We start from the raw sequence: 57,671 nt of genomic DNA, 5'->3' as shown, positions 1-57,671 counted from the left end.
AACAATCGCGGTCACCGTGCCATCCGGCCCCACGGCAATGCTCTGCGCGCCAGCGGGAACCTGGATCGCGGGCTGCAGGGCATAGCCTTGTGCCGTGACCAGCGTGCCTTCGGCCGACAGGCTGAAATTGCCCGCGCGGGTATAGGCGGTCTGCCCGCCGGGCATTTCGACCTGGAAGAAGCCGTCGCCATCGAGCGCCATGTCGAGGTTGTTGCCGGTGGTGGAGAGCGCGCCTTGCGTGCCAATGCGGGTCGTCCCCTGCACCGCCACGCCGGTGCCGAGGTTAAGGCCGATGGCATAGGCGGTATCGCCGCCGCTGCGCTGCCCGGCCACGCGGGCATCGTCATAGGCCAGGGTCTGGAAATCGGCGCGGTCGCGCTTGAAGCCGGTGGTGCCGATATTGGCGAGGTTGTGCGCGATCACCCGCATGCGGGTATCCTGCGCTTCGAGGCCCGTACGGGCGACCTGGAGGGCGGCAGAAGGCATGGTTCTTGGTCCTTTCCCTTAGCTCAGCGACATCAGGCGGGCAGAGGCCTGGTCGAGCTGTTCGGCGGTGGAAATAAGCTTGGTGCGGCGTTCAAAGCCGCGCTGGGCGTCGATCATCGCCACCAGTGTCCCGGCAGTATCGACGTTGCTTTGTTCGAGGGCGCCGGTGACGAGAGTGGCGGTCACGTCCATCGGCAGGATCCCGCCGTCCGGCACGCGCAACTGGTTGTCGAGATCCTTGACCAGCGCACTGCCCGCCGGATTGGCGAGCTTGATGCGCCCGGCCAGTTCGGCGGGAACATCGGGCGCGGCGGGATCGGCGGCAAACACACTGCCATCGGTCCCGATGGTGACCTGCCAGCCGGGCGGCAGGGCCAGCGGCCCCGCCTCGCCCATCACGGCAAGGCCATCCCCGTTGACCAGCCGCCCCGTCACGTCGACCGTCAGGTCGCCGCGCCGGGTATAGGCTTCGCTGCCGTCTGCCGCCTGCACCGCCATCAGCGCATTGCCGGACAGGGCAATGTCGAGCGGGCGGCCGGTGTGGGTCGTGGCGGCCGCCGTCATGTCCGCCCCGCGCACGGCCCCCTGCGCCAGACCGCGCACGTTGAGGCTTTCGCCGGACACATGAAAGTTGCCGGTCGAAAAGGTTTCGGCGCGGAAGCCCGGCGTGCTGGCATTGGCCAGGTTGCTGGCCACGGCCCGCTGGCGGTTCATCGCCGCGTCCATGCCGGTCAGCGCGGTGTAGATCATGCGGTCCATGGCGGCGTCCTCCGGCTAGCTTAGCTGCGCAGGTTGATGATGGTCTGCGAGAACTGGGTGGCCGTATCGATTGCCTTGGCATTGGCCTGGAAATTGCGCTGGGCAGTGATGAGGCCGACCATTTCCTCGGCCAGATCGACGTTCGACTTTTCCAGTGCGCCCGACAGCAGCTGCCCGTTGCGCCCGGTGCCCGGCAGTTCGTAGGCCGCGCCACCGGAGAAGCCGGTGGCCTCCCAGTTGGTCGATCCGACCGGACGCAGGCCCGTGGGGGCAACGAAGGTCGCCAGCGCCAGGCGGCCGACCGGTTCGGTAGAGCCATCGGCATAGGCGGCATTGATCAGGCCGTTCTTCTCGATGGTGATGCTGGCAAGGTCCGATCCTGCGCCATTGGTCGTGGGTATGACCGCGTCCACCGTCGTGCCCGGATTGACCACTGCACCGGCGGCATCGACATCGAACATCTGCAGGCTCTTGCCGGCAAAGTCCGTCACGCCGCCCGCCGCATTGATCGAGAAGCTGCCGTTACGCGTGAACAGGATCTGGTTGCTCTCGGTATTGCGGGTGGCGAAAAAGCCGTCGCCATCGATCGCCAGGTCAAGACTGCGCCCGGTCTGCTCGATCGCGCCGAGGCCGAAGTTCTGGTTGATGCCCGCCACCGTGGCGCCCAGCCCCTGCGTCATGCGCGGATTGGCGGCGGAACCGTTGGCGACGATATCGGCGAATTCCACACTGCTCTTCTTGAAGCCGGTGGTTTCGGCATTGGCGATGTTGTGGGCGATGGTGCTGAGGTCGGTCTGCGAATTCTTCAGGCCGTTCAGCGAGGTGTAGAAAGAGGTCATGTCAGGAGGCTCCTCAGGCAGCGGGAGTGGAAGCGGGAGTGGCATTGGCGGCGTTCGAAGCCTTTTGCGCCGCGATCAGCGCGTCGAGCTTGGCGGAGATGGTGGACAGCGTGGCATTGCCCTCGGCCGATCCGGCCAGGGTGGAAAACTGCGCCATCTGCGCCAGCATGTCCTTGTTATCGACCGGCTCGAACGGATCCTGCATCTGCAACTGGGCGACCATCAGCTTGAGGAAGTCGCCCTGGTCCATCGCGCCCAGGCCGGTCTTGTTCGATTTGACGATGTTTCCCGGCGCGTTGAGCGCATCGAGATTGGCCGCCAGGGCGGGGGAAATCGTGGTCATCACTTGCTCCTTATGGTTTCGAGCATGAGCTGCTTGGCGGTCTGCATGGCTTCGACCAGGTTCTGGTACTGGCGCGCGCTCTCCATCATCTCGACCATCTCGGCAGTCTCATCGACGGGGGCTTCCCACACGTCGCCGTTTGCGTCGGCCAGCGGATGGCCGGGATCGTGGCGGCGGGTGGGGGCGACATCGGCTGCGCGCACTTCGCTGATGCGGACGGACGACATGCCGCTCGCCTGGTCGAGTTCCTGGGCGAACACGGCGCGGATCGGGCGATAGGCGCCCTCCTCGGTACTGGCGACGGAACCCGCATTGGCGATATTGCTCGCCGCCGCGTTCATCCGCACCATCTGCGCGGACATGCCGCGCTGGACCATGGAGAACAGGCTGGCGGGAGAACCGGAAGACATGACCTATTCCCCCTTGATCGCGCGGGTGATGGTGTTCACCCGGCCGGTCAGGAATGTGAGGGAGGCCGAATAGGCGACGGCGTTTTCGGCAAAGGCCATCTGCTCGTTGGCCAGTTCCACCGTGTTGCCATCGAGCGAAGGCATGGTCGGCACGCGATAGCGCATGGCGTTCTCGATCGCCGTATCGCGGCCATTGCCTGCGGTGCGCGCGGTGAGCGCGGCGGAAAAGTCGATGTCGCGCGCCTTGTATCCGGGCGTCGCCGCATTGGCGATGTTGCCGGTGATCAGGCCTAGCCGGTGCGAGCGCAATTCCAGCGCCGCGCCGTGGATGCCGAACAGGGTCTCGCTCATGCCTGCCTCCTTGAAGCAAAGTGACTATGGCCGGTGTTCAGCAAGCAGCGTGCCAGTTTGCGCCTTTCGCCCTGTGTCTCCCCGTTGTCGGCAAGCACGTGCCGCCAACCGGCAAGAACGTGCCGCCCTTAATCGCCGCCACTGCCGATCCGTCCTGTGGCTGGCAGAAGGCACTGCAAAAGGTTCAGCAACAGGTTCTGGGGCCAAGGAGCGCGCATAATGGATTTCACGGCCCTGCTGGACGGCCCTGGCGCAGCCATCGTGCTGGGCGGGACCTGCCTTGCGACCCTTGTCGGCAGCGGGCGACGCGAGCTTTCGTCCGCGCTTGGCGGTCTGTGGCACCTGGTCGGGCGCCCGTTCGACTATGAACGCGCCCGTGCCGAAATCGCCCGCGACGTGGAGATGCTCAAAGTCGATGGCGTGCTGCGCTCGCGCCCGTTTCGCAGTTCCGACCGCGAGATCGCCAGCGTTACCGATGCGCTGATCCACGATCGCAGCCTGGCCAGCCTGATCGACGCCCACGAACGCTTCAAGCGCCAGCGCACCCACAGCCGCAAGCTGGCATTACGGCCGATCCGGCTGGCAGCGGAAATGGCGCCGGTGTTCGGCATGGCGGGCACGCTGTTCGCCCTGAGCCAGCTCAATTACGATGCTGCTGCGGGTGGCGCGATGATGGGCGGCATCGGCATGGCCATCGTCACCACGCTTTATGGCCTGATGCTCGCACACCTCGTGCTCCACCCCGTCGCCAGTATGATCGAGCGGCGCGGTGCGGCCGAGGAAGAAGCGCGCCAGTTGCTGATCGACTGGATGGCGCGGCAACTGGCCGGGACCGTCCCGCCCGCAAGGGCTGTTTCACCGGCCCCGCCCAAAACCGTAACCCGGCTGGAGCGGGTGGTGTGATCCGCACACCCTTGCGCGACAGCGGCAGTGCCTGGCTGGTGCCGCTGGCCGACCTTTCGATGATCCTGTTCATCATCACCGGCGTGACCTTGTCGGCCCGCCCGCCGGAGGACGAGGCCGTGCCGCCGCCAGCCCTGGGCGGAATAGCGCAGGGCGTGGCATCGGGCGTGTTCGTCGATGCGCCGGGCGCGCCGCCGCTGGCCGAATGGCTGGCGCTCTACCGCCCCGGTTCGGGCGAGCAACTGACCGTCGAGGCGCGCTTTGCGCCTGCCGACCGGGTGCGGGTGGCCGCGCGGGCCGAGGAACTGGCCCAGGCGGCGATGGCGGCAGGCTTTGCCCCGCGCGTGATCCTGCAGCCTGCCCCGCAATCGCAGGTCCGCGCGCTGTTCGCCTATGACGGTGCGAATGAGGGAGAGGCCGAACAAGTGGCACAGAGCTTGCTTCTATCGGAACAGTCCTGATCCCTTCGAGGAGCTGTTCCGATGTTTCGCCCTACCCTGCTCTTGGCCCTTGCCGCCACAGCGCTGCCATCCGCCGTTTCGGCCCAGACAGGCACGTTTGCCGATCTTTCCCGGATCGATGCCGAAGTGGCCGCCTTTACCGGCGCGCCGGTCGGCACGCCGGGCGGTGCGCGCCATCCGGTCGATCGCCGCCTGCGCCTGGCCGAGTGTCCGGGCGAGTTGGCGCTGGATTGGCATGGCCGCCGGGCCGACATGGTGCGGGTGGAATGCCCCGCCCTGTCAGGCTGGCAACTGTTCGTTCCGGTTAACGCCATGACCGGCGCGGCGGCGGCTGCAAATTCTCCCGCACGCCCCGCCGCCCCCGTTGTCGCCCGCGGCCAGGTCCTGACCATCGCGGTGGAGGGGCGCGGCTTCAGCGTGACCCAGCAGGGCGAGGCGCTGGAAGCCGGCGCAGTGGGCGACTGGATCCGCGTTCGTCCCGAAGGCACCCGGCCCGGACGCGGCCAGGAAGATGTCCGCGCCCGCATCGAAAACCCCGGTCGGGCGGTGATTCCGCTCGGCCGATAATTTGGGCCGAACAAAAAAACGTAAAGCCAGTCTTAAACCGGCACTCGGGGAACCGTCCTGCTGATGAGAATGAACCCCCAAGGAGCGACCACAATGTCCCTCTATGATATTAGCAGATTGAGCGGCCCGGCTGCCATGCGGCCCGTGGCGCGTGACATGCCCGAGGCCCGCACCGGCGCCAAACCGGAAGCGAAGTCTGCCCAGTCGGCACCTGCGGCCGACGGCGGCATTGCCGTGGAAACCGGTGCCCGCGTGGCCACCGGCCCCGTGCCGGTCCAGCAGGACCGTGTCGCCGAAATCCGCGATGCCCTGAAGAACGGCAGCTATCCCATCGTTCCCGCCCAGATCACCGATGCAGTTATCGCCGCACGCCTGATGCTGAGCGGCTCGCAGTGAGCGCCGCCGTGCTCGAAGACGCGGGCCTGGCCGGCAACCTGCGGCAAATGCTTGCCGTGCTGGAAGCCGAGCGGCAGGCGCTTGCCGCCATGGATGTCGATGCGCTGGTCCTTTCGACCCAGACAAAGCAGGAGTTGTGCAGCGAACTTACCGACGGCGAAGGCCCGGCAATCGATGCCGAATGCCGCAGCCTGCTGGAAGCCGCGCGCCACCAGAACGAAGTCAACCGCAAGGTCCGCAATCTCCTGGCAGCCAATGTCGCCGCCCAGCTCGATGCCCTGACCCGTAGCCCCGGCACTTACACCGCCCCGCAGGCCCGGCGCGCTTAACTCGCCAGAATGGCACGCATCTTGCGAAGCTCCTGCTGATTGAAACCAGCGAAGAGAGCGATGCGGATGAGCGATCCGGTCACGACATTCCAGCCCGCCATTCCCGCATCGCGCGCGGGCCAGAGCCATGCTGCTAGCCATGCTGGCACCCAGGCTTCAATCGCCCGCGCGGCCCAGCGTACCGGCGTCGATTTCTCCTATCTGCTGGCCCAGGCGCGGATCGAATCCGGGCTGGACCCGGAGGCCGAGGCGCGCACGTCCAGCGCCACCGGATTGTTCCAGTTCATCGACCAGACCTGGCTGTCCACGCTCGACCGTCACGGCGAACGGCTCGGCCTTGGCCACCTGTCGCAAGCCATCGACAGTTCCAGCGGCCGTGCGCGGGTTGACGATCCGGCCACGCGCGCCGCCATCCTCGACCTGCGGACCGATCCCGATGTGGCGAGCCTGATGGCCGGGGCACTGGCGGGCGACAACCGGGCGACCCTGCTGCCGGTGCTGGGCCGCGAACCCGATGCCAGCGAGCTCTACCTCGCGCACTTCCTCGGTCCGGCAGGCGCGAGCCAGTTCCTCGGCGCGCTCGGCAGCAATCCCGAAACCAGCGCCGCCGCCATCCTGCCGCGTGCCGCCCGCGCCAACCGCGCGATCTTCTACGAACCCGGCGGAGCGCCGCGCTCTGTCGCAGGGGTAATGGACGTGATCCGGGGCCGGGTGGATGGCGCGATGGCGCAAGGCGGCGTGGATCCGGGCGCCTACCCCGCCACCTATGCCGCACAATTCGTCCTGCCCGACAACTGGCAGCCGTCGCGCGTCATGCCGCCGGCTCCGTCGCGCGGGGCGCTACCTTCGATGGCCGAGACCCTGCGCACCAGCTTCGCCCTGACAGAGACGGGTGGCCGCGAGGCGCCCGGCCTCGCCCATATCCGCAACGCCTATGCGCGCCTGGAGGCTTTCGGCCTGTGACCTTGAAGAACCTGCCTTTCGCCCCCTCGGCGCTGGCCCTGCCGGTCGGCATCCTGGCGCTGATCGCCATGATGATCCTGCCGATCCCCACCCTGATGCTGGACGTGTTCTTCGTGTTCAACATCGCCCTGTCGGTGGGCGTGCTGATGGCGGCGTTGAATGCGAAGAAGCCGCTCGATTTCTCGGCCTTTCCCACGGTCCTGCTGTTCGCCACCCTGCTGCGATTGTCCCTCAATGTCGCCTCGACCCGGGTGGTGCTGGTCAACGGCCACGAAGGCGGCGCGGCGGCGGGGCAGGTGATCGAGAGCTTCGGCGCTTTCCTGGTCGGCGGCAACTTCGCCGTGGGCCTGTTCGTCTTCGTCATCCTGCTGATCATCAACATGGTCGTCGTCACCAAGGGCGCGGGGCGCGTGTCCGAAGTCTCCGCGCGCTTCACGCTGGACGCCCTGCCCGGCAAGCAGATGGCAATCGATGCCGATATCGCCGCCGGCCTGATGACGGCCGATGAAGCCCGCGCCCGCCGCGCCGAAGTGGCGACCGAGGCGGACTTCTACGGCTCGATGGATGGTGCCTCCAAGTTCGTGAAGGGCGATGCGATTGCCGCGCTGCTGATCCTGGCGGTCAACCTGATCGGCGGGATGGTCCTGGGCATGGCGACCCACGGTCTGAGCGCAGGCGAGGCGGCGGAAGTCTATGTCACGCTGGCCGTCGGCGATGCTCTGGTGGCGCAGGTGCCGGGCCTGCTGCTGTCGATCGCTGCCGCCGCCATCGTCACCCGCGTCAGCGACAAGAGCGATCTGGTGGGCCAGATCGGCCGCCAGTTCTCCGCGCCGGGATCGTGGCTGCCGGTGGCTTTCGTTCTGGGTGCCATCGGCATGGTTCCGGCCATGCCGCAAATGATCTTCCTGCCCGCCGCTGCCCTCGCCTTCTGGCTTTACCGGACCTTGCGCCGCCACATGGCCGAGGCCGAACTGCCCGTGCCCGAACCCGAAGTGGTCGATGTCCAGCGGATCGAGGTGAGCGATGTCAGCGACCAGACGCTGGTCACGCTGGAGGTCGGCTATGGCCTGGTGCACCTGGTGGAAGAAGCCAAGGGCTCGCCGCTGGTCACACGCGTCACCGGCGTGCGCAAGCAGCTTTCGCAGGGCTTCGGCTTTGTCGTGCCGCAGTTCCGCATCCGCGATTCGCTCGACCTGCCAGCCACTTGCTACCGCGTGCTGGTGGGCGGGGTGGAGCTGGCCCGGGCCGAAGCGCGGCCCGATGCCGTGCTGGCCATCGACACCGGCGATGCACGCCCCGGCCACGGCCTGGTGGGCGAGGCCACGCGCGATCCCAGCTTCAGTTGTCCGGCGCTGTGGATTCCCACCGGGGAGCGCGACCATGCCGTGGCCGAGGGCTTCCTCACCGTCGATGCCGCCACTGTCGTGGCCACGCACCTCAACCAGCTGCTGCTGGCGCGCGGCGACCAATTGCTGGGGCCGGAAGAAGTGCGCAGCCTGCTCGACGCCCTGCGTGACAAGGCGCCCGGGCTGGTCGAGGCGATCCATCCCGATCCGCTGTCGCTGGCCGCCATCACCCGCCTGCTGCGCGCACTGCTGGCCGATGGCATCACCCTGTCGCACCCGCTCCCGATCCTTTCCAGCCTGGCCCTGGGCCTGCAGAAGACCCGCGATTTCGAACCCCTGGTCGATCATATCCGCGCCGACCTGGGCGGCTGGCTGGTAGGGCAGTTATGCTCTCCCAACGATCCGCTAGGCGTGCTGACGCTGGATGCCGGCCTCGAAGGCGCGATCCTTGGTGGGATGCGGGATCCGGGCACCGGCCAGCCGGTGATCGAACCCGATTGCGCCCGCATGATCGCCGACCGCGTGAACGAAGCCATGGCCGCCCAGACAGACGGCAGGGGCCTTGCCTTGATCGTCCAGCCTCCTGCCCGCCGCGCGCTCGCCACCCTGTTGCGCCAGCGCAGCCCGCATTGCCTGGTGCTGTCCATCGCCGAACTGCCGCCGACCCAGCCGGTCGAAGTGGTGGCGGTCATCGGCGGCCAACAGCCACCCGCACTGCCCGATCATTCTGCAGAGGTGCTCGCCGCATGAAGCACGACCCGAAACAATTCGCCGCTGCCGCCTATGGCGGGCAGGACGTGGTGGCCGACCGCGTGCGCCGCTTCGTGCCGATGGTGCGCAAGGCGGCCTGGCACATCCACGGTTCCGGCCGCGAGGGGCTGGAGATCGAGGACCTGGTCCAGGCCGGCTTCATCGCGCTGACCGAATGTGCCCGTAACCATGCGGGGCCCAGCGAGGACGGCTTTGCCGCCTATGCCAAAATCCGCGTGCGCGGGGCCATGTTCGACCTTGTCCGCAAGCAGTTGCCCGACAGCCGCAACGCCATCCGCCGCCGCCGCCAGGCCGATGCCGCGCGCGATGCCTTGCGCCAGCAACTGGGCCGCGAGCCGAGCCCGGCCGAACTGGCGACGGCCATGGGCGTCACCCCTGCCGAACTCGCCGCCAGTTCGACCTGCCAGATCCAGCTTTCCAGCCTGGACGAGGCATATGACGACAATTCCGCCCACTTCGCCACCGACCTGCCCGATCCCTTCGAAGTGCTCAGCCAGCTTGAGGACGGCAGCAGGCTGGGCGAGGCGATGGTCCAGTTGCCCGAGCGCCTGCAACTGGTCCTCCAGCTCTACTTCGTCGAGGAACTGAACCTCACCGAGATCGCCGGTGTGCTGGAAGTCAGCGTGCCGCGGGTCCACCAGTTGAAGACACAGGCACTGGTCAAGCTGCGCGACCTGATGCAGGAAGACGGCTGAAGCCAGGCAGGGGAGAGTAATGGGCCTGATCGGGGCGCTGGAAGCAGGCGGAACCAAGTTCGTCCTTGCCGTGGCGCGGGGCGATGGCACGGTTGTGGACCGCACCCGCATCGATACCCGCGATCCCGCTACCACATTTGCCGAAATGACCGCATGGTTCGACAGTGTGCAGGAGCCGCACGGCCCGATCGCCGCCTTCGGTGTGGCAAGCTTCGGCCCGATCGACATCGCCCGCACCTCGCCCACATGGGGCACGATAACCACGACCCCGAAACCGGGCTGGAGCGGTGCGTCCTATGTCTCCGCGCTGGGGCCTTTCGGCGTTCCGCTCGCCATCGACAGCGATGTCAACGGCGCGGCGCTGGGCGAATGGAAAAGCGGTGCTGGGCAAGGGCTCGACTGCGTGGCCTATACCACCATCGGCACCGGCATCGGCACCGGCGTGGTCAGCCACGGGCGCAGCCTGGGCGGCCTGTCCCACCTCGAGGCCGGCCACATCCGGCTAGCCCGCGCGCCCGGCGATAGCTGGCCCGGCCAATGCCCGTGGCACGGCGACTGTTTCGAAGGCCTGGCATGTGGCCCTGCAATCAAAGCACGCTGGGGCCACGACCTGTCACACGCCTCGCCCGCCGAGGTGGAGCTAGTGGCGGATTATGTTGCCCAGTTCGCAGCGACGCTGGCGCTGCTGCACATGCCCGAACGCATGATCTTCGGCGGCGGGGTAATGAAGGCCCCCGGCCTGATCGGCATGGTGCGGGAAAAGACCCGCGCCCTGCTGGCAGGCTATGTCGCCGCCTATGACCGCGACCTGGCAGAAGTGATCGTCCTGCCCGGCCTGGGCGACGATGCCGGGATCACCGGCGCGATCGAACTGGGCCGGCAGGTGCTGGAGGGCTAATTCGCCAAGCTAGAGCTTTTCGGTCAGTTCCGGCACGGCGGTGAAAATGTCCGCCACCAGGCCATAGTCGGCGATCTGGAAGATCGGGCAATCGGGATCCTTGTTGATCGCCACGATTACCTTGCTGTCCTTCATCCCCGCCAGGTGCTGGATCGCACCCGAGATGCCGAGCGCGATGTAGAGTTCCGGCGCGACGATCTTGCCGGTCTGGCCGACCTGGTGATCGTTGGAGATATAGCCCGCATCCACCGCCGCGCGGCTGGCGCCGATGGCGGCGCCCAGCTTGTCAGCCAGAGGGGTGATGAGCTGCTCGAAGGTGGCGGCATCCTTCAGGGCACGGCCACCCGATACGATGACCCGTGCACTGGTCAGTTCGGGCCGCTCGCTCTTGGTGGCTTCAAGGCCCACGAAGCTGGATAGGCCCGCGTCTGCGCCGCCCGATACCGCCTCGATCGCAGCCGAGCCGCCGTCTGCAGCAGCATTCTCGAAAGCCGTGGTGCGGACGGTCATTACCAGTTTGGCATCGCTCGATTCCACCGTGGCGATGGCATTGCCGGCATAGATCGGCCGGGTGAAGGTCTTGGGCCCTTCGACCGACATGATGTCTGACACCTGCATCACGTCGAGCAGCGCCGCCACGCGCGGGGCGACGTTCTTGCCGGTGCTGGTGGAAGCGGCGAGGAAGGCGTCGTAACCGGCCATCAGGTCCACCACCAGCGGCGCGACATTCTCGGGCAACTGGTTGGCAAGCGACGCATCGCCCGCGTGGAGCACCATGGCAACCCCGGCGATCTTTGCAGCCTCGGCAGCCACACCATCGCTGCCGCCTGCTACCAGCACATGGACATCGCCGCCCAACTGGCTCGCCGCCGTTACCGTGGCGAGTGTGGCCGGGCTCAGCGCACCGTCATTGTGTTCGGCCAGAACCAGCACGCTCATGCGACAACTCCCTTTGCCTTCAGTTTGGCGACCAGATCATCGACCGAAGCCACCATTTCGCCCTTCTGCCGCACCGGCGGTTCGGCCACTTTCAAGGTGGTGATGCGCTGCGCCACGTCCACGCCGTAATCGGCAGGGGTCTTGGTGGCGAGCGGCTTGGACTTGGCCTTCATGATGTTGGGCAGCGAAGCATAGCGCGGCTCGTTCAGGCGCAGGTCGGTGGTGACCACGGCGGGCAGCGGCAGCTTGACCGTTTCCAGCCCGCCATCGACTTCGCGGGTGACCGAGACATGGTCACCGTCCACCGCCACATTGCTGGCAAAGGTGCCCTGCCCCCGGCCCCACAGCGCGGCGAGCATCTGGCCGGTCTGGTTGCTGTCATCGTCGATCGCCTGCTTGCCCATGACCACCAGGCCCGGCTGTTCCTCGTCCACGATGGCTTTCAGGATCTTGGCCACGGCCAGCGGCTCGACATCCTCGGCTTCCACCAGGATCGCCCGGTCGGCCCCCATGGCGAGCGCGGTGCGCAGGGTTTCCTGCGCTTTTGCCGGGCCGATGGACACCGCGATAATCTCTGTCGCTACGCCCTTTTCCTTCAGCCGGATCGCCTCTTCCACCGCGATCTCGTCAAACGGGTTCATGCTCATCTTGACGTTGGCAAGGTCCACGCCGCTGCCATCGGCCTTGATCCGCGGCTTGAGGTTGTAATCGATCACCCGCTTCACGGGCACGAGGATTTTCATGTCGCAATTCCCTTCAGAGCCTGATGATATTCAAGAATCAGCTCTTGGCAAATATCGGCTGCGGGCCGTATCCCATGCGTCGCACCAACGCCATGCCCGGCAGACCAGATTGTCTTCCAGGCCTTGGCCTCGCCGGTCAGTTCCATTTCGCCGTGCCCTTCAGGCAGCATCGCCGCTTCCAGGCTCTGGCGCATGAAATTGGCGGCAACGCCGGTGACCTTATCGGTCAGCACGATGTCGGCGGCATGGGCACCTGCCATCATCTGCTTCTGTTCGGCAGAAGCCATGCTTTCATCGGTGGCGATGAAGTGCGAGCCGATATAACCGAAATCCGCCCCCATCATCCGCGCCGCCGCGATGTGGCGGCCCTCGGTAATCGCACCCGACAAGGCTAGCGGGCCATCGAAAAACTCGCGGATTTCAGCGGTCAGCGCGAAGGGACTGAGGCTGCCCGAATGGCCACCCGCACCGGCACAGACAGCCACCAGCCCGTCAGCCCCGGCACCGATGGCTTTGCGCGCGTGGCGGATCGAGATCACATCGTGCAGCACCATGCCGCCATAGGAGTGCACGGCCTCGATCACGTCGGGCACCGCGCCCAGCGAGGTGATGACCAGCGGCACCCTGTGCTTCACTAGCAGGGCCAGGTCTTCCGCCACCCGCGGATTGCTCTTGTGGACGATCAGGTTGGCGCCGAACGGCTTGCCCGCCAGCCGCTCGCCCATCTCGCCGAGCCATTGATCCAGCACCTCGGTGGTGCGGGCATTGAGCGTGGGGAAAGTCCCGCACAGCCCCGCCCCGCTGGTGGCGACCACCAGTTCGACGCTCGAAACCAGGAACATCGGCGCAACAATGGCGGGGATCGCCAGCCGCGCTGTCAGGTCGGCACTCTTGCTCAGAACGCGTCCTCCGCCAGCGCCATCATCGACTTCTTGCCCGCCTTGATCGACAGGAAGTGCGCCGAAACCTGCGGCAGCAAGCGCTCGAAGAAGTAGGTCGCAGTGGTGATCTTGGCCTTGTAGAAGTCCTTGTCCTCGGCCCCGAAAGCCACCCTCATCCCGGCGATCATGGTCGAACGGGCAAAGCAGTAGCCCATGGCCACCAGGCCGAACAGGCGCAGGTATTCGGTCGCCGCCGCGCCCGCTTCCTCGGGGTCCGCCAGCCCGCGCTGGGCAATGGTGGCGGTCGAAAGCTGGAGCGCACCGAAGGCCTTTTCCAGCCCGTCGATCATCGGCTTCATCGGGCCATCGCCCTTGTTGGCGGCGATGAAATCCGACACCGGATGGAAGAAGCTGCGCAACAGGCGGCCGTTGTGCGCCCCCAGCTTGCGGCCCACCAGGTCCAATGCCTGGATGCCGTTGGTGCCTTCATAGATCATCGCGATCCGCGCATCGCGGGCATATTGCTCCACGCCGCTCTCGCGGATGTAGCCATGCCCGCCATAGACCTGCACCGCCAGCTGGGCGTTCTCGTGGCCCAGGTCGGTGAACAGCGCCTTCACGATCGGCGTCATCAGAGCGACGAAATCCTCCGCCCGCTTGCGCGCTTCGGGTTCCGGGCTGAGCTTTTCGGCATCGAGCGCGCGGGCGACCCATGCCCCCAGCGCGCGGCAGCCTTCGTTGTTGGCCCGCATAGTCATCAGCATCCGCCGCACATCGGGGTGGACGATGATCGGATCGGCAGGCTTGTCGGGATATTTCGCGCCGCTGAGGGCGCGGCCCTGCAGGCGGTCCTTGGCGTACCACACGGCGGATTGGTAGGCCGCCTCGCCGATGCCCAAGCCCTGGATGCCGACCGACAGCCGCTCGGCATTCATCATGGTGAACATGGCGGCCATGCCCTTGTTCGGCTCGCCCACCAGCCATGCGGTCGAATCCTCGAACTGCATCTGGCAGGTGGCAGAGGCCTTGAGGCCCATCTTGTGTTCGAGCGCGGTGCACCACACGCCGTTCGACTGGCCGGGCGTGCCGTCTTCCTTGGGGAGGTACTTGGGCACCAGGAACATCGAGATGCCCTTCACCCCCGCCGGCGCATCGGGCAGGCGGGCGAGGACGAGGTGGATCACGTTCTCGGTCAGGTCATGGTCGCCTGCCGAAATGAAGATCTTGGCGCCGCTCACCTTGTAGCTGCCGTCTTCCTGCGGTTCGGCCTTGGTGCGCAGCATGCCAAGGTCCGTGCCGCAGTGGGCTTCGGTCAGGCACATGGTGCCGGACCATTGGCCGCTGGTCATCTTGGGCAGGTAGGCCTGCTTCAGCTCGTCCGTGCCGTGGGCTTCCAGCGCGATCGCGCCGCCGTGGGTGAGTCCGGGATAGAGGCCGAACGACAGGTTGGTGGAGCAGGTCATTTCCTCCACCAGCTTGTTGACCCGTTCCGGCAGACCCTGCCCGCCCCATTCGGGACCGGCGGCAAGGCTGGCCCAGCCGCTTTCCGTGAACTGCTTGTAGGCTTCCTTGAACCCGGCAGGCGTGCGGACCACGCCGTTTTCGAGGTGGCAGCCTTCCTCGTCACCCGAACGGTTCAAGGGCAACAGCACTTCGCGGCTGAAGCGGCCCGCTTCCTCCAGAATGGCATTGGTCAGGTCGGTATCGAATTCCGCCAGCGCGGGCAGTTCGCCAAACCCGTCATCGACCCACAGTTCATCCAGCACGAAGCGCATGTCGCGCAAGGGGGCTTCATAGACTTGCATGTTCTCGCTCTCCCAATTCGTGTCAGTTGCGCAGCGGCTTGCCGGTGGCGAGCATGTGCTCGATCCGGTCCTGGCTGCGGCTTTCGTGGACCAGGTCCATGAAGTGCTTCAGCTCCAGTGCCAGCAACTGCGCTTCGGTTACCTCTTCGGTCGGATCGGTGTCGCCGCCGGTCAGCACCGTGGCGAGCTTGCCCGAGACCACGCCATCGTAATCGGTGGCGAGGCCGCGTGACTGGAAGCTTTCCACCGCCAGCGTCAGCGCGGTCTTGCCGCCGGGTCCGGGCAGGCGGAAGGTCGGCGGTTCGGGCGGAGTATAGCCCTCGGCCAGTTCCAGCGCCCGCGCCTTGGCATCGGCAAGCAGGCGGTCGCGGTTCATCGTCACGCCGTCAGTCGGGCGCAGGAAGCCCAATTCCTTTGCCTCGGCGGCGGACTTTGCCACCGTGGCGGTGGAAACGATCTCGAACACCTTGGAGACTGCGGGCATCGGCCCCTTGGGCATGCCCGGCATGGCGCGCCAGCGTTCCAGCATCTCGCCGCAGCCGCCCCAGCCGGGGATCAGGCCGACGCCGCATTCGACCAGCCCGATATAGGTTTCGGCATGGGCTTGCACCGCATCGGCATTGAGCACTGTCTCGCACCCGCCGCCCAGCGCCATGCCCGAAGGCGCGGCGACGACCGGGAACGGGGCATATTTCAGCGCCTTGAACGCGGATTGCCCGCCGCTCACCAGCTTCTCGATCTCGCTCCAGGCGGCGATATTGACCGCGAACAGCGCCAGGCCAAGGTTGGCCCCGGCGGAGAAGTGCGTGCCTTCGTTATAAATCACCAGTGCCTTGAACTTTTCGCTCACCAGGGGGATCGCCTCGCCGATCAGTTTCATCACCTCGGTGTCGAGCGCGTTCATCTTGCCGGTGAATTCGAGGCAGGCCACCCCGTCGCCCACGTCCCACAAGGCGGCCGAACCGTTCCTGAGGAGGGGCTTGGCATCGAGCTTGATGTCGGCCAGCAGTTCCACGCCTTCGGGGCGCACCATGTCGTGATACTGGCCGTCGAGGCCGAAGAACTGCCTCTTGCCGCCTTCGATACGGTAGAAGGTGCCATCGCCGACAGCTTCGAGGATCGGCGGCACCGGCATGTCGCTCGCCACCAGCCGCTCACGCAGATTGGCCGCGCCGATCTTGTCGATCATCTCGAACGGGCCGGACTTCCAGTTGTATCCCAGCTTCATCGCCTCATCGACGCCCACGATGGTGGCAGTCGCTTCGGGCACGATCGAGGCAGAATAGGACAGCGTGGGGCCCAGGATCGCCCAGGCATATTCACCGAACTTGCCCGGCAGGTCGATCAGCGCGGCAAGGTCGCCCTTGCCTGCTGCACCAGGCACGGTCGGCGCGGGGCGCGCGGCGGCAAATTCGCCGGTCGCAAGGTTGATCGCTTCCTTCACCTTGCCTCCACCTTCGCGGTTGATGCGGTAGAAGCCGCCCTTGCCCTTGCGGCCGGTAAAGCCGGTCTCGATCAGCTTCTCGATCAGCGGCTCGCCGCGTGCGATCTTCTGATAGGGATCGTCCTTGGGCAGCGTGCCGGTCAGGCTCTTCTGCAGGTAGGGCATCAGGTCCAGCCCGATGAGGTCGATCAGCCCGAAAATGCCGGTCTTGGGCACGCCCATCGGCTTGCCGGCAATGGCATCAGCTTCCTCCACCGAAACGCCCATGTCGAAGGCGGCATTGACCGCCGCCTGGATCCAGAAAGTGCCGATGCGGTTGGCGATGAAGCCGGGGCTGTCCTCGGCATCGACCGGCGTCTTGCCCAGCTTGCGATCGACGAAATCACGCACCTTGGCTACCGTCGCCGCATCGCTGTGCGGGCCGGTAACCAGCTCGATCAGCCGCATGTAGCGCGGCGGATTGAAGAAGTGGGTGATGAGGAAATCGCGCTTGAATTCCTCGCTGCGCCCGGCAGTCAGTTGCTCCAGCGGAATGGTCGAGGTGTTGGACGATACCGCCGTGCCGGGCTTGCGCACGGCCTCCAGCTTTTCATAGAGCGACTGCTTGATATCCAGCCGCTCGACAATGGCTTCCACCACCCAGTCGCAGTCGGCCACCTTGCCGAGGTCATCCTCGATATTGCCGACCTCGACCAGCCGTGCCTCGCCCTTGCCCATGAAGGGGGCGGGATCGGTCTTGAGCATTTTTGCTACTGCGTCCGCCGCCACACCATTGCGGTTGTCGGGATCGCGGACGATATCGAGCAGGAGGACCGGCGTGCCCGAATTGGCCACTTGCGCGGCGATACCGGCACCCATGGTGCCAGCGCCGATGACGCAGACCTTTTTCATCAGACGGCCTCCAGCACGGTGGCGATGCCCTGCCCGCCGCCGATGCACTGGGTGGCGAGGGCATATTTGCCGCCTTCGCGCTTCAGCAGCGATGCCGCCTTGCCCACGATCCGCGCGCCTGTTGCGCCCAAGGGGTGGCCCACGGCAATCGCCCCGCCATCGAGATTGACCTTCGCCATATCCAGACCCAGGTCGCGGATCACGGCGAGGCTCTGGCTGGCAAAAGCTTCATTCAGTTCAACCACGTCCAGATCGGCGGCAGCGATGCCTGCGCGTTCCAGTGCCTTCTGGCTGGAAGCGATCGGGCCGATGCCCATGATCTCCGGCGCGCAACCGGAAATGGCGACGGACTTGATCTTCGCCAGCACCGGCAGGTTGTGGGCCTTGGCATAGTCGGCGCTGCAGACCAGCACGGCCGCCGCGCCATCGGTCAGCGGCGAGCTTGTTCCGGCGGTCACCGTGCCATCGGCGCTAAACGCAGGCTTCAGCCCCGCCAGTGCCTCGGCCGTTGTATCGGGCCGCGGGGTGCCATCGGTATCGACCGTGCCGCCCTTGGTGGTGATCGGCACGATCTCGTCGGCCAGCTTGCCAGCCGCCATCGCATCGCGCGCCTTGTTCTGGGAGAGGACAGCGAACTGCTCCTGCTCGGCGCGGGAGAGGTCATATTTCTTGGCCACGTTCTCGGCCGTGTCGCCCATGCCGATATAGGCGGCGCTCTTTTCCGCCAGCGCCGGGTTGGGCATCGGGTTGAAGCCCATCATCGGCACCCGGCTCATCGATTCGACACCGGCGCAAATGAACACCTCGCCCGCGCCAAGCTGGATCTGCCCGGCGGCATAGTGGATGCCGCTCATGGACGATCCACAGAAGCGGTTCATGGTCATGCCGCCCACGCTCAGCGGAAGGTCGGCCAGCAGGCCCACCAGCCGGGCGATGTTGAAGCCCTGTTCGCCTTCAGGAAAGGCGCAGCCCATCAAGAGGTCTTCGATATCGTCTAGGTTCACGCCCGTCCGCTCGACCAGCCCGCGCACCACTTGGGCGGCCAGATCGTCAGGACGGACTTTCGCCAGCGCACCCTTGTTCGCTAGGGTGAAGGGGGACCGGGCATAGCCCGCAATGACCACATCGCGCATGTTAGAGCCTTTCTGATTGATATAGAGCCGCCGGGATTGCCGCAGGAAGCTTCTCGGCAAGGCGCGCTGCGCAGGCCGGACTGGTTGTCCGGACAAGCAACGCAACGCAGTCCGAGGGGCTTCCTGCGGCAACCCGAAGGGCGGGCCAAATTTGGCCGTGTGCCGCGTCTTTCGATCGGTCACTATGTGAGAGCATTGCTCCCTCCTCTCTCCTTGCACACGGCCAAATTTGGCTCCGTCGCGGTGGCTCTATATCAATCAGAAAGGCTCCAAAGCCTCTCCAAGCTTGCGGGGACTCGCGGCCCCGAAATGTCGTTCTGGAACGTTCTTCCCTAATGGTGAACAGATTTCCCTATACGTCAACCAAAATATGTGCAGAATGCGATTCGACAAGGGGCCATTTTCAAGGCTCCGTCTAGAGGATGCAGGAGTAGGTTCGATGACGCAGCTGCTGCACGACAGCCGCCAGCCCAAAGGTAGGAGTGCCCGCACATGAGCGCGCCCGCCCTGCCCTATTACCCCGACGAGACCGGCCATCTGATCTTTCCGCCTCGCCTGCTGACGGACCTGATCGACAACGCCGTGGCCCATTGGCCGGATCGCGTGGCCATCGACTATTTCGGGCGCTGCTGGACCTATGGCGAGCTCGGCGCGCTGGTCGATCGCGCAGCGCGCGGGATGCAGGATAGCGGCCTGACAAAGGGTGACCGGTTCGGCCTGTGCACCGGCAATTCGCCCTATCACATCGTGCTCTATTTCGCCGCGCTGAAGATCGGCGCGGTGGTGGTCAACCTCAACCCGCTCTACACCGAAAGCGAGCTGGAACACCTGCTGAAGGATGCCGGCGTGCGCATGGTTGCCGTGCCCGAAGTGCGTTTCGTCCACGAAAAGTTCCAGGACGTGGCACACAAGGCCGGGGTGGAAACCCTGTTGATCTGCCGGATGCGCGACATCCTGCCGTTCGGCCTCAACCTCGGCTTCCGCCTGCTGCGCCGCTCCGACCATGTGCGGATTACCGACCGCAAGCTGCATCTGGAACTTACCGACCTGCTCGCCAATGCAGGCAACCCCGCCCAGGTGGCGCGCGATCCGCACGATGTGGCGGTGCTGCAGTATACCGGCGGCACGACCGGCCTGCCCAAGGGCGCCATGCTGACCCATGCCAGCCTGGCTGCCAACAGCGCGCAAATGCTGGCCCATGCCGGCGGTTACAGCGACTTCCAGCAGCGCACCCTGGGCGTGCTGCCGATGTTCCATGTCTTCGCGCTCACCTGCATACTCAACTACGGCATCGAGACAGGGTCGGAGCTGGTCCTGCTGCCGCGCTTCGAAATGCCCAAGGTGCTCGCTTCGATGAAGCGCAAGCCGCCGACACAGTTCTTTGGCGTGCCAACCATGTTTGCCGCCTTTAACGCCCTGCCGGACAGCAAGGTGCCCGACCTGTCGATGGTGATCTGCTGCATTTCGGGCGGAGCACCGCTGCCGCTGGAAGTGCGCCAGCAGTTCGAGGCCCGCACCGGCGCACGGGTGGTGGAAGGCTACGGCCTGTCCGAAGCCAGCCCGATCATTACCTGCAACCCGCTGTTCGGCCTGGTCAAGGACAACTCCTGCGGCCCCGCCTTCCCCGGCACCATAATCGAGATCCACGACCGCGACGACCCGGGCCGGATGTGTGCCCAGGGCGAACGCGGCGAGGTCATGGCGCGCGGTCCGCAGCTGATGAAAGGTTACTGGAACCAGCCCAAGGCAACCGCCGCCACCTTCCACAACGGTGCGCTGCGCACCGGCGATGTCGGCTATTTGGATGAGGACGGCTACCTGTTCCTGGTGGACCGCATCAAGGACCTGATCCTGCGCGGCGGCTACAACGTCTATCCCCGCGCGATCGAGGATGCGGCCTACCATCACCCGGAGGTTAAGGAGGCAATCGCCATCGGCATCCCCGACGATTACCTCGGCCAGGTGCCAAAGCTGTTCGTCTCCCGCACCGAGGGATCGACGCTGACGGAGGAGGAGCTTTCGACCTTCCTCGCCACCCTGATCAACAAGCTCGAACTGCCGACCGAAATCGAATTCCGCGACAGCCTGCCCAAGACGATGATCGGCAAGCTGTCGAAGAAGGAACTGGTTGAAGAGGAGCGCCTGAAACGTGGCTGACCGGATGCACCAGGATAACGAGGATTACGAGGATGCAGAAGTGACCGGCGACAATGGCCACCAGGGCATCCAGGACGTGGCGCGCCAGCTGGGCGTGACCGCGCGGACCTTGCGCTTTTACGAGGACAACGGGCTGATCAGCCCGCAGCGGGTGGGCTCCACGCGCATCTATACCAAGCGCGACGTGGGGCGGATGCAACTGATCCTGCGCGGCAAGAAGCTGGGATTCACCATCCGCGAGATCCGCGAATTCCTTGACCTGTATGACACCGGCCCCGGCCAGCGCGAGCAGATGGAACACCTGCTGTCGCGCGTGCGCGAACGGCTCGACGGGTTGCGCAAGCAGAAGGCTGCGATCGAGGAAACGATTGTCGAACTGCACAAGATCGAGGCCGAGGCGCTCGAACGGCTGGAAGACAAGGCGGCCTAGGGCACTTTCCTACACGCGCTGCGCCATGCCACGGTCCGGGCATGGCCGCCAACCGCCCCCTGCCCGTAATCACTGTGCGCGCTGCGGGGCCGGATGCCGGGCGTGTTCTCCCGGGTCAGTGTCACTTTGTCCACCTGCCCGAAAACCGCCAGGAATCTGCGGTTTTCAGGCCTGAAACAAAGGTGACACCCTGTCACTTGTGTCACCTTCTCCCGCTCTCAGTCCCAGCGCACCTCGCGGCGCTGGCGGTCCACGGTGATCGCAACAGGGCCAAGCCTGAACGACAGGCCGCCGGTCCCGGGCGATTGCCAGTCCTGCGGCGACAGCTCCGCGCCGTCCAGCCCGCGCCATTGGCCGTCTGGCGGAAAGGCGGCGAACAGGTCGCGGTGCGTCGCCCGGCGTTCGGCCAGCCGCGCCACATGGGCTTCCAGTTCGCGGTCGCGCGCGGTCCAGTCGATCCAGCCGATGGCGTTGTCCTGCGCATAGGCATTGTTGTTGCCGTGCTGGCTGCGGCCAAATTCGTCGCCCGCAGTCAGCATGATCGTGCCGGTGGAAGCGAACAGGGTGCCGAGCATGGCGCGCAGGTCATTGGCGCGGGCAGCTTGGATATGATGGTCCCCGGTCGGCCCCTCCACCCCGTTGTTCCAGCTGAAATTGTGCCCGTGCCCGTCGCGGTTCTCTTCGCCATTGGCGAGATTGTGGCGGTGTTCGTAGGCCACCGTATCGGCCAGGGTAAAGCCATCGTGGGCGGCGACGAAATTGACGCTGCGGCACTGGCTGCCGAAAATGTCCGCCGATCCGGCGATCCGCGTGGCCAGCTCGCCAATGGGCGCATCGCCGCGCCAGAAGCGCCGCACGTCGTCGCGGTAGCGGTCGTTCCATTCCAGCCAGTTTGCCGGAAAGCGCCCCAGCGCATAGCCGCCGTGTCCCATGTCCCACGGTTCGGCGATCATCACCCTGTCGGCCAGCCAGGGGTCGGCGGCGATTTCCGCGAAAATGGGTGCGGCCGGATCGAACCCTGGCCCGCGCGCCATCACGGGGGCGAGATCGAAGCGGAAGCCGTCCACCCCGCAATGGCGCACGAAATGGCGCATCATCGCCAGCGCCAGGTCGCGCACATGGGGATGGCCGAAATCGAGCGTGTTGCCGCAGCCGGTGATGTTGACCAGTTGCCCGTCGGCCTCCCGCGCATAGGCGCTGTCGTCCAGCCCGCGCAGGCTGATGACGCCGCCATGCATGTCGCTCTCGCCGCTATGGTTGAGCACGACATCGAGGATCACCCCAATGCCCGCCCGGTGGAGCGCCGCCACGGTCTCGCGCAGTTCGGCCACGCCGCCGGGGCACAGGCCGGGGTCGAGCGCCATCATGGCGACGGGGTTGTAGCCCCAGGCATTGCTGAGGCCGAGTGGCGGCAAGTGCCGCTCGTCGATCCAGGCGATCACCGGCATCAGTTCGACCGCGCTGACGTGCAGCTTCTTCAGGTGCGCGATAATCGCCGGGTGGGCCAGCGCTGCTACGGTGCCGCGCAGTTGCTCCGGAATATCGGGATGCAGCATGGTGAAGCCGCGCACGTTCAACTCGTAAACCAGCCCGGCCCGGTCGAACTTGGGCGGCTCAGGCGGCGCCTCCGGCAGCGGACCGGTGACAATCGCGCGCGGCACGATAGGCGCGGTGTCCACACCGAATTGCGCCAGCGACGGGTGCTGCGCAAAGCGCCGATCAAGCTCGGTCGCATAGGGATCGACCAACAGCTTGGCGGGATCGAACCACAGCCCGCGATCGGGTGCCCATTCGCCATCCGCGCGATAGCCATAGCGCGCCCCGGTACAGTCGCGCGGCACATGGGCCACCCACAGGTCGCCTTCCTGCTCCATCGCCAGCGGCACATCGTTAAGGCACAGGGACACGGCGCTGGCCTGCGGCGAACGGACGACGAAGGTTGTCCCATCGGGCGCTACGGTAACGCCCGGTGACAGGCTCATGCGGCCACCAGCCGGCGGTAGAGCGCGGCATATTCGGCGGCGCTGGCCTCCCAGCCGAAATCGGCGCGCATCCCGGTGCGCTGCACCTTGCTCCACGCGGGCCTGTCTTCGAACAGCCGGATGGCGCGGGTGATGGCGAGCGAGAGGTCATCATAGGTCGCCTCGCCCAGCACGATGCCGGTGGCCGTGCCGCTGGCCATGGCGGCGGGATTGGCGTCGATCACCGTATCGGCCAGCCCGCCGGTGCGGGTGACGATTGGCACGCAACCATAGGCGAGGCCATAGAGCTGGGTCAGCCCGCACGGCTCGAACCGCGAGGGAATCAGGATGGCATCGCCCCCGCCCTGCATCAAGTGGGACAAGGGCTCGCTATAGCCGAAATTGAGGCCCACCCGCCCCGGATGGCGCTGGGCCGCCAGCACCAGCTCCTGTTCCAGCGCAACGTCGCCCGCGCCGAGCAGCGCCAGCCTGCCGCCGAGGCCGACAAGGTGGTCGATCACTTCCAGCAGCACGTCCACGCCCTTTTGCCACGTCAGGCGGCTGACCATTACGAACAGCGGGCCGTCGCCCCTGTCCAGCTCGAACGCCTGCTCGACGGCGCGCTTGTTGGCCTTGCGTTTCGCCAGGCTCTTCGTATCGTAGGTGGCGGGCAGGTGCCGGTCTGTCGCGGGGTTCCATTCGGCCCGGTCGATGCCGTTGAGCACGCCGTGCACTACATTGCTGCGCGCCCGCACCACGCCATCCAGCCCCATGCCGAACTTCGCGGTATGGATCTCGCGGGCATAGGTCGGACTGACGGTGGTGATGGCATCGGCGCAGGCCATGCCGCCTTTCAGCATGCCCACCCCGCCGTGGAATTCCACCCCGTCGAGACTCCATGCGCTGTCCGGCAGGCCGAGTCGTCCGAAGATCTCGCCGCCGAAAAAGCCCTGGAAGGCCATGTTGTGGATCGTCAGCACGCTGGGCACCTGCCCACCGGCATAGCGCAGGTAAACGCAGGCCATGGCCGCCTGCCAATCATGCGTATGGACGAGGTCGAATTTGCCCGCCAGCATTTCCGCCGCCTTGCCCAGTACGGCAAAGCGCCGCCAGTTGTCGTGCCAATCGGCCCCGTTCGGATCGCCGTAAGGGCCGCCTTCGCGGGTGAACAGCCCGGGCGCGTCGAGCACCAGCAGCTTGCGGCCATCAGCCCATTTGGCCGACAGTACCCGCACCGGTTCGCCCAGCACCTGGTCGATCCCCGGCACCTTCTTGGCCTTGCCGATGGCCGCCATGACCGCCGGATAGCCCGGCAGCAGGGTCGTCATCTCCACCCCCTGCCCCGCCAGCGCGGCGGGCAGCGCGCCCACAACGTCGGCCAGCCCGCCGGTCTTGACCAACGGGACCATCTCGGACGCGACGGAGAGGACCTTAAGTGTCTTTGCGCGCGTCACAGCTTGGCGATCATGTCCTTGGTGATCAGGCACACCCCCTTGTCGGTGCGGCGGAAGCGCTTGGCATCGAGCAGGGGATCTTCGCCCACGACCAGGCCTTCGGGAATGCGCACGCCGGAATCGAGGATCACGTTCTTCAGCCGCGCGCCGCGCCCGATGTTGCAATATGGCAGGATCACCGCGCGCTCTGCGCTGGAGAAGCTGCCCATTTTTACCCCGGTGAACAGCAGGCTGCTTTTCGCCAATGCGCCCGACACGATGCAATCCTGCGAGATCAGCGAGGATATCGCATGGCCGCGCCGCCCGTCCTCGTCATGCACGAACTTGGCGGGTGCGGCCACAATCTGGTCGGTCCAGATCGGCCAGTCGCGATCATACAGGTTCAGCTTGGGGACCACGTCGGTGAGGTCGAGATTGGCTTCGAAATAGGCATCCAGTGTGCCGACATCGCGCCAGTATTCCTCGATCTCGTCCGCGGCGCGGATGCAGCTGGAGGTGAAGCGGTGGGCCTGGGCCTTCCCGTGTTCGACGATATAGGGGATGATGTCGCCACCGAAATCGCGGCGCGAAGCGGGGTCTGCGGCATCGCGGCGCAACTGGTCGAACAGGAACTCGGTCTCGAATACGTAGATGCCCATCGATGCCAGCGCCATCTCGGGCTCACCCGGAATGCCCGGCGGGTCCTGGGGCTTTTCGACAAAGGCGGTGATGCGGTCGGTCTGGTCCACGTGCATCACGCCAAAGCCGGTCGCTTCCTCGCGCGGGACGACAAGGCAGCCCACGGTCACATCGGCCCCGCTGTCCACGTGCTGGCGCAGCATCATCTCGTAATCCATCTTGTACACGTGGTCGCCCGCCAGGATCACCATGTACTTGGGCGCATGGGCCTGGATGATGTCGATGTTCTGGAACACCGCGTCGGCCGTGCCTTCGTACCACTGGCTTTCCGACACGCGCTGGCTGGCGGGCAGGATGTCGAAGCTCTCGTTGCGTTCCGGCCGCATGAAGTTCCACGCCCGCTGCATGTGGCGGATGAGGCTATGCGCCTTGTACTGGGTTGCCACGCCGATGCGGCGGATGCCGGAATTGATCGCGTTGGACAGGGCAAAGTCGATGATCCGGCTGACACCGCCGAAATAGACCGCAGGCTTGGCGCGGTTGTCGGTCAGCTCGTTCAGCCGGCTGCCGCGACCGCCTGCCAGCACATAGGCCATGGCGTCGCGGGCGAGCGGTTGCCCAGTGGTGTCTCTCATCGGCCTGTCCCCTTTATCGTTTTGTCAGCCGCGATATTCGAACATCACGGTGGCGAGTGGCGGCAAGGTTACATCGGCCCCGCCGCCGCCCGCATTGATGCTACCCAAATTACCCTGCCCGGTTCCGCCGTAAATGGTGGCATCGGAATTGAACACCTCGGCCCATTGCCCGTCATGCGGCAGGCGCAGGCCGTATCCGGTGTGGAGCGCGGGCGTCATGTTGCATACCACGGCGATGGTCGGCTCGCCCGGACACTTGCGCAGCCATGCGAAGACCGAGTTTTCCGCATCGTCCACCACCAGCCATTCGAACCCCTCGCCCTCGCAATCGCGGGCATGGAGCGCGGGCTTTTCGCGGTAGAGGCGGTTCAGGTCTCGCAGGCAGGACTGCACGCCCCTGTGGGCCGCATCATCGAGCAGGTGCCAATCGAGTGAGCGGTCCTCGGCCCACTCGCGCACCTGCGCAAACTCCTGCCCCATGAACAGCAGCTTCTTGCCGGGATAGCCCCACATCAATCCGTAATAGGCGCGCAGGTTGGCGAACTTTTGCCATTGGTCGCCGCTCATTTTGCCCAGCAGCGATCCCTTGCCGTGGACCACCTCGTCATGGCTCAACGGCAGGACGAAGTTCTCCGAAAAGGCGTAGGTCAGGCCGAAGGTGATCTCGTCATGGTGGAACCGGCGGTGGATCGGGTCACGCGCCATGTACTGCAGCGTATCGTGCATGAAGCCCATGTTCCACTTGAACCCGAACCCCAGGCTCTCCCGAGGGCCATCGGCATAGGCTGGCAGGCTTACACCGGGCCAGGAGGTGGATTCCTCGGCCACGGTGATGAAACCGGCATGGCTGGCATAGACCGCGCGGTTCATCGCCCGCAGGAAGTCGACCGCTTCCCAGTTCTCGCGGCCGCCCTGTTCGTTGGGGATCCACTCGCCATCCTCGCGGCTGTAATCGCGGTAGAGCATCGAGGCGACGGCATCCACGCGCAGACCATCGACATGGTACTGCTCGGCCCAGAACAGCGCGTTGTTGACGAGGAAGCTCGCCACCTCGCGCCGCCCGAAATTGTAGATCGCGGTGTTCCAGTCGGGGTGGAAGCCGAGGCGCGGATCGTCATGTTCATACAGCGCCGTGCCGTCGAAATTGGCGAGGCCATGCTCGTCGGTCGGGAAGTGGGCGGGCACCCAGTCGATCAGAACCGAAATCCCCGCGCGGTGCGCACCATCGACGAAGCGGGCAAAGCCATCGGGCGCGCCAAAGCGGGCCGAAGGGGCATAGAGGCCGGTGGTCTGGTAGCCCCAGCTGGGATCATAGGGGTGTTCGGAAACCGGCATGAATTCGATGTGGGTAAAGCCCATGTCCGCCACATAGGGGATCAGCCGCGCGGCCATCTCGTCCCACGTCAGGAACCAGCCGTTGTCGTCGCGCTGCCACGATCCGGGGTGGACTTCGTATATCGAAATGGCTTGCCGCCGTGGATCGACGCTGGCCCAATGCTTGCGATGTTCCTCATCGCCCCAATCGGGCTTGGCGGGACGCGCGGTGAGCGAAGCGGTCTTGGGGCGAAGCTCGCTGGCAAAGGCAAAGGGGTCGGCCTTGAGCGGCAGGACCACGCCGTCGGGCCCGACGATGCGGTACTTGTAGGCCGCCCATTCGCCCACGTCGGGCACGAACAGTTCCCATACGCCGATATCCAGGCGGCGGCGCATCTGGTGGCGGGACGCATCCCAGCCATTGAAATCGCCAACCACGCTGACATGGGCGGCATTGGGTGCCCAGACGGCAAAGTGTACGCCGCTGGCGCCTTCATGGTCGATCAGGTGTGCGCCCAGCTTGTCGAACAGGCGCTGGTGCGTGCCTTCGGCCATCAGCAGGTCATCGACCGGACCCAGCACCGGCCCGAAGCTGTAGGGATCGGCCACCCACCAACTGTGCTTGCCAGTTCTGCACTTGTATTTGACCGGCCTGGGTTTGCCCTTCAGCAGCCCCTCGAACAGCCCGCGATCGTCTACCTTTTCCAGCGTGCCGAGCTTGGCACCCTTCAGGCTGTAGGCGCTCGCCGCATCGGCCCCAGGCAGCACCGCGCGCACAAAGGTCCCCTCGGGCCCGGCGTGGGGCCCCAGCAGCGAGAATGGATCGGCATGGGTGCCATGCAGCAGCGCCTCGATTGCCGATGTCGGTGGCTTCACATCACTCCCCAGATCTCTTTCGCATATTCGCCGATGGTCCGGTCGGACGAGAACCAGCCGACGTTGGCAATATTGTGGATTGCCTTCTTGCGCCATTGTCCCTGATCTTGCCACACCGCATCGACATCGCGCTGTGCAGCGGCATAGCTGTCGAAATCGGCGGCGAGCATGAACCAGTCGCTGTCGTACAAGCCGTTCATCAGGTCGCGGTAGCGCGCCGGGTCATCGGGCGAGAACACGCCGTTGGCGATTGCCTCCACCGCCTGGAGCAGTTCGGGCGATCCCTCGATCACATGGCGCGGCTGGTAACCATCGGCGCGCTTGGCGGCCACTTCCTCTGCCGTCAGCCCGAAAATGAAGATGTTGTCGCGCCCGACATGCTCCATGATCTCGATGTTCGCGCCATCCAGCGTGCCGATGGTGAGCGCGCCGTTGAGGGCAAACTTCATGTTGCCGGTGCCCGATGCCTCCATCCCGGCCGTGCTGATTTGTTCGGAAAGGTCCGCCGCCGGGATCAGCCATTCGGCCTTACTGACGTTGTAGTTGGGCACGAACACCACTTTCAGCAGCCCGCTGACCGAGGGATCGGAATTGATCCGCCGGGCGATGTCGTTGGCCAGTTTGATGATCAGTTTGGCATTGTGATAGCTCGGCGCCGCCTTGCCGCCGAAGATCTTGACCCGCGGCACCCAGTCGCGTTCCGGATGGCTGCGGATCTGATCATAGAGCGCCACGGCCTCGACCAGGTTGAGTAACTGCCGCTTGTATTCGTGGATGCGCTTGATCTGCACGTCGAACAGGGCATCGGGATCGATCCGCACGCCGGTCAGCCCCTTGATGCGCTCAGCCGCCACCAGCTTGTTCGACCGCTTGACCATGGCGATCCGCTCGCCCAGCGCGGCATCATCAGCGAGCGCGTTCAGAGCGACCAGCTTTTCCGCATCGTCGAGGAAATCCGGCCCGATGGCATCGCAGATCACATTGGTCAGGCCCGGATTGCACTGCATCAGCCAGCGGCGCGGGGTGACGCCATTGGTCTTGTTGTTGATCCGGTCCGGGTAGAGCGAATGGAGGTGGGCGAACACCGTCTGCTTCATCAGGTCGGTGTGGAGCGCGGCCACCCCGTTGACGCTGTGCGCGCCGGTGAAGGCGAGGTTCGCCATCCGCACCCGCCGCTCGCCGTTCTCGTCAATCAGCGAGATCGCGCTGATGGCCTCGGCACCAAGCCCCTTCTTGCCCGCCTCGCGCAGGACGCGGCTGTTGATGGCATAGACGATCTGCATGTGGCGCGGCAGCAGTCGCTCGAACAGGGGCAACGGCCAGCTTTCCAGCGCTTCGGGCAGCAGGGTGTGGTTGGTATAGGCGACGGTGCGTTTGGTAATGTCCCACGCCTCGTCGAATTCCAGGTGGTGGTGATCGACCAGCAGCCGCATCAGTTCGGCCACGGCCACCGCCGGATGGGTATCGTTCAACTGGATCGCCACCTTGTCGGGCAGGGTGCGCACGTCCTTTTCGTACTGCACATGGCGGCGCACGATGTCCTGGATGCTTGCGCTGGAGAAGAAGAACTCCTGCCGCAGCCGCAGTTCCTGCCCGGACGGCGTGGAGTCCGCCGGATAGAGCACGCGCACCAGGCTGTCGGCCCGCGCCTCGTTCTCCAGCGCGCCCACGTGGTCGCCGGCATTGAAGGCATCGAGCTTGATCGGATCGAGCGCATGGGCGGTCCACAGCCGCAGGGTGTTCACCCGCTTGCCGCGCCAACCGACCACCGGAGTATCGACCGCGCTGGCCTCGATCACTTCGGCCGGGTTCCATTTGACCCCGCCGTTGTCCTCCACCACTTCACCGCCGAAGCCGATGCGGTAGGCACTTTCGCGCCGGTCGAATTCCCACGGGTTGCCGTGGCTGAGCCAGGTTTCGGGCAGTTCCACCTGCCAGCCATCGTCAATCCGCTGGCGGAACATGCCGTTAACGTAGCGGATGCCATAACCGTAGGCCGGGATATCGAGGCTGGCGAGGCTCTCCATGAAACAGGCCGCCAGCCGCCCCAGGCCGCCATTGCCCAGCGCCGCATCGGGCTCCAATTCTTCAAGCACGGCCAGGTCGAGGCCGTGGGCCTTCAGCGCCCGGTCCATCTCGCCGGTCAGGTCCATGTTGTTCAGCGCATCGCGCAGCAGTCGCCCGATGAGGAATTCCAGGCTCAGGTAATAGACTCGCTTGCCGCCATCGGCATAGGTCCGGCGGGTCGATTCCATCCAGCTGTCGATAATCTTGTCGCGCAGTGCCAGCACCGTGGCGGTGTACCAGTCATGCGGCTTGGCCGCGCGTTCATCCTTGCCCACCCGCTTGCGCAGGACATCCACGATCAGGTCCTGCATCGGGGTTGTCGGTAGTTCGGCATTGCTGGGCATTGGGACCACGCTCCTCGACTTGGGATGACACGGCAACGCACCGCGCCAATTGCGTTCCGCCCCCGTGAATGCCCGGCCTTGTCGCTTGCGCGAAAAACCCGCGCCGCATCACGCCAGCCAGCAAGGCGCGATAGGCGGTTGGTAAGCCGCGCCAAGGCAAACGACAAGGGTTGTGAAGGGCTTGGCGGAACAATGTTGCGTCGCAGCAATTTGCTGTTCGCTACGCCGTTTCATGATACCATGGTCGCGGTCAGGAATCGGAAGGAACCAGCCATGCTCGCCCCGCACCCTGTCCCCTCCGCCAACCCGGCTGTGCCATGGTGGCGCGGCGCGGCGATCTACCAGATCTATCCGCGAAGCTTCCAGGACAGCAATGGCGATGGCGTAGGCGATCTTGCCGGGATCACCCGGCGGCTGGATCATGTTGCCGACCTCGGCGTCGATGCCATCTGGATCTCGCCCTTCTTCACCTCGCCGATGAAGGATTTCGGCTACGACATTTCCGACTATTGCGCGGTCGATCCGGTGTTCGGCACCCTGGCAGATTTTGACGCCCTGGTGGCGCGGGCGCACCACCTGGGCCTCAAGGTGCTGATCGACCAGGTCTATGCCCATACCTCCGACCAGCACGAATGGTTCGCCGACAGCCGCGCCACTTCCGACAAGGCCGACTGGTACGTCTGGGCCGACCCCAAGGCGGACGGCACCCCGCCCAGCAACTGGCAGTCGGTATTCGGCGGCCCGGCCTGGACCTGGGATGCGCGCCGCTGCCAGTATTACCTGCATACCTTCCTGAAGGAGCAGCCGCAGCTCAACGTCCATAACGTGGCGGTGCAGGATGCGCTGCTCGATGTGGCGAAGTTCTGGCTTGATCGCGGCGTCGATGGCTTCCGGCTTGATGCGCTGAACCACGCGATGGCCGATCCGCTGCTGCGCGACAATCCGCCCGCACCCGAAGTGCCCGGCCAGCGCCGCACCCGCCCGTTCGATTACCAGGACAAGGTCCACAGCCAGTCGCAGCCCGAAATGGTCTATTTCACCGAACGTTTGCGCGGGCTGGCAAACGAATATGGCGCGGTCTTCACCATGGCAGAAGTCGGCGGCAGCAATGCGCTGGAGGAGATGAAGGCTTTCACGCTTGGCGAGAACCGGCTGGACAGCGCCTATGGCTTCGATTTCCTCTATGCCCCCGCCCTGACGCCAGACCTGGTGGCAACGGCGATGGCCGAATGGCCCGGCGATAGCGGCGAAGGCTGGCCAAGCTGGGCGTTCGAGAACCACGATGCGCCGCGTGCGGTGTCGCGCTGGTGCGCGGCCGAAGACATCGACAACTTCGCCTCACTTAAAATGGCGCTGCTGCTGTGCCTGCGCGGCAATCCCATCCTCTACCAGGGAGAGGAACTGGGGCTGGAACAGGACGACATCCCGTTCCACCTGCTGCAGGATCCCGAAGCTATTGCCAACTGGCCGTTGACCCTGTCGCGCGATGGCGCGCGCACGCCCTTTCCCTGGACCGATGATGAGCGGGGCGGTTTTACCACCGGCACGCCGTGGCTGCCGCTGTCACCCGCCAACCGCGCCCGCGCCGCAGTAGTGCAGTCGGCGGCGCCATTCTCAATGCTCAAGGCCACTCGCCGCCTGTTGGCCCTGCGCCGCGCCCACGCCGAACTGCGGCTGGGGCGGTTCGAACTGCTCGAGGCGACGCAGAACCTGCTGGTGTTCCGCCGCACCCTTCCGCAAGGCGCGGTACTCTGCGCTTTCAACCTGGGACAGGTCGATGCGGCCATGCCGGTCGATACTGCGGGGATGACGCTGCTGGCGTCGATCAACGGGGGTGACAGCAGCGAACTGCCCGGCCTGTCCGCCTGGATCGGACGAACAGCGGGTTAGCCAGTGACGAGACTGTCGGCGACCAGATCATCAAGCAGAAGTGTGATTTCCGTGTCTCTCGCCCAGCTCTCCCGCACATGGCGCATCAATCCGGAACTCCCCCACCGCTCTCCCCGCGCCTTGCCGGTGTCAAGCAAGCGCACCACGGCAGCGCGATCGCGCGCAGCCGTGGCAACGAAGGTCGGCCAGGTGAGCGAGCTGCGTCGCCCGCTGGCGAGATCGGCTTCAAGGTCCGCCAGCACCAACGGTGCCACGCTGGCCGCATCCGCTGCCAGGGCAGCCTGCAACCGTATCGCCTGGTCCCCGTCGCTCGGCCGCCCGTTCACCTCGGCCAGCGCAGTCGCCTCGGCAACAAAGGCCGCCATATCCCCCCGCGCAAGGTAGATCACCGCGAGGTAATCGTGGATCGTGGCAAGCGAAGGGTTGGCGTCACGCAGCCGTTCCAGGTCCGCCAGCCCGCGGGCCTCGTCGCCCATCGACCAGCGAGCCCAGGCTGTATCGACCTGCAGTGGGACAGAAGCCGGTTCCAGCAGGAGCGCATGTTCGAGCTCGGCCATGCCGGCGGCGAAATCGCCGTTGTCCACCAGCACGTTGCCGAACCAGAAGCGGGTCTGCGCCGCCTGCGGATTGGCCGCAATCGGCGCGCGGAACAACCGGGCTGAAGCTGCCCGATCCCCGCGCCACCAGTACTCGATGAAGCCCGCTGACCGCAGGGCATCGGGATTTTCGGGGTCGATCCGCAAGGCCGCATCGGCCGCCGCCTGGGCGCGGGCAAAGGCATCCACGTCCTCCAGCGAACCGAACTCGCGCGCCAGCACATAACTGTCGGCAAGGGCGGCATAGGCGGGCGCGAAGCCGGGCTCCAGCATGACGACCTGCTGCAACTTCGCAATGGCCGAAGCGATCGATTCCGGCTGGCGCGCGGCCCAGTCCGAACGCGCTTCGAGGTAGAGACCGGCTGCTTCGGAATTAGCTGGCAGCGACATATCGGTCTGGCGGAGCGGGTCGCGGTTGATCGCCCAGGCGCTGAGGCTGGCGACGGCGATGGCACCTGGCACGACAAACGCCAGCACACGGCGAGATCGCAGGCGCGCCAACCAGCCTTCTTCCCTCAATCCACCTGCGGGCGGCCCACCGACCGGAGCAACACTGCTGTCGTCATCCGGACCGTCGCCGACAGCGCGGTCGGCATCCAGCCAGGCATCCAGCTCCTCGGTGAGCGCATAGACGCTGCTGCGACCGGGACCGGGGATGCGGTGGACCGGCATGCCGCGCTCGGTCGCCCAACGGATGACAGTCGATCGCTCGCGCCCGAAGTGCGCCGCAATCAGTTTCCACCCGTCCAGTCGCATCGGCCCGCCAGCATTCTCCCCAAGGATGCGAGTGTGCATAACGGGAAAGCCGCGTTCAACACAAATCGCGGGCAACGGACATTCTGCCGGTTTCGCGTGGCAAATCAGTCGCTCAGCTGGCGCCGGGCAAGGGCTGCACACAGGTAGTAGGCGGGCAGCGACAGCACCAGCAGCGCCAGACCCCATGCGACGGCCTCTCCGCCTGCCCCATAGATCGTCCAGGCCGAATAGACTGCCGCCAGTCCGGCGATCCATGGTAGCCAACCGCGTGACGGCAGCCTGCCTCCATGCCGCAGGACCAGTGCAGTCAGCGCGGCTGCAATGGCCAGAACTGCCGTCAAAACCCGCATATTCGATCCCCTTCGCGCTTGCCTGCCACAGCCTACTGTCTTACGAGTGTAAAACAAGCAGGGATCGCTAAAACCACGACAGGATGGCCATGACCAGACGATACGATGCCGTGATAATCGGCGGCGGGCACAATGGCCTGACCTGTGCCTTCTACCTCGCCCGCGCGGGCCTGTCAGTGCGCGTGTTGGAAGCACGGCACGTGATCGGCGGGGCGGCGGTGACCGAGGAGTTCCATCCGGGCTTCCGCAATTCCACCGCCAGCTACACCGTCAGCCTGCTGCAGCCCAAGGTGATCGCGGACATGAAGCTGGCCCATTATGGCTTCCGCGTGGTCGAGCGGCCGATCTCCAACTTCTTGCCCCAAGAGGATGGCGGCTACCTCAAGCTAGGTGGAGGTCTGCTGAAAACTCAGGAGGAATTCCGCAAGTTCTCCCCTGCCGATGCCGAAGCCCTGCCGCACTACTACCAGGCATTGGAGAACATCGCCGACATCCTGCGCGCCCTTGCTTTGAAAGCCCCACCCAACGTGGGCGATGGTCTGCGCACCCTGGTTTCCGCCGCGGCGCAAGGCCGCCCCCTTGCCACCCTGCCGCTCGACCAGAAGCGCGACCTGCTCGACATGTTCGCCAAGTCGGCCCGCTCGATGCTCGACCAGTGGTTCGAAAGCGAAGCGGTGAAAGCGGCCTTCGGGTTCGATGCGGTGGTCGGCAATTATGCCAGCCCCGACACCCCCGGCTCCGCCTATGTCCTGTTGCATCATGTGTTCGGAGAGGTGAACGGCAAGAAGGGGGCATGGGGCCACGCCATCGGCGGCATGGGCGCGATTACCGGTGCGATGGCGCAGGCCTGCGCGGCGGCGGGCGTGGAGATTTCGCTGGAAGCACCGGTCGATCGCGTGCTGGTCGATGGCGGGAAAGCCGTGGGCGTGAAGCTGGCATCGGGCGAGGAAGTGATGGCCGGGATCGTGGCCGCCAATGTCGGCCCCGCCCTGCTTTACAACCGCATGGTCGATGGCGCCGACCTGCCTGCTGACTTCCGCCGCCGGATGCGCGGGTTCAAGGCGGGCAGCGGCACTTTCCGCATGAATGTGGCGCTGAGCGAATTGCCGCGCTTCACCTGCCTGCCCGAACCGGGCGAGCATCACCAGTCGGGCATCATCCTGGCCCCCACGCTGGACTATATGGACGAGGCGTTTCTCGATGCCAAACGCTATGGCTGGTCGAAGAAGCCCATCGTCGAAATGCTTATCCCCTCCACAGTGGACGATACATTAGCGCCAGAGGGTCAACACGTTGCAAGCCTGTTCTGCCAGCAATTCGCACCCCAGCTGCCGAACGGCAGAAGCTGGGATGGCGAGCGCGAGGCGGCAGCCGATTGCATCATCGACACGGTCGAAGCCCACGCCCCCGGTTTCCGCGCCAGCGTGATCGCCCGCCAGATCCATTCGCCCTTGGACCTCGAACGCAAGTTCGGCCTGATCGGCGGAGACATCATGCATGGCAACATGACGCTGGACCAGTTGTGGTCGGCCCGCCCCGTGCTCGGCAACGGCAGCTACCGCGCGCCGATTGGCGGGCTCTACATGTGCGGCGCAGGCACCCATCCCGGCGGCGGCGTGACCGGCGCGCCGGGGCATAATGCGGCAAAGGCAATCCTGGCGGACCGCAGCTTTGTGGGGCGGCTATTCGGCTGAACGCCGCGCTATCAGCGCATCCAGCCAGTCCAGTGCCAGCTTTTCCGCTTCGGCAGGGCTGAACGGTCCGCGTTCGTCAAGACACAGTTCGAGCCAAAGCCCGTCCACCAGTGCGTTGATGGCGATGGCGGCCAGACGCACTTCGCCAGCATCGGCCCGATCACACCAGCAATCGCGCAGCAGGCTGTCCAGCTCGCCGCGAAACTCTGCATACAATTGCCCATGGACTTCAGCGACCTGGGGGTCAGACTTCATCAAGCTCCAGAAGGCGAGCCAGGTTGCCAGCAGGTCGGGATCGAGCACCGGCGGGCGAAAGCTGGCGGTGACATAGGCCTCCAGCCGGGCGCGGGGATCATCCCCTGCCGCGCCAACGGCCCCGTCCACCGCCTCTGCCACCTTGCGCCCCGTGTCGCGATAGGTGGCGACGATGAGGTCACCGATGCCGTCGAAGTAATGCGTCAAGAGCCCCGCCGATACCCCGGCCTTGCGGCAGATCGAACGCACGGACACGCCCCGCGCGCCCTGCTCTGCCAGGCAGGCGGCGGTGGCCTGGATCAGGCTTTGTCGCCGGACATCGGCATCCTCGCGCACGAATGCGGCTCTGGCCATTGGCTCAAGTCCCTTCGCGCAATACTTTGGACAAGCCGGGCCGCGGGTGCAACTCCGGCGGAGGGTCGAACCACCCGCCATCGCGGCGGAACTCGCTTGCCGTGCGGCCGATGCGCTGCTTGAAGAAGCGGGCGAAATAGGCCGGATCGGAGAAGCCCAGCCGGTCCGAAATGGCGGCCACGCTGGCGCTGGTAAAGGTGAGGTCGCGCAAGGCTTCGAGCAACAGACGCGCACGAAGGACCTCGCCCGGCGGGGCATCCAGCACAGCCCGGCAGGCGCGGGTAAGTGTTGGGACGCTGGCACCGAGCAGGCGAGCATAGTCGGCCACATCTAGCCCCTCGCGGAAGCGGGCATCGACCATATGGCGGTAACGCAGGGCCAGTGTCCGCTGGCGATCGGCGGCGGCAGGCGTGACGCGATCAGCCAGCATTTCACCCGCCGTGGCAAGCAGCAAGGCGACTTCGGCGATGATGCGGGGCGAAGGGCGGGCCAGAGCGCCGTCAACCGATGCATTGGCCATGTCCCCAAGCAGCCAGCGCAGGCGGGCCAGACTTGGCGATCCAGGCTCCACCGCCACCACGCTCGCGCCGCGACTGGTGAACAGGTCGGTGGGGACAAGGCCCGCAAGACGCGGGTCGTTGAGCAGGTCTACCGCAAAGGAAAACACCCACCCCTCGGTCCCCGGCTCGAAGCGGAAGGCGTGGACGCAGTGGCTGGGGATGGCCACCAAGGAGAGCGGAGCAAGATCCATCGCCGCCTCGTCCGCCAGCAGGTGCGCGCCGCCGTTTTCGAGCAGCAACAACTGGTGGATGCGCGGATGGCTATGCGGGGCGATGGTCCAGTAATGCAGCGCCGAGCGGCTGGAAATCGGCTCCAGATGCAGGAATTCGGGCGCGAGGCTGCCCGCGCCTTCGCCATAGAGACCGAATCGGGCAAGTCCGGGCTGCTCGCTCATGCTGCCAGACTAGGGCCGGTTTGATCGAAAAGTCCAAGGAATTGGCGCCACGCTGCGTGGCCACCGGGGATTGGAGCGTGCAGACAGGGTGCAACAAGAATCACCGGAAAGAGGACCGGCCGATGTTCCGCTTCGACCCCTATTCCCCTGCGATCGATGCCGATCCCTTCCCTGCATACAAGGTCTTACGGGACGAGCACCCCTGCTTCTGGAGCGAGGAGGCGGGCATGTGGGTGCTGTCGCGGCATGAGGATATTCTTCATGCCCTGACCAACTGGCGCACCTACAGTTCGGCCAAGGGCAACCTGGTGGACGAATTTCCCGGTCGCGCCGGGGCAACGCTGGGCAGCACCGATCCGCCCCGCCATGACCGGCTGCGCGCCCTGATCCAGCAAGCCATGACCAAGCGCGCGCTCGACCATGTGATTGCACCCGCCCATGCCTCATGCGCCGCCCATCTTGCTGCGCTGGAAGGCCGCGACAGCTTCGACTTCGTCAATGATTTCGGATCGAAGGTGACGGTGGACCTGCTATTCTACCTGTTCGCCCTGCCGCCCGACAACGCCGACCAGGTGCGCGACAATGCCGTGCTGATGGTGCAGACCGATCCCGTCACCCGCCAGAAGACCGAGGCCCACCTCGCCGCCTTCCGCTGGATGGCCGACTTTGCCGCCAGCCTGGTGGAAGAGCGCAAGCGCAATCCGGGCGACGATCTCTTGTCCAGCTTCATCACTGCCGAAATCGAGGGCGAGAAGCTGCTCGACAAGGAAGTGCAGCTGACTGTCACCACGCTGATCATGGCGGGGATTGAATCGCTGTCGGGCTTCCTCGGCATGTTCGCGCTGAACCTGGCCGACCATCCAGAGGCGCGCCGCGCGCTGGTGGCCGACCCGTCGCTGATCCCCGACGCCATCGAGGAATCGCTGCGCTTCAACACATCCGCCCAGAGGTTCAAGCGGACCTTGACGCAGGACGTGGAACTCCACGGACAGGTGATGAAGGCGGGCGATGCGGTGATGCTGTGCTATGGCGCGGCCAACCGCGACGAGCGCAAGTTCCCCGATCCTGACCGCTATGACATCGCCCGCAAGCCCAAGATGCACCTCGGCTTTGGCGGCGGGGTCCATGCCTGCCTCGGCTCGATGCTGGCGCGGCTCGCCACCCAACACGTGTTCGCAGCGTTCCTGCAGGCGGTGCCGGAATTCAGCCGGGTGGACCGGGACCTCGCCTGGGTGCCGTCATCCAACTTCCGCAGTCCGCAGGTGTTGCGCCTGACCCGGGGCCGCTAGGGGCGACGGGGGGTCTTGGGGGACCTTGGGGACTGACAGCCCCCGAGGCCCCGGACCAGGCGCATTGCTCAGAACCCCATTCTGAGGGTTCCGCGCAAGCTCAGTGCGGTGTCGCCTTCGCGCTGTTCGGCCGCCAGTTCGCCGCCCAGTTCGAACATCCGCGTCCCGCCAACTGCGCGGGCGCGGGCATACCAGCCGCTGGCGCGCTGTTCGGGGGTGAGGGTGAAGCTGGTGCCGCCGTCGAACTTGGCGACAGTATTCCCCAGCGCGCCGCCGACCAGCTCGCGCCAGCCGCCTTCGCCTTCGATGCGGAACCAGTTGCTGTCACCCGGAGCCGTGCCGGCAAAATCGAGGCCGACTGCCACGCCGCCGTTGACTGCCATTTCGTCGCTCTTGCGCTTCTCGACGATCAGGTTGAACCCGTCGCCGCCGCCGGTGTCTTCATAGGCGCCTTCGGACAGGCTGATGTAATCGACCGATACGGCGGGGCGGAAGAACAGGCTGCCGCTGCGCCCTTCGTAGGACAGGCCCGCCGTGGCCGACATGAAGTTGCCGCTCCACTCGCCATCGGCAGTGCGTTCGACCGTCGTGGCACCCAGCGTTCCCCTCAGGATGCGTTCGCCGGTGAAGTCGGCAAGGCCAAGCGAACCGCGCCCGAAAGCCGTCAGCCCGCCGAATTCGCCCCGCCAGTAGAGCGCCAGTTCGTAGGCATCCGAATAGACCGAGGCGAGTTCGCCGCCCTGGTCATGATCGTTGAAGATCCAGCTTGCGGCAACGCCGAATGCGCCCAGCTTGCTATCGAGTTCGGCAGCGGCTGAGAAGCCGAGGCCCGTAAGGTCATAGCTTGCCGTGCTGCCCACATCCTTCCCACTGTTCCACACTGCCGCGTTCACGATGACATCGAGCCCACCGAAGCTGTAAACCGGTCCGGTGCGTTCGGTCTGCTGACGCGCCAGGGTGCGCAGGCCGAGGCTGAGGCCTTCGAAGTTGCCACCGGCATGGTCGGGCAGCATCTGGCCCAGCGCGGCGCGGAATCCCTCGCCATTATTGATGCCGAGGAACAGGTCTTCCAGCTGCTCGTCCTCGCCCAGGGCAGCGATGACCGCGTCATAGGCGCTGGCCTGCGAAGCATTGAGTTCCAGTTCGGTTGCGGTCCGTCGGGCAATGGCAATGGACAGGCGGTTGGCCAATGCATCGATGCCCAGTGTCGCCTTGAACAGATAGGGCAGCATCTGGTCCGAGATCTCAAGGTTCGCCGCGCCTGTCAGGCTGCCTGCCTGGAGGAAGGCATAGGTTCCTTCGGCATCGTCGATATCGGCAAAGCGGATGCCGATCAGGGCGCCATCGGCAAAGCTGGCATTGCCCGCCACGTTCAGCATGGTGCCCTCGCCCGCAGTCTTGTCGAGCGTGGCAACGAGGATCGAGGTGGCCCCCATCTGCAGCGAGGCGATGGAAGCCGGGGCCGTGACATCGAGCACGCCGCCGGTCACGTTAACCGCCAGTCCGCCCGCATTGGCCAAGGTTCCCGAGAAGCGCCCGCTGTTGGCAATGGTCAGTACGTCCGACCCGCCGCCAAAGTCCGCCAGGCCGCTGAACACTGCCGAATTGGCGAGTGTCAGCTGGTCGGCCCCGGCACCGAACCGGGCCGTTCCTTCGAACCGGGCATCGCCGGACATGGCAAGGCGGTTGGCCCCGCCGCCGAAAGTGGTGGTGCCCTTGTAGCCGCCGTCTGCGAGGTCAAGCAGGTCGTCACCTGCCCCGAAGCGGATGTCGCCTTCAATGGTCGGCGCGGCGGTCCCGGCCCCGACCAGAGTCTGGCGCACGGTGGCCCCGGCATTGTTGGCCGAAAGATCGATGGCCACGTTGCGGCCCGATCCGGCGGTGGCCCCGGTAGCGCTGATCGCGCCGCTGTTCTCGACCAGCGAGACATTGCCCGAAAGGTCATGGATGGCGATCGCGGTTCCTGCTGCACCGGCAGTAGCACGGACCTTGCCGGCATTGCGGATGGTCGGCACCTCGGCGCCGGTTTCCACGCGGATCGCGGTGGCCGTGGCCGTGGCGACATTCCCAGCCGTGGCTTCCACCACGCCGCTGGCGGCAACGTGGACCAGCGGCGTCTGCGTGCCAGAGCCAAGCTGCAATGCCGTGGCGCTCGCGCCGTTGGACACTGCGCCCACGATTCCGGCGATGCTGATGCCATTGGCGATCGACACGTCACCGCCGCGTCCGCCGATCTGTATGCCCGTAGCATCGACCCCGGAATAGACGCCCAGGCCGCGCACCGATCCGTTGACCTGCAGGCCATAGGCGGGCGAGGTTCCTGCCACCGGTCCGATGGCGATGTCGCGCGATGTCGAGCCGATCACCATGGCGGGCGCTGCACCGAACGATAGCACGTTGCCCGAACCCTCGGTGGCATCGGGAATGCCGTCGGCATCCTCGTCGGGGTTGTTGGGATCAGTGTCCTTGGGCGGAATGGCAATGATGATGCCGCCGGTCACATTGCCTTCCACCAGCAGCCCCGGGCCGCCCTGTAGCAGGTCGTCGGCATCGAGCGCGGCGGTGTTGGTTGGTGCGGTGGTGGAGCGATATCCAGTCGCAGCCACGGTGCCCTGCACTTCGAGCCGCCCGGTGATGTCGCCCGCCAGATGCGCGCCGACGGAATCCTCGCCGCGGGCGGTGACGGTGCCCGCCAGCCGGACATTGCCGGTCACGTCGTTCAGCAGCACGCCGGTGCTGTCGTTCCCGGTCACGCTGGTCGTGCCGCTGTGGGTGAATGCGCCGTCCTGCGAGCCGCCCAGCGCGATGCCGTAGGAGTTGTTGCCTTCAACCGTGATCGTGCCGGAATTGGTGATCGCCCCGGTATGCGCGCCCAGCGTGCGGATGCCGTAGCGGCCAGTGCCGAGTGCGAAGGGTCCGTCCAGATCGCCGTCGTTGTCGCCATCGGTCGGCGTGTAGCTTTCGTCGATGGTGATGGTGCCCGAATTGGTGATCGCGCCATTGGTCCCGGCATTGGCGGTGATTCCCACCGCGCCATCGGCATTGGTGATGCGCACCGTTCCTTCGTTGGTGACCGAATGGTTGCTGTCCATCGTCACCGCCGTGCCTGTGCCGACCACGACCGATCCGGTGGAGGTGATCTTCAGGTTGCCCGGCGCGCCGTTGGCAATGGTCGAGGTATTGGCCGGCGTGGTGCGCGCAGTGGTGATGTCTTGCGCCGTGGCAGGAGCAGCGATGGCGAGCAGGGCGGTGGTGGCAAGCAGGGTACGACGCATGTGAATGATTTCCTCCCGGGGAAACGGTTGTTTCCCCAAGAGACGGAGGCATGCGGCGGGCACCTTGGCAGTTCCGCGGGATTTTTCCTAGAACGCCAGGTCGATCCCCAGCCGCACGGTGCGCGGACGCAGCGGGGTGATCTGCTCGCGCCCGGTGGCAAAGGGCGTGCCCAGCGCAAAGCGGTTGCCCACCTCGTCGGTCAGGTTGGTCACACCCAGCGACAGGCCCAGGTTCGGCGTACCGACCCGCATGGTCAACCCGCTGTCGATATAGTCGCCCTGCAGTTCGCCCAGTTCCGGTCCGATCCCCAGCCGCGACTTGCCGACATAACCCAGCCAGCCTTGCGCCGTTAGGTCCAGCCGATGATCGATCGCGGTGCGGTAATCGAAACCTGCCCGCCCGGCCACGCGGGCGATATTGGGCACCTGCCGCAGCCGGGCGAGGACCAGTTCGCGGCTCAGTTCGGTCACGTTGCCGAATTGCGGACCAAGGTCCGGGGCGACAAACTGCCCCCCGGCCAGGCCCAGCGGCGAGAAGTACAATTCCCGGTCGGGCTCATCCACCTGGCTGTCGTTGTAGATCACGCCAGCATCCAGCCGCAGCCCCGGCGCCACTTCCACGGCTGCCGAAAGGCTGGCGGTCCACACCTGTCCGTCGCCGATGTTGGCGGTGCTTGGAAAGCCCGACTGGTCGATGAAATCGGCCTGGATATCCTGCCACCGGCTATAGGACAGGCTCAAGGCCAGCTCGAACGGGCTTGACCCCGGCTGGCCGTGGCGCAGGCCCAGTTCGTAGGTGGCGTTGCGATCGTTCTCGAACCGCCGCACCAGCGGGCCTTCAATGGCTAGGCCGCCCGGCCGGAAGCCCTGCTGGTAGCGCATATAGAGCTGGGTATCGTCCGCCACATCGGCCAGCAGGGAAGCTGCGGGAAGGAACACGGTTTCGTTCCGCGAGGCGGTCACCCTGGACAGCGCGATGACAAACTGCAGAGGCACGTCCTCGCCCTCGCCGCCCAGCCGGGCATGGGTCAGCCGCCCCCCTGCACTGGCGACCAATCCTTCGCGCAATTGGGCGCTCATCTCGCCATAAATAGTGAATTCGTCGATCCTGTTGCGCACCCCGGTGGTGGCCGCGCGCAGGATCTGGCCATCCATGCCTGCTTCCTGCTCCAGCTCGCGGGTCAGGCGCGTGGTGTTGTGGGTGTAGCTGAACCCCGCCAGCCACCCGAAGCCGCCTTCCAGCGGCTGCCAGGCGCGGGTCTCGTTGGCGATCATGCTGGTGTCGTTGGCCTGGATAAAAAGCCGTTCCGGGCCATCGGGCAGCGAGGCATCGTAGTGTTCGACCAGATCCTGCCCCACGATCCCGGTGGTCGAGCGCAGCCGGACATCGCCGATCCGGCCCGAAACCACGAACTGGCCCTGTACATAGTCCGCCTCGGCGCCTTCGACCACGACGGCAGACCGTTCGAGTGACGGCCCTTCGCGGTCGGCATACTGGCTGTCGGCGGCGCGGGTGAACTGCGCCACACCCATCAGATCCACCGTCCAGTCGGGCGCCAGTTCATAGCGCAAGGTCGCCCGCCCGCCGAAGATCTCGGTGCGGTTGACGTTGTCGCGGCCGAGCAGCGGCTTGTCGATATAGCCGCCCTGCGACGAGGCATCGAGGGTGATCCGCAGCGCGGCATCGTCCACCAGGAACGGCAGGTTGAGCACGGCATTGGCATCGACGCCTGCCGCCCCATGCCAGGTCAGCGCCCCGCCGACGATGGCCGACATCTCGGCAATGCCCAGTTCCGGCGCATTTGGCACCATGCGGATGATCCCGCCCATCGAGCCCGATCCATAAAGCGTGCCCTGCGGCCCCTCCAGCACCTCGACCAGTTCCATGTCGGACAGGCGCAGGTCCGGGTCGGGGGCATTATAGGTGAGGCGAAGGTCGCCGAGATACTGCCCTACGGTGGCCTGGGTCGGCCCGGTAAAGCTGCTGTCGGCGATTCCGCGGATGAACAGCTTGTTGCGCCCGCTGCCAAGGTGAGTGGATGACAAGGTGGGCAGGCGCTGCATGATCCGCTCTGTCCCGCCGACACCGCCGAACACCAGGTCCGCGCCCGGAACAAAGCTGGCCTGTCCGGCATACTGGTCGAGCGACAACTCGCGCTTGCTGGCCGTGACCACGATGTGCACCGGCTCGGGCGGAGGGGCAGGTGGCGGGGATGGCGCGATGACAGGCTGGGTGCGTGGAGCAAGTGCGCGGCGCGATGGCTGGGCGGGCGCTGCCACGATCCGCCATCCGCTTTCGCCTGCCCGGACGGCGCGTCCGCCAGCAGCCTCGGCCAGCCGCCGCGCTGCCTCGTATCCTTCCATCCGTCCGCGAAACGCCGGAACGCGGCGTTGGGCGACAGCGCCATCGGCAATGATGATGCTGGCCCCCGTCTGCCGCGCCAGGGTGATCGCCGCGCGCCCCGCCTGGCCGGCGGGACTGTCCACCGTAACCGGACGCGCGAAAGCCGCCGGCACAAAGGCCAGCGTTGCCCCGAGGGCCGCAAGGACCAGACCCTGCCGCATCATGTCAGCGCTCCGCAATCTCCCATAGTCCGCCCGCCTGCCGCACTTCGACATCGAGCAGGTCTTCCAGCACGCGCGGATCAGCCTTCACCGGCGCGGTCAGGAGGCTGCCCGAAACGGTGTAGGCCGCCCCGCCCGGAACGGCGGAAAAGGCAATGCCGGTTGAGCGCGAAAGATCCTCGGCCACCTCCTCCAGGCTCGCCATGTCGAATGTCAGGCGGCCTTGCGTCCATTCGCCCACCTGCAGCAGATCGACTTGCGTTACTTCGACCTCGTCCGAACCGGCGCGGCGGACCAGCAATTCGCCGGCATCAACCTGCACGTTGGGCCCTTGCGGATTGAACACCACCGCACCTTCCGACACGCCGAGTGCAATGCCGCCGCGGCCCAGTTTGACGTCGAATACCGTGCCGAGGTCAACCAGACGGTCCTCTCCCGCCATCACCACAAAAGGCGCGCTATCGTCATGCACCACGGTGAACAGCGCCTGGCCCTGCTCCAGCCGCGCGGCGCGCGGGCCTGTCAATTCGACCGTGGTCCCGCCTGCCAGGGTGATCGTGCTGCCATCGTCCAGTTCCACCAGCCGGGTTTCGCCGGGGGCGGTTTCGATCAGGCGAACGCCATCGGGGCCGCTCCACAGGTTGAAAAACAGCACTGCGGCCAGGGCAGCCGCCACGGCACCACCCGGCCACTTGCGCCACCACGGAGCAGGCGCGGGCTCATCATCGTTGGCAACAGGCACGGCGGCCAGGGCATCCGCCGCATCGTCCACCGCCAGGACAATGCCATCATAGGCCGCAGCGTGGGACGGATCGGCTTCCAGCCATGCGGTGAATTGTTCCCAGTCGGCAAACGCCGGATCGCCGGTGCGCACGGCCCAGGCGAGAGCGCTCTCTCGAATCCGTTCGGCCTTGATCGGGTCATCTTCATGCATGGCGCAGTCCTTCGCCTGACCAGACGGAATCGATTGGCTCAAGCCTCATCGTGCCGCTCCCGAAACTGCGCCAGTGCGGCATAGGCCTTGCGCAGGTCGGCCTCGACCGTGCTCAGGCTGACGCCGAATTCCTGCGCGATCTGGCGCTGGCCGATGCCATCGACCCGGTGGCGGCGGAAAATCTGCCCGACCCGCGGCGGCTCCAGCCCGTCGAGCAGGGCGGCTACCAGTGCCGCCATCTGCCGGGCAGCCAGCATTCGGTCCGCACCCGGTGCATCGGACTGGCCGGTGGCGGTGTCGGCGATGGTCGCGGTCCATTCCCGCTCACGCAGCTCCTCCTGCCGGCGCGAGCGGTGGCGGTCGATCATCAGGCAGTTGGCCACGGCATAGATATAGGGCAGCGGTGCCGCCACAGGGCCGGTGCGGGCGGCAGCGATCTTCAGCCAGACTTCCTGCAACAGGTCTTCCGCCGCCTCACCCGCGCCGCGCGCGCGCAGGAACCGGAGCAGCCGTTCCCGGTGTTCGAGGAACGCCGCCTCAAGCCCTGCTACCGCAGGTCCCAGGGGTGCATTGTCAGGCATCACTTCCAAATCCGATCCGCGCGGACGGATATAGCGGCGAGGCCGCAAAAGAAAGGGGTGGTTATCGCTCATGCGCCGCTTGGATCAGCAGATCCAGCGCCACGCGGACTGCCGCCGAGCTCACGGCATCGCGCCTGATAACACTGAAATGGCAGGTGTATTCGAGGGTATTGCCGCCCGCAACTCCGCGTCCCGAAACCTTTTGCAACCGCCACTCACAACCCATGTTTGGATGGGTCATCTGCTCGGCGCTATTCCGGGTCACCTCGTCAATTCGCCCGAAACAAACGGGCTGGCTGCAGCGTTCCGCAGTTACCTCCCCAAAGAGAGGCTCACAGGAGATCGATGCCATGGACAACAACCAGCAAAACAACGACAAAAACCGCCAACCCGGCCAGGATGGCCAGCAGGGCAACCGCCAGCAGGACCAGCAGCAGGGCGGACAGGACCGTCAGCAGAACCAGGGCGGTAACAACCAGTCCAATCCCGGGCAGCAGAACCAGCAGGGCGGCCAGTCCGGCCAGCAGGGCCAGAACAACCCCGGTGGCCAGCAGGGCGGATCCGACCAGTCGGAACGCCAGCGCGAACAGCAGCAGGGCGGCGGCACGGGCCAGCAGGGCGGCAGCGACGACAAGCGTCGCCAGGACTGACCGTCACGACCACACGAAGAAGGGCTGCTCTGTGGAGCGGCCCTTTTTTCGCGCCTATTGTCCGGTCGAACCAAGACCCAGGGAATATAGCGGATCGCGGCTGTCTGCCGGCATACCCGGCCTTTGTGCTTCGACCGCGTCCATCGAAGAGGGCAGTTCGAACGGGAGTTGTCCGCGCGGCGCGATCTTGCCGGTCAGCACATCGAGCAAGGCCCGGTCTCCCGCCCCGAAACTGGCCAGCAGCACCTGTGCCCGATCCTTGAAGGGCCCCATTATCGCAGGCCGATCGATCTGCACGTCGGCCACCAGCAGCATGCCTTCCGGCAGCAAAGCCATGAAGGCCAACGCCGGATGGTCAGCGGGAAAAGCCAGGCTGCCTTCCTGGTGCATGGCTCCGAACACATAGCCCGGATGGAGCAATTCGCTGGGCGAGCGGGTGCGCAGGATCGCGGCGTCGGCTTGTGCCGGGTCGCTGACCGGCACGAAGCCCGCCGCACTGGCCGCTGCCGGATCGAGCCCGAATAGCACCACCTTGCTACCCGGCCCCAGTGTATGCCGCCCGGCTCCTTCCAGCACCACCATCGAGGCTGCCTGCGCCTCCAGCCCGCGCGCCAGTTCCTCCGGCGTACCGATGGACCCGGCAGCGGCCTCGGGATCGACAAACGGCGCATCGAACAGCCCCAGGGCAAACTTCTGTTCGAGGATGCGGGTGACAGCGGGCATCAGGTCAGCCTCGCCAACCAGCCCTTGCTCTACTGCAGCGATCAGCGGCGCGGGATCGTCCACACCGCCGAACTGGTCCATCCCGGCCGCGAGCGCTTTGGCGAAGCGTTCAGGGCGAGACAGGTCTTCTACGCCCCAGGCGGTGGAGACAGAGGCGAATGTCGGTTCTTCGCCTGCCGGATGGCCATCGCGGCACAGCTCGGTACAATCATTGGTGATTGCCCAATCTGACAGGATTACACCCGAAAATCCCAGGCGTTCGCGTAATTCGCCAGTGAGCAACTGGCGGCTGTAACCCGCGCCGACCTGTTCCACCGGCTCGCCATCGATCTCGAGTTCGAGCAGGATGGAATAGCTTGGCATTACCCCGGCCGGATTGGCCCGGAACGCGCCTTCGAACGGGCGCATCTGCAAAGGCCATTCCTCTGACGAAACGCGCGAATGGCGGCCGTAGTAGTTGTGCGCATCAAACCCCGTGTCCGACGCGCCATAGCCCGCAAAGTGCTTGACCACCGCCGCCACGCCCCCCGGCGCGATGCCGTCCGCCCCGCCCTGCAAGCCGGTGACGAAGGCTTCAGCCTGCTGCGCCGCCACTTCGGGATCTTCGCCATAGGTATCGAAATTGCGCGGCCAGCGCGGTTCGCTCGCAAGGTCGATCTGCGGACCCAGTAACTGCGCAAAGCCCACTGCGCGCAGATCATCGCGCACCAGTTCGGCATAGGCCCGGGTGAGGGCAGGATCGTTCAGCGCGGCAATGCCCACGCCGTTGGGCCACTGGCTGAACTGGCCGCCAATGGTCGTCGCCCCGGCCAGTTCGGTAAAGCCGTGGCGTGGATCGGTGGTGAGCAGCACGGGGATGCCCAGGCGCCCCTGTTCTGCTGCTTCCTGCACTGCATTGTTCGCTTCTGCCAGGGCGCGGGTGTCGGTCGAAAGGCGGGAAACGGCGTGGGTGACGAACCGCTCGCCCACCATGGCGGCGACCAGCTCGGGATCGTAGCCGGTGGCAGGTTCGCCCGGCGGGGCATTGCCCGGCAGGTTGCCCACGACCATGGCCCCGGCCTTTTCCGCCAGCGTCATGCGCTCCACGAGATCTGCCGCACGTTGCTGCGGGGTCAGGCGCCAGTCCTCATAGGGCGTCAACGTGCCATCGCGATCGAGATCGCGGAACAGCAGGCCGTCGACTTCGATCAGCGGGACAGTGCGGGTATAAAGGTCAAGCTGTTCAACCGGAGCAGGAGAGCAGGCAGCCAACGTCAGCACCGAAATCGTGGCAACATGCCTCATCATCCTCACGTCCCTTCATCTGCTAGTGGCAGGGTCCATACCAAAGGAGCGCTCAGGCGCGAGGCAAAACCTACTTTATCGTCGGCATAACGAAGTCCGCGCCCGATCGCAGGCCGGTGGGCCAGCGGCTGGTGACGGTCTTCAGCCGGGTATAGAACCGTACGCCTTCGGCCCCGTGCATGTGATGATCGCCGAACAGCGAGGCTTTCCACCCGCCAAAGCTGTGGAAGGCCATCGGCACCGGGATCGGCACGTTGATGCCCACCATGCCCACTTCGATCCGGTCGGCATAGGCACGCGCCGCATCGCCATCGCGGGTGAAGATCGCCGTGCCATTGCCGAATTCGTGGGCATTTACCAAGCTGACTGCCTGCTCGAAATCATCGGCCCGCACGACACAGAGCACCGGACCGAAAATCTCCTCGCGATAGATCGCCATGTCGGCGGTCACATGGTCGAACAGGGTGCCGCCGATGAAGTAGCCCTGCTCATAGCCCTGCAATTCCAGCCCGCGCCCATCGACCAGCAGCTTGGCCCCGTCGGCCTCGCCACTGGCGATATAGCCGGCCACCTTGTCGCGGTGTGCGGCGCTGACCAGCGGGCCCATCTCCGCCTCGGCATCGGTCCCCGGCCCAACCTTGAGCGCCCGCACCCGTGGCACAAGCCGCGCCACCAGTGCATCGGCCGTTTCCTGCCCCACCGGCACGGCGACCGAAATCGCCATGCAGCGTTCCCCTGCCGAGCCATAGGCCGCGCCCATCAGGGCATCGGCAACCTGGTCGAGATCGGCATCGGGCATCACCACCATGTGGTTCTTGGCCCCGCCCAGCGCCTGGCAGCGCTTGCCGTTCTTCGCGGCGGTTTCATAGATGTAGCGGGCGATCGGGGTGGAGCCGACGAAGCTCACCGCCTTTACGCGGCTGTCGGCCAGCAAGGCATCAACCGCCACCTTGTCACCCTGCACAACGCTGAATACGCCTGCCGGAAGGCCCGCCTCGGCCAGCCACCGGGCGATCAGCAGGGATGCCGAGGGATCGCGTTCCGAAGGTTTCAGGACAAAGCAGTTGCCGCAGGCAAGCGCCACGGGAAACATCCACATCGGCACCATGGCGGGGAAATTGAACGGGGTGATCCCGGCCACCACACCCAGCGGCTGGCGCACCGCATGGCTGTCGATATCGCGGCCGACATCTGCCGTGAAATCACCTTTCAGCAGGTTGGGCGCGCCAGTGGCGAATTCGACCACTTCCAGCCCCCGCTGCACCTCGCCGCGAGCATCGGACAGCACCTTGCCGTGTTCGGCTGTGATCACAGCGGCCAGTTCGCCGGTCCGCTCCTCCAGGATGCGCAGGAAGCGGCCCAACACGCGAGCGCGCTGCAGGGGCGGGGTAGCCGCCCAGCCGGGAAATGCCGCTTGCGCCGCGCGCACTGCCTCGTCCACCTCGGCTGCCGAGGCGAGCGCCACAGTGCCGCTCTGCTCGCCGGTGGCAGGGTTGAATACCGCACCCGTTCGCCCGCTTGCTTCGGCTTGCGGATGGCCGGCGATGAAATGCCCGATTTGCTGCATCAGCCGAGCACCGTGTCAGGATCGGTGAAGGGCAGTTCAAGCGCCTCTGCCACCGGCTGGCAGGTCACCTTGCCATGGGCGATGTTGAGGCCCGCCAGCAGGTGCGGATCACGCCGCAGCGCTTCCTTCCAGCCGTGCTTCGCCAGACGCAGAACGTGCGGCAGGGTGACATTGCCCAGCGCATAGGTGGACGTGCGGGCCACGGCGCCCGGCATGTTGGCGACGCAATAATGCACGATGCCATCGACGATATAGGTCGGATCGGCATGGGTCGTGGGCTTGCTGGTCTCGAAGCAGCCACCCTGGTCGATCGCCACGTCCACCAGCACCGCGCCGGGTTTCATCGTGGCGAGCATGGCGCGGCTGACCAGCTTGGGCGCTTCGGCTCCAGGGATCAGCACGGCGCCGATCACCAGGTCTGCCTCGGCCACGCAGGCCGCCAGGTTGGCGCGGTTGGAGAAGCGGGTCTTTGCGCGAGCTTCAAAATGGATGCCCAGCTTCTCCAGCACTTCGGCCGAACGGTCGAGGATGGTCACATCCGCCCCCAGCCCCGCAGCCATCTGCGCGGCATTGAATCCCACCACGCCGCCGCCGATGATGGCCACCTTGCCTGGTAGCACGCCCGGCACGCCGCCCAGCAGCACGCCGCGCCCGCCGTGGGCCTTTTCCAACGCGGTTGCGCCCGCCTGGATCGCCATGCGCCCGGCCACCTGGCTCATCGGCTTGAGCAGCGGCAGGCCGCCGGTCGCGTCGGTCACGGTTTCATAGGCAATGCACACTGCCCCGCTGGCCAGCAGGTCCTTCGCCTGGTCGGGGTCGGGCGCGAGGTGGAGGTAGGTGAACAGCACCTGGCCTTCACGCAGCATGGCTCGTTCGCCCGGCTGCGGCTCCTTTACCTTGACCACCAGTTCCGCGCTGGCGAAGACCTCGGCGGCGCTGGCAAGAATACGGGCACCGGCAGCCTCATAGGCCTCGTCCGCCGCGCCGATGCCCAGCCCCGCGCCCGCCTCGATCACCACATCGTGCCCGGCAGAGACCAGCTCCTGCGCCGCTTCCGGCGTCAGGCCGACACGGAATTCGTTGTTCTTGATCTCGCGCAGGGTGCCGACAATCATGGGGGATCTCCTTATTCGATGCTGTCGAGTATCGCGGCCAGCTTGCCGAAAATCTCGTCGATATTGGTCTTTTCGAGGATCAGCGGCGGCGACAGGGCAATGATGTCGCCCGTCACGCGGATCAGCAGTCCCTCGTCGAACGCGCGGTGGAACACTTCCATGGCGCGCTTTGTGGGCGCGCCAGGGCGGGGTTCCAGTTCGATCCCCCCGATCAGACCAACATTGCGGCAATCGATGACGTGGCGCGCACCTTTGAGCGAATGGACCGCGTCGGCCCAGTAGTCTTCCAGCGCGATGGCCTTCTGGAACAATCCTTCGGACCGGTATATCCCCAATGTGGCGATGGCGGCGGCAGAGGCCAGTGGGTGACCGGAATAGGTATACCCGTGGAACAGCTCGATCCCGGGCGCGGAATTATCGACGATGGTATCGTGCACGCTGCGTCGTACTGCCACCGCGCCCATTGGCACGGCCGCATTGGTCAGCCCCTTGGCCATGCAGATGAGATCGGGCGTCACGCCGAACCGCTCGGCTGCCGTGGCGCAGCCGACGCGCCCGAAAGCCGTGATGACCTCGTCGAAAATCAGCAGGATGTCGTGCCGGTCGCAGATTTCGCGCAAGCGCTGGAGATAGCCGACCGGCGGGATCAGCACCCCGGTGGAGCCTGCCACCGGCTCCACAATGACCGCCGCGATGGTTTCCGCGCCGTGCAACGCTACCAGCCGCTCCAGGTCGTCGGCCAGTTCAGCGCCGTGCGGGGGCAGGCCCCGGCTATAGGCATTGCGCGCAAGGTCGTGCGTGTGGCGCAGGTGGTCCACGCCGGTCAAAAGGGTGCCGAACTGGCGGCGATTGCCCACGATACCGCCCACCGAAATGCCGCCGAAGCCGGTGCCATGGTAACCCCGCTCGCGCCCGATCAGCCGGGTACGCCCGCCCTGCCCGCGCGCCTTCTGGTAGGCGAGCGCGATCTTGAGTGCGCTGTCCACCGCCTCGGACCCCGAATTGACGAAGAAGATCCGGTCCAACCCTTCTGGCATCAGCAGGGCAAGGTGCGATGCCGCCTCGAACGCAAGCGGATGGCCGAGCTGGAAGGTGGGCGCAAAGTCCATCTCGCCCGCGGTTTTGCGGATTGCCTCGACAATGGCCGTGCGGCCATGTCCGGCATTGACGCACCACAGGCCACCAGTGGCATCGAGCACCTTGTGCCCCGCCGCCGCCGTATAGTGCATTCCCTCGGCCGCCACGAACATGCGCGGATTGGCCTTGAACCCGCGGTTGTCTGTGAACGGCATCCAGAATGCGGCGAGATCGTTGGGTTCGGTCACCGGAAAACTCCGTGGGAATGGCGGCAGGCGCAGGTCTAACGGTCCCCATGTCGCCCCGCCACCCTGTTCGCTGCCAGCCGTGCTATCGGAAAAGCTGATAGGCATGGCCTGTATAAATACCATTGGCCTTCCCCTGCCGCGCCCTGCAAGATACAACCTGTCGCGGGGGCACCGATCACCACCAGTCCCCGGCGATCAAACCGCGAGACCTGCATGACCACCGACATCGCTGCCTGGATCAAGGAACGCGGCATCGCCGAGGTGGAATGCATCGTGCCCGACATGAACGGCATCCAGCGCGGCAAGGTCCTGCCCGCAGGCAAATTCCTGAAAAGCATCACCGACCGCACCCTGCGCATCCCCGGCAGCGTGTTCACCGTGACCGTGACCGGCGACTATCCCGAAGGCATCGACAGCATCGTCCCCGCCTTCGATCCCGATGTCGTGCTGGTGCCCGATGCCGCCACCATCCGCGAAGCACCGGGCTACAAGACGCCAACCGCCTATGTCATCGCCGATGCCTTCGATTCCGCGGGCAAGCCGGTCGCCATCGCGCCGCGCCACATTCTGAAGAAGGTGCTGGGCCTCTACGAGAAGCGCGGCTGGCGTCCGGTGATTGCACCGGAACTGGAATTCTACCTCGTCTCCAAGAACCTCGACGCCGACTTTCCGCTGGTTCCGCCGGTCGGCCGCTCGGGCCGGGCGGAAACCGGCAGCCAGCCCTATGGCCTGGAAGCGCTGAGCGAGTTCGAGGATATCATCGAGCATATCTACGACTTCTGCGAGAAGGCCGCGCTCAACATCGATACCATGATCCACGAGGCGGGGGCCGCCCAGCTGGAAGTCAACTTCGAGCATGGCGATCCACTGGCGCTGGCTGACGAGGCGCTGCTGTTCAAGCGGATCGTGCGGCAGGTGGCGCTGGAACACGGGGTCTATGCCACCTTTATGGCCAAACCGATGTCCGACCAGCCAGGCAGTGCGATGCACATCCACCAGTCGGTGCTGGATGCGGAAACAGGGCGCAACGTGTTCTCGACCCCCAACGGCAGGGATAGCGCCCTCTTCCGCAGCTATATCGCCGGGCTCGCCCGCCTGCTGCCGCAGGTCTCGCCGCTGTTCGCGCCCAACGTTAACTCGTTCCGCCGGATGCGGCCCGATACCGATGCGCCGATCAATGTGCAGTGGGGCAGCGACAACCGCAGTTGTGGGCTGCGCCTGCCGGTATCGGATGCCAAAAACCGCCGGATCGAGAACCGCCTCCCCGGCGCCGACGCCAACCCCTACCTGGCCATCGCCGCCTCGCTGGTATGCGGCTATATCGGCATGGTCGAACGCATGCAGCCGCCCAAGATGATGAGCGGCAATGCCTATAACCGCGCCCGCACCCTGCCGCGCACGCTGGAAGGCGCGCTCGACCGGTTCAGCCATTGCAAGCCGGTGCGCGAGTATTTCGGGACCGATTTCTTCGAGGTATTCTATGCCATCAAGGATACCGAGCTTTACGCCTACCAGTCGGTGATCTCCTCGTGGGAGCGCGAACACCTGCTGCTGAAGGTCTGATACATGACCACCCACGCGCCGTCCCTCTATGCGGCGAGCGCCAATCCCTTTCCCGAACAGCCAAAGCTTGCAGGCGACATCGCAGCCGACGTGGTGGTGGTCGGCGGCGGCTATACCGGCCTGTCCGCCGCGCTTCATGCGGCAGAGGCCGGGTTTTCGGTCGTGCTTCTGGAAAGCAAGCGGATCGGCTGGGGCGCATCGGGCCGCAATGGCGGGCAGATGATCCCCGGCATGCGATGGAGCGCGGTGGACCTGATGGCCGAGTTCGGCGCAGGCCAGACCGCGCGCCTGCTCGCCGTAGCCAACCTTGCGGGAGAGCGCGTGCGCGAGCGGATTGCGCGCCACGGGATCGCGTGCGACTTGCGCAAGGGCCACTTCCTGGCCGCTGCCAAGCCTGCGCACCTTGAAGCCATGAAGCGCGAGCGTGACCTTCTCGAACAGCTGCTCGATTATTCCTCGGCGCGGATTGTCGGTGCGGCAGACGTGGCTGACCACGTCGCCAGCCCGATCTACCATGGCGGAATGTTCGACGCGAACGGCGGCCACCTCCACCCTCTCAACTATGCGCTAGGTCTGGCCCAGGCGGCGCTGGACGCCGGGGTGCGGATCTTCGAGGACAGCGCAGTCACGGCAATGGATCACGGCACGCCGGTTGTGACGACAACCGCACATGGCCGCGTGACCGCGCAGCACGGTGTGCTGGCCTGCGATGCCTTCATCGGATCGGTCGAGCCACGCCTTGGCCGGATGACCATGCCGGTCGCCAACTACAACGTGGCCACCGCCCCGCTTTCGACCGAGCAGGCGCGGGCGCTGATGCCATCGGGCGCCGCCGTGGCCGACAGCCGGTTCGTGCTCAACTACTACCGCCTCAGTGCCGACAAGCGGCTGGTCTTCGGCGGGGGCGAGAAATACACGCCCCGCCCGCCCGCAGATGTGGCAGGCTTCGTGCGCCCCTATCTCGAACGGGTCTTCCCGCAACTGGCCGGGGTTCCGATCGATTATGCCTGGGGCGGGCTGGTTGGAGTGACGATGAACCGCCTGCCGTGCTTCGGACGGCTGGGCAACAGCTTCTATGCCTTCGGCTGGTCGGGCCACGGTGTGCTTTTGACCACGCTGGCGGGCGAGATGATCGCCGATGCCATGCGCGGCACGGCCGAGCGGTTCGACCTGTTCGCTGCCCTCCCCGGCAAGCCGTTTCCCGGCGGCCCGTTGTTGCGCGAGCCGCTTTATGTCGCGGGCATGCTGTGGTTCGCCCTGAGGGACCGGCTGTGATCGCCGATCAGGCCATTGTCGCGATGATCGCGGACGAGCGGCAGAGGTTCGCCGCGGCCAATCCGCGTTCGGCTGAACTGGCGCAGGCCGCCGCGCGCCACTGGCATCGCGGGGTTCCGTTTCACTGGATGCTCGACTGGGGCACGCCCTTCCCGCTGTTCGTGGAGCGCGCGCAGCGTGCCGAATTGTGGGACATGGACGGGCATCGCTATGATGACTTCTGCCTTGGTGACACAGGGGCAATGTTCGGCCATTCGCCCGCGCCTGTCGCCCGTGCCCTGGCGGACCAGGCGCAGCGCGGCCTTGCCTGCATGTTGCCGACAGAAGATGCAGTGGTGGTGGCAGATGAACTCGCCAGCCGCTTCGGCCTGCCGTACTGGCAAGTAACCTCCAGCGCCAGCGAGGCCAACCGCGCGGTGATCCGCTGGTGCCGGGGGATCACCGGACGGTCCCGCATTCTGGTGTTCAACGGCTGCTATCATGGCGCCGTGGACGACGTTTTCGTGGACCTGGCGGGCGGCTTGCCCGAGCTCCGCCGCAGCCTGGTGGGCCAGGTCTATGACGTGCGGCAACATACTGCCGTGATCGAATTCAACGACCTTGCCGCGCTGGAAGCCGAACTGGCGCGCGGCGATGTGGCCGCGATCCTTACCGAACCGGCCCTGACCAATGTCGGCATGGTGCTGCCCGATCCGGGCTACCTAGAAGCCATGCGCTACCTGGCCACGCGTCACGACACCCTGCTTGTGTTCGACGAGACGCACACCATCAGCACCGGCCCCGGCGGCTGGACCCGCGCCCACGGCCCGCAGCCCGACCTGTTCGTGCTGGGCAAGCCGGTGGCGGGCGGCATGCCTTGCGCGGTCTATGGTTTCTCGGCCCAGGTAGCGACACGGATGGAGCGCCTGCGCGACGAAGGCGAGACCGGGCATTCGGGCATCGGCACCACGCTGTCGGCCAATCCGCTGGCCATGGCCGCGATGCGGGCCTGTTTGACCGAAGTGATGACCGTGGAGGCCTATGATCACATGCTTGGTTTGGCCGTCCAACTGGCGCGGCAGCTGCGCGAAGTATTTGCGGCAAACGGCCTCGATTGGCACGTGACCCATGTCGGTGCGCGCGGTGAATTCATCTGCGCCCCCACGCCCCCACGCAACGGGACCGAGGCACGCGCTGCCATGCACGGACCGCTGGAACATGCGCTGCACCTCTTCCTCATCAATCGCGGCGTGCTTATCGCGCCGTTCCACAATATGACGCTGGTCAGCCCGCAGACGACCCTGCAACAGGTCGAGCGGCTGGCAGGCGTATTGGACGACTGCCTCAAGACACTGACGGGACATGCACGATGACCAAGCCGCCCCACAGTTCCAACCGCATCGCCTCCGCGCAGGAGGCGGTCGATTTCTTCGCCGCCAACCCCGATGTCGATGCGGTCGATATCATATTCACCAACATGTGCGGCGTACCGCGCGGCAAGCGGCTGCGAAGGCACGAGGTGGTGGCGGTTTACGAAAGCGGGCGGTTCCTTCCCGGTTCGGTGCTGGTGGTCGATATCACCGGGCGCGATACCGAGGAGACCGGCCTTGTGTGGGAAGATGGCGATGCCGACCGCCACGTAAAGCCGGTGCCGGGCACGCTGGTCCGCACGCCGTGGCTGGGCGAGAATGCGGCGCAGTTCCTTACCAGCTTCTATGAGCTCGACGGCACCCCAAACGATCTCGACCCGCGCCATGTACTGGGCAACGTGATCGACCGCCTAGCCGCGCTGGGCCTCACCCCGGTGGTTGCGGTGGAGTTGGAATTCTACCTCGTCGATATCAGCCAGGGCCGCCCGATCCCGGCGAAGGGCCCGGCCACCGGCCACCGTTCCAGCGACATCCAGGTCTATGGCCTGCGCGAGATGGAGGACTTCAAGCCGTTCTTCGATGACCTGTACGATGCCTGCGATGCGCAGGGCCTGCCGCTGGAAAGCGCCATATCGGAATATGCCGCCGGCCAGTTCGAACTGACCCTGCGGCACAAGCCCGATGCCCTGCGCGCCGCCGACGACGCGGTGATGTACAAGCGCGTGGTCAAGGGCGTGGCGGCCAGGCACGGCTTCGAGGCGACCTTCATGGCAAAGCCGTTCGAGGAGAGCGCGGGTTCGGGCATGCACCTCCACATCTCGATGAACGACGAAAGCGGCGCCAATGCCTTTGCCAGCGAAGACCCCGAAGGCACCGAACTGCTGCGCCACGCCATTGGCGGGATGAAGGCGCTCCTGGCGGAATCGATGGCGATTTTCGCGCCCAATGCCAACAGCTTCCGCCGGTTCAAGGCCAATTCCTATGCCCCGGTTGCCGCGACCTGGGGCGTGAACAACCGCACGGTTTCCTTGCGCATCCCCGCCGGTTCACCAGCCAGCCGCCATGTCGAGCACCGCATCTGCGGGGCCGATGCCAACCCCTACCTCGCCGTGGCCGC

Annotated in this window: 49 protein-coding genes (2 of these 49 cut by a window edge); 19 read left to right on the top strand and 30 right to left on the bottom strand. The window is 65.8% G+C overall.

The window, feature by feature from the left end:
* The 6 genes in view from flgG to flgB are tightly spaced (at most 20 nt apart) and all read right to left on the bottom strand, a layout consistent with a single transcriptional unit that may run on beyond the window.
* A protein-coding gene (flgG, locus tag M3P36_RS11610) for a flagellar basal-body rod protein FlgG (protein WP_249703661.1) crosses the window boundary here: on the bottom strand, positions 1–486 show its 5' portion. 303 nt of this gene lie to the left of the window's left edge; 486 of the gene's 789 nt are visible here — the first part of the coding sequence; its start codon is at positions 484–486; the stop codon falls past the left edge of the window.
* A gap of 18 nt (positions 487–504) precedes the next feature.
* Positions 505–1,245 (bottom strand): flagellar basal body rod protein FlgF, encoded by a 741-nt coding sequence (locus tag M3P36_RS11605; RefSeq protein WP_249703658.1) that lies wholly within the window; start codon positions 1,243–1,245, stop codon positions 505–507.
* Positions 1,246–1,265: 20 nt separating this feature from the next.
* A complete protein-coding gene (locus M3P36_RS11600) occupies positions 1,266–2,084 on the bottom strand; it encodes a flagellar hook-basal body protein (protein ID WP_249703656.1) in 819 nt (272 codons plus the stop codon).
* 13 nt (positions 2,085–2,097) lie between these two features.
* The gene (locus M3P36_RS11595; RefSeq protein WP_249703654.1) at positions 2,098–2,427 is read right to left on the bottom strand and encodes a flagellar hook assembly protein FlgD; all 330 of its coding nucleotides are present in this window, start codon (positions 2,425–2,427) and stop codon (positions 2,098–2,100) included.
* Complete coding sequence (flgC, locus tag M3P36_RS11590) at positions 2,427–2,837, bottom strand: flagellar basal body rod protein FlgC (protein ID WP_249703651.1); 411 nt, start codon at positions 2,835–2,837, stop codon at positions 2,427–2,429. The genes M3P36_RS11595 and flgC overlap by 1 nt, the downstream gene beginning before the upstream one ends.
* Positions 2,838–2,840: 3 nt before the next feature.
* Entirely contained in the window at positions 2,841–3,188 is a 348-nt protein-coding gene (flgB, locus tag M3P36_RS11585; RefSeq protein ID WP_249703649.1) for a flagellar basal body rod protein FlgB, read from the bottom strand.
* Positions 3,189–3,407: 219 nt separating this feature from the next.
* On the opposite strand from flgB, the gene M3P36_RS11580 reads away from it, so the two are divergent.
* From M3P36_RS11580 to M3P36_RS11540, 9 genes are all read left to right on the top strand, one after another.
* Complete coding sequence (locus tag M3P36_RS11580) at positions 3,408–4,091, top strand: MotA/TolQ/ExbB proton channel family protein (protein WP_249703647.1); 684 nt, start codon at positions 3,408–3,410, stop codon at positions 4,089–4,091.
* Positions 4,088–4,552 carry a hypothetical protein gene (locus M3P36_RS11575; RefSeq protein WP_249703645.1) on the top strand — a complete coding sequence of 155 codons (465 nt, stop codon included), beginning with the start codon at positions 4,088–4,090 and terminating at the stop codon, positions 4,550–4,552. Before M3P36_RS11580 ends, M3P36_RS11575 begins: the two co-directional genes overlap by 4 nt.
* 21 nt (positions 4,553–4,573) lie before the next feature.
* Positions 4,574–5,119, top strand: coding sequence for a flagella basal body P-ring formation protein FlgA (locus M3P36_RS11570; protein WP_249703643.1), 546 nt, complete (start codon positions 4,574–4,576; stop codon positions 5,117–5,119).
* A gap of 93 nt (positions 5,120–5,212) precedes the next feature.
* Positions 5,213–5,515: a flagellar biosynthesis anti-sigma factor FlgM gene (locus tag M3P36_RS11565; RefSeq protein WP_249703640.1), complete on the top strand. Its 303-nt coding sequence runs from the start codon at positions 5,213–5,215 to the stop codon at positions 5,513–5,515.
* Complete coding sequence (locus tag M3P36_RS11560) at positions 5,512–5,844, top strand: flagellar protein FlgN (RefSeq protein ID WP_249703639.1); 333 nt, start codon at positions 5,512–5,514, stop codon at positions 5,842–5,844. Before M3P36_RS11565 ends, M3P36_RS11560 begins: the two co-directional genes overlap by 4 nt.
* A 66-nt stretch (positions 5,845–5,910) precedes the next feature.
* Positions 5,911–6,807 carry a transglycosylase SLT domain-containing protein gene (locus tag M3P36_RS11555; RefSeq protein WP_249703637.1) on the top strand — a complete coding sequence of 299 codons (897 nt, stop codon included), beginning with the start codon at positions 5,911–5,913 and terminating at the stop codon, positions 6,805–6,807.
* 68 nt (positions 6,808–6,875) lie between these two features.
* Positions 6,876–8,903 (top strand): flagellar biosynthesis protein FlhA, encoded by a 2,028-nt coding sequence (locus M3P36_RS11550; RefSeq protein WP_249703688.1) that lies wholly within the window; start codon positions 6,876–6,878, stop codon positions 8,901–8,903.
* A complete protein-coding gene (locus M3P36_RS11545; RefSeq protein WP_249703635.1) occupies positions 8,900–9,619 on the top strand; it encodes a sigma-70 family RNA polymerase sigma factor in 720 nt (239 codons plus the stop codon). The genes M3P36_RS11550 and M3P36_RS11545 overlap by 4 nt, the downstream gene beginning before the upstream one ends.
* 19 nt (positions 9,620–9,638) lie before the next feature.
* A complete protein-coding gene (locus tag M3P36_RS11540; RefSeq protein ID WP_249703633.1) occupies positions 9,639–10,517 on the top strand; it encodes an ROK family protein in 879 nt (292 codons plus the stop codon).
* 9 nt (positions 10,518–10,526) lie between these two features.
* Here the strand turns inward: M3P36_RS11540 and M3P36_RS11535 are convergent, their stop codons facing one another.
* From M3P36_RS11535 to M3P36_RS11510, 6 genes are read right to left on the bottom strand one after another with little or no spacing between them, the layout of a single operon-like run.
* The gene (locus M3P36_RS11535) at positions 10,527–11,456 is read right to left on the bottom strand and encodes an electron transfer flavoprotein subunit alpha/FixB family protein (RefSeq protein ID WP_249703631.1); all 930 of its coding nucleotides are present in this window, start codon (positions 11,454–11,456) and stop codon (positions 10,527–10,529) included.
* Positions 11,453–12,199: an electron transfer flavoprotein subunit beta/FixA family protein gene (locus M3P36_RS11530; RefSeq protein WP_249703629.1), complete on the bottom strand. Its 747-nt coding sequence runs from the start codon at positions 12,197–12,199 to the stop codon at positions 11,453–11,455. The genes M3P36_RS11535 and M3P36_RS11530 overlap by 4 nt, the downstream gene beginning before the upstream one ends.
* Positions 12,196–13,041 carry an NAD(P)H-dependent flavin oxidoreductase gene (locus M3P36_RS11525; RefSeq protein WP_249703627.1) on the bottom strand — a complete coding sequence of 282 codons (846 nt, stop codon included), beginning with the start codon at positions 13,039–13,041 and terminating at the stop codon, positions 12,196–12,198. The genes M3P36_RS11530 and M3P36_RS11525 overlap by 4 nt, the downstream gene beginning before the upstream one ends.
* Positions 13,042–13,094: 53 nt before the next feature.
* The gene (locus tag M3P36_RS11520; protein WP_249703625.1) at positions 13,095–14,885 is read right to left on the bottom strand and encodes an acyl-CoA dehydrogenase C-terminal domain-containing protein; all 1,791 of its coding nucleotides are present in this window, start codon (positions 14,883–14,885) and stop codon (positions 13,095–13,097) included.
* A gap of 22 nt (positions 14,886–14,907) precedes the next feature.
* Positions 14,908–17,220: a 3-hydroxyacyl-CoA dehydrogenase/enoyl-CoA hydratase family protein gene (locus M3P36_RS11515; protein ID WP_249703622.1), complete on the bottom strand. Its 2,313-nt coding sequence runs from the start codon at positions 17,218–17,220 to the stop codon at positions 14,908–14,910.
* On the bottom strand, positions 17,220–18,353 hold the full coding sequence (locus M3P36_RS11510; protein WP_249703620.1) for a thiolase family protein: 1,134 nt from the start codon (positions 18,351–18,353) through the stop codon (positions 17,220–17,222). The genes M3P36_RS11515 and M3P36_RS11510 overlap by 1 nt, the downstream gene beginning before the upstream one ends.
* Before the next feature lie 492 nt (positions 18,354–18,845).
* Between M3P36_RS11510 and M3P36_RS11505 the strand changes: the two genes are divergently transcribed.
* Both M3P36_RS11505 and M3P36_RS11500 read left to right on the top strand, forming a co-directional pair.
* The gene (locus M3P36_RS11505; protein WP_249703619.1) at positions 18,846–20,510 is read left to right on the top strand and encodes a long-chain-fatty-acid--CoA ligase; all 1,665 of its coding nucleotides are present in this window, start codon (positions 18,846–18,848) and stop codon (positions 20,508–20,510) included.
* Positions 20,511–20,514: 4 nt separating this feature from the next.
* Positions 20,515–20,940: a MerR family transcriptional regulator gene (locus M3P36_RS11500; protein WP_249703686.1), complete on the top strand. Its 426-nt coding sequence runs from the start codon at positions 20,515–20,517 to the stop codon at positions 20,938–20,940.
* Positions 20,941–21,158: 218 nt separating this feature from the next.
* Here M3P36_RS11500 and glgX read toward each other — a convergent pair whose 3' ends face one another.
* Genes glgX through M3P36_RS11475 form a run of 5 tightly spaced genes read right to left on the bottom strand, consistent with a single transcriptional unit; the run spans position 21,159 to position 30,209 of the window.
* Positions 21,159–22,922: a glycogen debranching protein GlgX gene (gene glgX / locus M3P36_RS11495; protein WP_249703617.1), complete on the bottom strand. Its 1,764-nt coding sequence runs from the start codon at positions 22,920–22,922 to the stop codon at positions 21,159–21,161.
* Positions 22,919–24,355: a glycogen synthase GlgA gene (gene glgA / locus M3P36_RS11490; protein ID WP_349630573.1), complete on the bottom strand. Its 1,437-nt coding sequence runs from the start codon at positions 24,353–24,355 to the stop codon at positions 22,919–22,921. Before glgA ends, glgX begins: the two co-directional genes overlap by 4 nt.
* Entirely contained in the window at positions 24,352–25,608 is a 1,257-nt protein-coding gene (glgC, locus tag M3P36_RS11485) for a glucose-1-phosphate adenylyltransferase (RefSeq protein WP_249703613.1), read from the bottom strand. The genes glgA and glgC overlap by 4 nt, the downstream gene beginning before the upstream one ends.
* A gap of 24 nt (positions 25,609–25,632) precedes the next feature.
* Positions 25,633–27,798 (bottom strand): 1,4-alpha-glucan branching protein GlgB, encoded by a 2,166-nt coding sequence (gene glgB / locus M3P36_RS11480; RefSeq protein WP_249703611.1) that lies wholly within the window; start codon positions 27,796–27,798, stop codon positions 25,633–25,635.
* Positions 27,795–30,209, bottom strand: coding sequence for a glycogen/starch/alpha-glucan phosphorylase (locus M3P36_RS11475; protein WP_249703609.1), 2,415 nt, complete (start codon positions 30,207–30,209; stop codon positions 27,795–27,797). Before M3P36_RS11475 ends, glgB begins: the two co-directional genes overlap by 4 nt.
* Positions 30,210–30,482: 273 nt before the next feature.
* Between M3P36_RS11475 and M3P36_RS11470 the strand changes: the two genes are divergently transcribed.
* Positions 30,483–32,099: an alpha-amylase family glycosyl hydrolase gene (locus tag M3P36_RS11470; protein ID WP_249703607.1), complete on the top strand. Its 1,617-nt coding sequence runs from the start codon at positions 30,483–30,485 to the stop codon at positions 32,097–32,099.
* Here M3P36_RS11470 and M3P36_RS11465 read toward each other — a convergent pair.
* Both M3P36_RS11465 and M3P36_RS11460 read right to left on the bottom strand, forming a co-directional pair.
* Positions 32,096–33,490 carry a tetratricopeptide repeat protein gene (locus M3P36_RS11465; protein WP_249703606.1) on the bottom strand — a complete coding sequence of 465 codons (1,395 nt, stop codon included), beginning with the start codon at positions 33,488–33,490 and terminating at the stop codon, positions 32,096–32,098. The two genes, M3P36_RS11470 and M3P36_RS11465, sit on opposite strands and share 4 nt — an antisense overlap.
* A 65-nt stretch (positions 33,491–33,555) precedes the next feature.
* Positions 33,556–33,801 carry a hypothetical protein gene (locus tag M3P36_RS11460; protein WP_249703603.1) on the bottom strand — a complete coding sequence of 82 codons (246 nt, stop codon included), beginning with the start codon at positions 33,799–33,801 and terminating at the stop codon, positions 33,556–33,558.
* 89 nt (positions 33,802–33,890) lie between these two features.
* Between M3P36_RS11460 and M3P36_RS11455 the strand changes: the two genes are divergently transcribed.
* Positions 33,891–35,495, top strand: coding sequence for a phytoene desaturase family protein (locus M3P36_RS11455; RefSeq protein ID WP_249703601.1), 1,605 nt, complete (start codon positions 33,891–33,893; stop codon positions 35,493–35,495).
* Here the strand turns inward: M3P36_RS11455 and M3P36_RS11450 are convergent.
* Entirely contained in the window at positions 35,484–36,104 is a 621-nt protein-coding gene (locus M3P36_RS11450) for a TetR family transcriptional regulator C-terminal domain-containing protein (RefSeq protein WP_249703600.1), read from the bottom strand. The genes M3P36_RS11455 and M3P36_RS11450 overlap by 12 nt on opposite strands.
* A gap of 4 nt (positions 36,105–36,108) precedes the next feature.
* Positions 36,109–37,059 (bottom strand): helix-turn-helix domain-containing protein, encoded by a 951-nt coding sequence (locus M3P36_RS11445; protein WP_249703598.1) that lies wholly within the window; start codon positions 37,057–37,059, stop codon positions 36,109–36,111.
* A 122-nt stretch (positions 37,060–37,181) separates the two neighbouring features.
* Here M3P36_RS11445 and M3P36_RS11440 point away from each other — a divergent pair, with 122 nt between their 5' ends.
* Positions 37,182–38,348, top strand: coding sequence for a cytochrome P450 (locus tag M3P36_RS11440; protein ID WP_249703595.1), 1,167 nt, complete (start codon positions 37,182–37,184; stop codon positions 38,346–38,348).
* Between the two features lie 68 nt (positions 38,349–38,416).
* Here M3P36_RS11440 and M3P36_RS11435 read toward each other — a convergent pair whose 3' ends face one another.
* The 5 genes from M3P36_RS11435 to M3P36_RS11415 form a co-directional block, all read right to left on the bottom strand.
* Positions 38,417–41,623, bottom strand: a complete 3,207-nt coding sequence (locus M3P36_RS11435) for an autotransporter outer membrane beta-barrel domain-containing protein (protein ID WP_249703594.1) — start codon at positions 41,621–41,623, stop codon at positions 38,417–38,419.
* Between the two features lie 87 nt (positions 41,624–41,710).
* Positions 41,711–44,191 carry a TonB-dependent receptor gene (locus M3P36_RS11430; RefSeq protein WP_349630572.1) on the bottom strand — a complete coding sequence of 827 codons (2,481 nt, stop codon included), beginning with the start codon at positions 44,189–44,191 and terminating at the stop codon, positions 41,711–41,713.
* A 1-nt stretch (position 44,192) separates the two neighbouring features.
* Complete coding sequence (locus M3P36_RS11425) at positions 44,193–45,122, bottom strand: FecR family protein (protein ID WP_249703592.1); 930 nt, start codon at positions 45,120–45,122, stop codon at positions 44,193–44,195.
* Positions 45,123–45,160: 38 nt separating this feature from the next.
* Positions 45,161–45,703 (bottom strand): RNA polymerase sigma factor, encoded by a 543-nt coding sequence (locus M3P36_RS11420; protein ID WP_249703590.1) that lies wholly within the window; start codon positions 45,701–45,703, stop codon positions 45,161–45,163.
* A gap of 61 nt (positions 45,704–45,764) precedes the next feature.
* Positions 45,765–46,055 (bottom strand): hypothetical protein, encoded by a 291-nt coding sequence (locus M3P36_RS11415; protein WP_249703588.1) that lies wholly within the window; start codon positions 46,053–46,055, stop codon positions 45,765–45,767.
* Here M3P36_RS11415 and M3P36_RS11410 point away from each other — a divergent pair.
* Positions 46,054–46,353 carry a hypothetical protein gene (locus M3P36_RS11410; protein ID WP_249703586.1) on the top strand — a complete coding sequence of 100 codons (300 nt, stop codon included), beginning with the start codon at positions 46,054–46,056 and terminating at the stop codon, positions 46,351–46,353. The two genes, M3P36_RS11415 and M3P36_RS11410, sit on opposite strands and share 2 nt — an antisense overlap.
* Positions 46,354–46,407: 54 nt before the next feature.
* Here the strand turns inward: M3P36_RS11410 and M3P36_RS11405 are convergent, their stop codons facing one another.
* The 4 genes from M3P36_RS11405 to aptA form a co-directional block, all read right to left on the bottom strand.
* Complete coding sequence (locus M3P36_RS11405; protein WP_249703583.1) at positions 46,408–48,363, bottom strand: glycoside hydrolase family 3 protein; 1,956 nt, start codon at positions 48,361–48,363, stop codon at positions 46,408–46,410.
* A gap of 67 nt (positions 48,364–48,430) precedes the next feature.
* On the bottom strand, positions 48,431–49,927 hold the full coding sequence (locus M3P36_RS11400; RefSeq protein WP_249703582.1) for a CoA-acylating methylmalonate-semialdehyde dehydrogenase: 1,497 nt from the start codon (positions 49,925–49,927) through the stop codon (positions 48,431–48,433).
* Positions 49,927–51,042: an alanine dehydrogenase gene (ald, locus tag M3P36_RS11395; protein ID WP_249703580.1), complete on the bottom strand. Its 1,116-nt coding sequence runs from the start codon at positions 51,040–51,042 to the stop codon at positions 49,927–49,929. Before ald ends, M3P36_RS11400 begins: the two co-directional genes overlap by 1 nt.
* An 11-nt stretch (positions 51,043–51,053) precedes the next feature.
* Complete coding sequence (aptA, locus tag M3P36_RS11390; protein WP_249703578.1) at positions 51,054–52,367, bottom strand: omega-aminotransferase AptA; 1,314 nt, start codon at positions 52,365–52,367, stop codon at positions 51,054–51,056.
* Between the two features lie 213 nt (positions 52,368–52,580).
* Between aptA and M3P36_RS11385 the strand changes: the two genes are divergently transcribed.
* The 4 genes in view from M3P36_RS11385 to M3P36_RS11370 are tightly spaced (at most 3 nt apart) and all read left to right on the top strand, a layout consistent with a single transcriptional unit that may run on beyond the window.
* Positions 52,581–53,930, top strand: a complete 1,350-nt coding sequence (locus M3P36_RS11385) for a glutamine synthetase family protein (protein ID WP_249703576.1) — start codon at positions 52,581–52,583, stop codon at positions 53,928–53,930.
* Between the two features lie 3 nt (positions 53,931–53,933).
* Positions 53,934–55,205, top strand: coding sequence for an NAD(P)/FAD-dependent oxidoreductase (locus M3P36_RS11380; RefSeq protein ID WP_249703574.1), 1,272 nt, complete (start codon positions 53,934–53,936; stop codon positions 55,203–55,205).
* On the top strand, positions 55,202–56,557 hold the full coding sequence (locus tag M3P36_RS11375; protein WP_249703573.1) for an aspartate aminotransferase family protein: 1,356 nt from the start codon (positions 55,202–55,204) through the stop codon (positions 56,555–56,557). Before M3P36_RS11380 ends, M3P36_RS11375 begins: the two co-directional genes overlap by 4 nt.
* Positions 56,554–57,671: the 5' portion of a glutamine synthetase family protein gene (locus tag M3P36_RS11370; protein ID WP_249703571.1), read on the top strand. The gene runs 271 nt beyond the window's last position; only the first 1,118 of its 1,389 coding nucleotides appear in the window; it begins with the start codon at positions 56,554–56,556; the stop codon falls past the right edge of the window. The genes M3P36_RS11375 and M3P36_RS11370 overlap by 4 nt, the downstream gene beginning before the upstream one ends.

The sequence above is a fragment of the Altererythrobacter sp. KTW20L genome (genome assembly GCF_023501975.1).
GTDB lineage: Bacteria > Pseudomonadota > Alphaproteobacteria > Sphingomonadales > Sphingomonadaceae > Alteraurantiacibacter.
This window is presented reverse-complemented; position numbering and strand designations above follow the sequence as displayed.

Coding starts and splice junctions, on each gene's coding strand:
- M3P36_RS11605 (WP_249703658.1), bottom strand. CDS start 1,245: ATGGACCGCATGATCTACACCGCGCTGACCGGCATGGACGCGGCGATG.
- M3P36_RS11600 (WP_249703656.1), bottom strand. CDS start 2,084: ATGACCTCTTTCTACACCTCGCTGAACGGCCTGAAGAATTCGCAGACC.
- M3P36_RS11595 (WP_249703654.1), bottom strand. CDS start 2,427: ATGACCACGATTTCCCCCGCCCTGGCGGCCAATCTCGATGCGCTCAAC.
- flgC (WP_249703651.1), bottom strand. CDS start 2,837: ATGTCTTCCGGTTCTCCCGCCAGCCTGTTCTCCATGGTCCAGCGCGGC.
- flgB (WP_249703649.1), bottom strand. CDS start 3,188: ATGAGCGAGACCCTGTTCGGCATCCACGGCGCGGCGCTGGAATTGCGC.
- M3P36_RS11580 (WP_249703647.1), top strand. CDS start 3,408: ATGGATTTCACGGCCCTGCTGGACGGCCCTGGCGCAGCCATCGTGCTG.
- M3P36_RS11570 (WP_249703643.1), top strand. CDS start 4,574: ATGTTTCGCCCTACCCTGCTCTTGGCCCTTGCCGCCACAGCGCTGCCA.
- M3P36_RS11565 (WP_249703640.1), top strand. CDS start 5,213: ATGTCCCTCTATGATATTAGCAGATTGAGCGGCCCGGCTGCCATGCGG.
- M3P36_RS11555 (WP_249703637.1), top strand. CDS start 5,911: ATGAGCGATCCGGTCACGACATTCCAGCCCGCCATTCCCGCATCGCGC.
- M3P36_RS11550 (WP_249703688.1), top strand. CDS start 6,876: ATGATGATCCTGCCGATCCCCACCCTGATGCTGGACGTGTTCTTCGTG.
- M3P36_RS11545 (WP_249703635.1), top strand. CDS start 8,900: ATGAAGCACGACCCGAAACAATTCGCCGCTGCCGCCTATGGCGGGCAG.
- M3P36_RS11540 (WP_249703633.1), top strand. CDS start 9,639: ATGGGCCTGATCGGGGCGCTGGAAGCAGGCGGAACCAAGTTCGTCCTT.
- M3P36_RS11535 (WP_249703631.1), bottom strand. CDS start 11,456: ATGAGCGTGCTGGTTCTGGCCGAACACAATGACGGTGCGCTGAGCCCG.
- M3P36_RS11530 (WP_249703629.1), bottom strand. CDS start 12,199: ATGAAAATCCTCGTGCCCGTGAAGCGGGTGATCGATTACAACCTCAAG.
- M3P36_RS11525 (WP_249703627.1), bottom strand. CDS start 13,041: ATGTTCCTGGTTTCGAGCGTCGAACTGGTGGTCGCCACCAGCGGGGCG.
- M3P36_RS11520 (WP_249703625.1), bottom strand. CDS start 14,885: ATGCAAGTCTATGAAGCCCCCTTGCGCGACATGCGCTTCGTGCTGGAT.
- M3P36_RS11515 (WP_249703622.1), bottom strand. CDS start 17,220: ATGAAAAAGGTCTGCGTCATCGGCGCTGGCACCATGGGTGCCGGTATC.
- M3P36_RS11510 (WP_249703620.1), bottom strand. CDS start 18,353: ATGCGCGATGTGGTCATTGCGGGCTATGCCCGGTCCCCCTTCACCCTA.
- M3P36_RS11505 (WP_249703619.1), top strand. CDS start 18,846: ATGAGCGCGCCCGCCCTGCCCTATTACCCCGACGAGACCGGCCATCTG.
- M3P36_RS11500 (WP_249703686.1), top strand. CDS start 20,515: ATGCACCAGGATAACGAGGATTACGAGGATGCAGAAGTGACCGGCGAC.
- glgX (WP_249703617.1), bottom strand. CDS start 22,922: ATGAGCCTGTCACCGGGCGTTACCGTAGCGCCCGATGGGACAACCTTC.
- glgC (WP_249703613.1), bottom strand. CDS start 25,608: ATGAGAGACACCACTGGGCAACCGCTCGCCCGCGACGCCATGGCCTAT.
- M3P36_RS11475 (WP_249703609.1), bottom strand. CDS start 30,209: ATGCCCAGCAATGCCGAACTACCGACAACCCCGATGCAGGACCTGATC.
- M3P36_RS11470 (WP_249703607.1), top strand. CDS start 30,483: ATGCTCGCCCCGCACCCTGTCCCCTCCGCCAACCCGGCTGTGCCATGG.
- M3P36_RS11465 (WP_249703606.1), bottom strand. CDS start 33,490: ATGCACACTCGCATCCTTGGGGAGAATGCTGGCGGGCCGATGCGACTG.
- M3P36_RS11460 (WP_249703603.1), bottom strand. CDS start 33,801: ATGCGGGTTTTGACGGCAGTTCTGGCCATTGCAGCCGCGCTGACTGCA.
- M3P36_RS11455 (WP_249703601.1), top strand. CDS start 33,891: ATGACCAGACGATACGATGCCGTGATAATCGGCGGCGGGCACAATGGC.
- M3P36_RS11450 (WP_249703600.1), bottom strand. CDS start 36,104: ATGGCCAGAGCCGCATTCGTGCGCGAGGATGCCGATGTCCGGCGACAA.
- M3P36_RS11445 (WP_249703598.1), bottom strand. CDS start 37,059: ATGAGCGAGCAGCCCGGACTTGCCCGATTCGGTCTCTATGGCGAAGGC.
- M3P36_RS11440 (WP_249703595.1), top strand. CDS start 37,182: ATGTTCCGCTTCGACCCCTATTCCCCTGCGATCGATGCCGATCCCTTC.
- M3P36_RS11435 (WP_249703594.1), bottom strand. CDS start 41,623: ATGCGTCGTACCCTGCTTGCCACCACCGCCCTGCTCGCCATCGCTGCT.
- M3P36_RS11430 (WP_349630572.1), bottom strand. CDS start 44,191: ATGATGCGGCAGGGTCTGGTCCTTGCGGCCCTCGGGGCAACGCTGGCC.
- M3P36_RS11425 (WP_249703592.1), bottom strand. CDS start 45,122: ATGCATGAAGATGACCCGATCAAGGCCGAACGGATTCGAGAGAGCGCT.
- M3P36_RS11420 (WP_249703590.1), bottom strand. CDS start 45,703: ATGCCTGACAATGCACCCCTGGGACCTGCGGTAGCAGGGCTTGAGGCG.
- M3P36_RS11410 (WP_249703586.1), top strand. CDS start 46,054: ATGGACAACAACCAGCAAAACAACGACAAAAACCGCCAACCCGGCCAG.
- M3P36_RS11415 (WP_249703588.1), bottom strand. CDS start 46,055: ATGGCATCGATCTCCTGTGAGCCTCTCTTTGGGGAGGTAACTGCGGAA.
- M3P36_RS11405 (WP_249703583.1), bottom strand. CDS start 48,363: ATGATGAGGCATGTTGCCACGATTTCGGTGCTGACGTTGGCTGCCTGC.
- M3P36_RS11400 (WP_249703582.1), bottom strand. CDS start 49,927: ATGCAGCAAATCGGGCATTTCATCGCCGGCCATCCGCAAGCCGAAGCA.
- ald (WP_249703580.1), bottom strand. CDS start 51,042: ATGATTGTCGGCACCCTGCGCGAGATCAAGAACAACGAATTCCGTGTC.
- M3P36_RS11385 (WP_249703576.1), top strand. CDS start 52,581: ATGACCACCGACATCGCTGCCTGGATCAAGGAACGCGGCATCGCCGAG.
- M3P36_RS11380 (WP_249703574.1), top strand. CDS start 53,934: ATGACCACCCACGCGCCGTCCCTCTATGCGGCGAGCGCCAATCCCTTT.